Origin of the sequence: Actinomadura formosensis NBRC 14204 (assembly GCF_001552155.1) — a bacterium.
GTDB classification, from domain to species: domain Bacteria; phylum Actinomycetota; class Actinomycetes; order Streptosporangiales; family Streptosporangiaceae; genus Spirillospora; species Spirillospora formosensis.
Genome location: NZ_BCQQ01000002.1, coordinates 1 through 57,671 on the forward strand (window position 1 = coordinate 1; position 57,671 = coordinate 57,671).

45 protein-coding genes (1 of these 45 running past the window's edge) are annotated in these 57,671 nt (G+C 74.2%); 37 read left to right on the forward strand and 8 right to left on the reverse strand.

From position 1 onward, the window contains the following. The 20 genes from AF1_RS35030 to AF1_RS00705 form a co-directional block, all read left to right on the forward strand. Window positions 1-798, forward strand: a 798-nt coding sequence (locus tag AF1_RS35030; RefSeq protein WP_169804025.1) for a tetratricopeptide repeat protein, incomplete at its 5' end; no start/stop codon positions are given. A 103-nt stretch (window positions 799-901) separates the two neighbouring features. Continuing rightward, the gene (locus AF1_RS00615) at window positions 902-1,600 is read left to right on the forward strand and encodes a Crp/Fnr family transcriptional regulator (RefSeq protein ID WP_084262293.1); all 699 of its coding nucleotides are present in this window, start codon (window positions 902-904) and stop codon (window positions 1,598-1,600) included. Between the two features lie 140 nt (window positions 1,601-1,740). Further along, window positions 1,741-3,084 (forward strand): tetratricopeptide repeat protein, encoded by a 1,344-nt coding sequence (locus AF1_RS36775; RefSeq protein ID WP_067792199.1) that lies wholly within the window; start codon window positions 1,741-1,743, stop codon window positions 3,082-3,084. A 309-nt stretch (window positions 3,085-3,393) separates the two neighbouring features. Continuing rightward, window positions 3,394-5,697, forward strand: coding sequence for a vWA domain-containing protein (locus AF1_RS00625; protein WP_165488467.1), 2,304 nt, complete (start codon window positions 3,394-3,396; stop codon window positions 5,695-5,697). 24 nt (window positions 5,698-5,721) lie between these two features. Beyond that, the gene (locus tag AF1_RS00630) at window positions 5,722-8,868 is read left to right on the forward strand and encodes a tubulin-like doman-containing protein (protein ID WP_067792205.1); all 3,147 of its coding nucleotides are present in this window, start codon (window positions 5,722-5,724) and stop codon (window positions 8,866-8,868) included. Continuing rightward, complete coding sequence (locus tag AF1_RS00635) at window positions 8,865-11,018, forward strand: hypothetical protein (RefSeq protein WP_067792207.1); 2,154 nt, start codon at window positions 8,865-8,867, stop codon at window positions 11,016-11,018. The genes AF1_RS00630 and AF1_RS00635 overlap by 4 nt, the downstream gene beginning before the upstream one ends. After that, entirely contained in the window at window positions 11,015-12,076 is a 1,062-nt protein-coding gene (locus AF1_RS00640) for a protein kinase family protein (protein ID WP_067792211.1), read from the forward strand. The genes AF1_RS00635 and AF1_RS00640 overlap by 4 nt, the downstream gene beginning before the upstream one ends. Before the next feature lie 3 nt (window positions 12,077-12,079). After that, entirely contained in the window at window positions 12,080-14,047 is a 1,968-nt protein-coding gene (locus AF1_RS00645; protein ID WP_067792214.1) for a hypothetical protein, read from the forward strand. 1 nt (window position 14,048) lies between these two features. Beyond that, window positions 14,049-15,770, forward strand: coding sequence for a hypothetical protein (locus AF1_RS00650; RefSeq protein WP_067792217.1), 1,722 nt, complete (start codon window positions 14,049-14,051; stop codon window positions 15,768-15,770). Between the two features lie 5 nt (window positions 15,771-15,775). Beyond that, window positions 15,776-16,630: a hypothetical protein gene (locus AF1_RS00655; RefSeq protein WP_067792220.1), complete on the forward strand. Its 855-nt coding sequence runs from the start codon at window positions 15,776-15,778 to the stop codon at window positions 16,628-16,630. Further along, the gene (locus AF1_RS00660; protein WP_067792223.1) at window positions 16,627-17,493 is read left to right on the forward strand and encodes a hypothetical protein; all 867 of its coding nucleotides are present in this window, start codon (window positions 16,627-16,629) and stop codon (window positions 17,491-17,493) included. The genes AF1_RS00655 and AF1_RS00660 overlap by 4 nt, the downstream gene beginning before the upstream one ends. Next, on the forward strand, window positions 17,490-18,377 hold the full coding sequence (locus AF1_RS00665) for a hypothetical protein (protein WP_067792226.1): 888 nt from the start codon (window positions 17,490-17,492) through the stop codon (window positions 18,375-18,377). Before AF1_RS00660 ends, AF1_RS00665 begins: the two co-directional genes overlap by 4 nt. Continuing rightward, window positions 18,374-20,620, forward strand: a complete 2,247-nt coding sequence (locus AF1_RS00670; protein ID WP_067792229.1) for a hypothetical protein — start codon at window positions 18,374-18,376, stop codon at window positions 20,618-20,620. The genes AF1_RS00665 and AF1_RS00670 overlap by 4 nt, the downstream gene beginning before the upstream one ends. Continuing rightward, a complete protein-coding gene (locus AF1_RS00675) occupies window positions 20,617-21,396 on the forward strand; it encodes a hypothetical protein (RefSeq protein WP_067792233.1) in 780 nt (259 codons plus the stop codon). Before AF1_RS00670 ends, AF1_RS00675 begins: the two co-directional genes overlap by 4 nt. Continuing rightward, window positions 21,393-23,555, forward strand: coding sequence for a hypothetical protein (locus tag AF1_RS00680; protein WP_067792236.1), 2,163 nt, complete (start codon window positions 21,393-21,395; stop codon window positions 23,553-23,555). The genes AF1_RS00675 and AF1_RS00680 overlap by 4 nt, the downstream gene beginning before the upstream one ends. A 5-nt stretch (window positions 23,556-23,560) precedes the next feature. Continuing rightward, window positions 23,561-24,727 (forward strand): hypothetical protein, encoded by a 1,167-nt coding sequence (locus AF1_RS00685; protein WP_131732582.1) that lies wholly within the window; start codon window positions 23,561-23,563, stop codon window positions 24,725-24,727. Continuing rightward, the gene (locus AF1_RS00690) at window positions 24,715-25,593 is read left to right on the forward strand and encodes a protein phosphatase 2C domain-containing protein (RefSeq protein WP_067792241.1); all 879 of its coding nucleotides are present in this window, start codon (window positions 24,715-24,717) and stop codon (window positions 25,591-25,593) included. Before AF1_RS00685 ends, AF1_RS00690 begins: the two co-directional genes overlap by 13 nt. Continuing rightward, window positions 25,590-26,723 carry a hypothetical protein gene (locus tag AF1_RS00695; RefSeq protein ID WP_067792244.1) on the forward strand — a complete coding sequence of 378 codons (1,134 nt, stop codon included), beginning with the start codon at window positions 25,590-25,592 and terminating at the stop codon, window positions 26,721-26,723. Before AF1_RS00690 ends, AF1_RS00695 begins: the two co-directional genes overlap by 4 nt. A gap of 31 nt (window positions 26,724-26,754) precedes the next feature. Then, window positions 26,755-27,447, forward strand: coding sequence for a vWA domain-containing protein (locus AF1_RS00700; RefSeq protein ID WP_067792247.1), 693 nt, complete (start codon window positions 26,755-26,757; stop codon window positions 27,445-27,447). Between the two features lie 173 nt (window positions 27,448-27,620). Next, window positions 27,621-28,148 (forward strand): VOC family protein, encoded by a 528-nt coding sequence (locus AF1_RS00705; RefSeq protein WP_067792250.1) that lies wholly within the window; start codon window positions 27,621-27,623, stop codon window positions 28,146-28,148. Between the two features lie 62 nt (window positions 28,149-28,210). On the opposite strand, the gene AF1_RS00710 is transcribed toward AF1_RS00705, so the two are convergent. Then, on the reverse strand, window positions 28,211-29,170 hold the full coding sequence (locus AF1_RS00710) for a helix-turn-helix transcriptional regulator (RefSeq protein WP_067792253.1): 960 nt from the start codon (window positions 29,168-29,170) through the stop codon (window positions 28,211-28,213). Between the two features lie 61 nt (window positions 29,171-29,231). Here AF1_RS00710 and AF1_RS00715 point away from each other — a divergent pair, with 61 nt between their 5' ends. The 11 genes from AF1_RS00715 (at window position 29,232) to AF1_RS00765 (ending at window position 41,334) form a co-directional block, all read left to right on the forward strand. Then, complete coding sequence (locus AF1_RS00715; protein WP_067792256.1) at window positions 29,232-29,804, forward strand: DinB family protein; 573 nt, start codon at window positions 29,232-29,234, stop codon at window positions 29,802-29,804. Window position 29,805: 1 nt separating this feature from the next. After that, a complete protein-coding gene (locus AF1_RS00720) occupies window positions 29,806-30,243 on the forward strand; it encodes a VOC family protein (protein WP_067792259.1) in 438 nt (145 codons plus the stop codon). 397 nt (window positions 30,244-30,640) lie between these two features. After that, window positions 30,641-31,000 (forward strand): ArsR/SmtB family transcription factor, encoded by a 360-nt coding sequence (locus tag AF1_RS00725; RefSeq protein ID WP_067792434.1) that lies wholly within the window; start codon window positions 30,641-30,643, stop codon window positions 30,998-31,000. A 91-nt stretch (window positions 31,001-31,091) separates the two neighbouring features. Beyond that, window positions 31,092-31,577 carry an NADH-quinone oxidoreductase subunit B family protein gene (locus tag AF1_RS00730; protein WP_131732581.1) on the forward strand — a complete coding sequence of 162 codons (486 nt, stop codon included), beginning with the start codon at window positions 31,092-31,094 and terminating at the stop codon, window positions 31,575-31,577. Then, window positions 31,574-33,589: a proton-conducting transporter transmembrane domain-containing protein gene (locus tag AF1_RS00735; protein WP_067792262.1), complete on the forward strand. Its 2,016-nt coding sequence runs from the start codon at window positions 31,574-31,576 to the stop codon at window positions 33,587-33,589. Before AF1_RS00730 ends, AF1_RS00735 begins: the two co-directional genes overlap by 4 nt. Continuing rightward, window positions 33,586-34,530 (forward strand): respiratory chain complex I subunit 1 family protein, encoded by a 945-nt coding sequence (locus tag AF1_RS00740; protein WP_067792265.1) that lies wholly within the window; start codon window positions 33,586-33,588, stop codon window positions 34,528-34,530. Before AF1_RS00735 ends, AF1_RS00740 begins: the two co-directional genes overlap by 4 nt. After that, window positions 34,527-35,186 carry a hypothetical protein gene (locus AF1_RS00745; protein WP_067792268.1) on the forward strand — a complete coding sequence of 220 codons (660 nt, stop codon included), beginning with the start codon at window positions 34,527-34,529 and terminating at the stop codon, window positions 35,184-35,186. The genes AF1_RS00740 and AF1_RS00745 overlap by 4 nt, the downstream gene beginning before the upstream one ends. Continuing rightward, window positions 35,186-36,664, forward strand: coding sequence for a proton-conducting transporter transmembrane domain-containing protein (locus AF1_RS00750; protein ID WP_067792271.1), 1,479 nt, complete (start codon window positions 35,186-35,188; stop codon window positions 36,662-36,664). Before AF1_RS00745 ends, AF1_RS00750 begins: the two co-directional genes overlap by 1 nt. Next, on the forward strand, window positions 36,664-38,148 hold the full coding sequence (locus AF1_RS00755) for a hydrogenase large subunit (RefSeq protein WP_067792274.1): 1,485 nt from the start codon (window positions 36,664-36,666) through the stop codon (window positions 38,146-38,148). Before AF1_RS00750 ends, AF1_RS00755 begins: the two co-directional genes overlap by 1 nt. A 123-nt stretch (window positions 38,149-38,271) precedes the next feature. Further along, entirely contained in the window at window positions 38,272-39,603 is a 1,332-nt protein-coding gene (locus AF1_RS00760; RefSeq protein ID WP_067792277.1) for a CHAT domain-containing protein, read from the forward strand. Between the two features lie 21 nt (window positions 39,604-39,624). After that, the gene (locus AF1_RS00765; RefSeq protein ID WP_067792280.1) at window positions 39,625-41,334 is read left to right on the forward strand and encodes a CHAT domain-containing protein; all 1,710 of its coding nucleotides are present in this window, start codon (window positions 39,625-39,627) and stop codon (window positions 41,332-41,334) included. Here AF1_RS00765 and AF1_RS00770 read toward each other — a convergent pair. Beyond that, window positions 41,321-41,698 (reverse strand): hypothetical protein, encoded by a 378-nt coding sequence (locus AF1_RS00770; protein WP_067792284.1) that lies wholly within the window; start codon window positions 41,696-41,698, stop codon window positions 41,321-41,323. The two genes, AF1_RS00765 and AF1_RS00770, sit on opposite strands and share 14 nt — an antisense overlap. Window positions 41,699-41,797: 99 nt before the next feature. Between AF1_RS00770 and AF1_RS00775 the strand changes: the two genes are divergently transcribed. Next, window positions 41,798-43,024 (forward strand): hypothetical protein, encoded by a 1,227-nt coding sequence (locus AF1_RS00775; RefSeq protein ID WP_131732580.1) that lies wholly within the window; start codon window positions 41,798-41,800, stop codon window positions 43,022-43,024. Continuing rightward, entirely contained in the window at window positions 43,021-45,750 is a 2,730-nt protein-coding gene (locus tag AF1_RS00780) for a tetratricopeptide repeat protein (protein WP_169804026.1), read from the forward strand. Before AF1_RS00775 ends, AF1_RS00780 begins: the two co-directional genes overlap by 4 nt. Window positions 45,751-45,805: 55 nt before the next feature. Here AF1_RS00780 and AF1_RS00785 read toward each other — a convergent pair whose 3' ends face one another. The 6 genes from AF1_RS00785 to AF1_RS00810 form a co-directional block, all read right to left on the reverse strand. After that, window positions 45,806-50,545 carry a hypothetical protein gene (locus tag AF1_RS00785; RefSeq protein ID WP_067792293.1) on the reverse strand — a complete coding sequence of 1,580 codons (4,740 nt, stop codon included), beginning with the start codon at window positions 50,543-50,545 and terminating at the stop codon, window positions 45,806-45,808. Between the two features lie 267 nt (window positions 50,546-50,812). Continuing rightward, window positions 50,813-51,580 (reverse strand): methyltransferase domain-containing protein, encoded by a 768-nt coding sequence (locus AF1_RS00790; RefSeq protein ID WP_067792297.1) that lies wholly within the window; start codon window positions 51,578-51,580, stop codon window positions 50,813-50,815. Between the two features lie 2 nt (window positions 51,581-51,582). Beyond that, window positions 51,583-51,927, reverse strand: coding sequence for an ArsR/SmtB family transcription factor (locus tag AF1_RS00795; RefSeq protein WP_067792301.1), 345 nt, complete (start codon window positions 51,925-51,927; stop codon window positions 51,583-51,585). Between the two features lie 109 nt (window positions 51,928-52,036). Next, entirely contained in the window at window positions 52,037-52,414 is a 378-nt protein-coding gene (locus AF1_RS00800; protein ID WP_207394019.1) for a hypothetical protein, read from the reverse strand. Between the two features lie 29 nt (window positions 52,415-52,443). After that, window positions 52,444-53,655 carry an RNA-guided endonuclease InsQ/TnpB family protein gene (locus AF1_RS00805; RefSeq protein ID WP_067792305.1) on the reverse strand — a complete coding sequence of 404 codons (1,212 nt, stop codon included), beginning with the start codon at window positions 53,653-53,655 and terminating at the stop codon, window positions 52,444-52,446. Window positions 53,656-53,847: 192 nt separating this feature from the next. After that, on the reverse strand, window positions 53,848-54,054 hold the full coding sequence (locus AF1_RS00810; RefSeq protein WP_067792308.1) for an alpha/beta fold hydrolase: 207 nt from the start codon (window positions 54,052-54,054) through the stop codon (window positions 53,848-53,850). A gap of 190 nt (window positions 54,055-54,244) precedes the next feature. Here AF1_RS00810 and AF1_RS00815 point away from each other — a divergent pair, with 190 nt between their 5' ends. The 4 genes in view from AF1_RS00815 to AF1_RS00830 are tightly spaced (at most 34 nt apart) and all read left to right on the forward strand, a layout consistent with a single transcriptional unit that may run on beyond the window. Then, a complete protein-coding gene (locus tag AF1_RS00815) occupies window positions 54,245-55,549 on the forward strand; it encodes an ArgE/DapE family deacylase (protein WP_067792311.1) in 1,305 nt (434 codons plus the stop codon). After that, window positions 55,546-56,421: a FadR/GntR family transcriptional regulator gene (locus AF1_RS00820; protein ID WP_067792314.1), complete on the forward strand. Its 876-nt coding sequence runs from the start codon at window positions 55,546-55,548 to the stop codon at window positions 56,419-56,421. The genes AF1_RS00815 and AF1_RS00820 overlap by 4 nt, the downstream gene beginning before the upstream one ends. 34 nt (window positions 56,422-56,455) lie before the next feature. Beyond that, entirely contained in the window at window positions 56,456-57,274 is an 819-nt protein-coding gene (locus AF1_RS00825; protein WP_067792317.1) for an alpha/beta fold hydrolase, read from the forward strand. A gap of 17 nt (window positions 57,275-57,291) precedes the next feature. Next, window positions 57,292-57,671 carry the 5' end (the start) of an APC family permease gene (locus AF1_RS00830; RefSeq protein WP_067792320.1) on the forward strand. 1,081 nt of this gene lie beyond the right edge of the window, so only the first 380 of its 1,461 coding nucleotides appear in the window; it begins with the start codon at window positions 57,292-57,294; the stop codon falls past the right edge of the window.

A 57,671-nucleotide genomic window follows, 5' to 3' on the forward strand; every position in this document is an offset into this window, starting at 1 on the left:
GTCACCGGCGGCTCGGCGGGCCCGCGGTCGGGCGCCGAGGCGGTCGCGGAGGCGGTCCGGCTGCTGGCGCGGGCGGGCGAGAGCGAGGTGCCCGTCACGATCCTGCTGAGCGATCTGCTGCACTGGCACGTCGCCCGGACCGCCTCGTCCCTGCCACCGTTCCAGCGGGTCCGCGGGACGGCCTTCGGCCCCGACCACTGGACCTGGCCGGCGGACGGGACGACGGCGGAGACACCGGGCGGGAGGCGGGTTCCGGCGCTGTGGCGGCGGGCACGCGGGTTGATGCACCGCGGCGATCACGCCTCGGCGATGGACGTCCTGGTGGACCTCCTCGCCGTCCGGCCCGGCCCGGAGCCGCTGCTCGCCCTCGGGCGGTGCCATCTGGAACTCGGCGGGCGGCGGGCGGCGCTTGAGACGTGCCGGTACCTGCTGCGGCGCTATCCGCTGACGCCGGACGCGTATCCGCTGATGGACCTCGAAGAGCAGGACGACGTGGCGAGGGGGTTTCTCACCGCCGGGCTCCGCATCGTCCGGGCGCGCCCGGCCCTGGCGGCCGAGCCGGAGCGGCTGGAGCACGACCTGCTGCTCGCGCTGGCGGCCCGCGCCTACCGGCGGGGCGAGCGCCGCGAGGGGGACCGGCTGGTGAACGAGGCGGCGCAGGCGTACCCGGCGGGCGGCGCGCCGCTGCGGGTGCTCGCCGTCGAGGCGCTGCGCCGCGGCGACCGGGAGGGGGCGCGCGGGCTGCTGGCCGCCGCGCTCGCCCGGACGCCCGGGACGTCCCGGACATGTGTCCCGTGACCCTGTTGCACGCCGCGGACGCTGCCATACTTGGTCCCCGTCCGGCGGTGTCCGGTCCCCTCGGGCCGGTGCGGCGACGCGCGCGTGTGCTGAGGAGACGTCCATGACGAGCTCCGGCTGGCATCACCTCTCCTTCCTGGGGAGGCTGTCACCATCGGCTCGCGACGCGGTGCTGCGGCTCGGGCTGCCGAAGACCGTGCAGCGCGACGAGCCGCTCATGCGGCAGGGCGAGCCGGGCACGGCGGTGTACGTGCTGGTCGACGGCAGGGTCGCCGTGACGAGGGTGGTGGAGAACGGAGCCCTGTCCCTGCTCGGCATCCGGCACCGAGGCGATCTCGTGGGCGAGATGGCGGTGATCGACGACGGTGTGCGCACCGCCACCGTGACCGCGCTCGACCGCTCGGTCGTCTCGGTGATCCCGGCGTCGTCGTTCCTGACGTGCCTCAAGGAGCACCCCGAGGCGATGCTCGCGCTCAGCGCGATGACCGGCGACCGGCTCACGCTGGCCAACATCTACCGTGCCGACGCGGCCGCGTACGCGGTCGAGGTCAGGCTGGCGCGGGCCCTGCTGTACCAGGCCCGGCGCTCGCTCGACCGGGAACACGGCCGGCTCGTCGTCAAGCTCCGGCAGAAGCAGTTGGCGATGCTCATCGGCGCCCAGGAGGGCACCGTGCAGAAGGCCCTGCGGGGGTCGGCGCTGCGCGACCTCGTCCTGTGCGGCCGCGGCCGGGTGCTCCTGCTGGACGTGCCGGGCCTGGCGCGGCTGGCCGAGATGGAACCGCCTCCCGAGCTGTGCCCCTGACCGCCGCCGCTCCCCGCGGGCCGCGGCGGAGCGCCCGCGAGCACGGCGGCTTGTGAGCCGAATTCCCGTTGTCCGTACTGATGCGGGTTGTGATGCCCCCTGTGCCGGGAGACTCCAGGCCACGACGGGAAGGGGTGGCGATGGGGTCGGCATCACGGGGGCCGGGATCACGGCGGTCGCTGTGCGCGGCACTGGACATCAAGGGGTGGAGCGGGCGTCTCGTCCCCGAGCAGATCCGCGCGCAGCAGGCCCTGGTCAGCGTGGCGATGACGGCGTGCCGGGAGGCGGGGCTGCCCGAGCGGATCGTGCAGAGCAGCGGCGACGGCGTGCTGATCCTGCCGCCGAGCGACATCGACGAGACCACGGTCATCCCGGCGCTGGTCGCGGAGCTGGAGGTCGCGCTCTGGCAGGAGAACCGGTTGCTCGCGCAGGCCGCGCGGATCCGGCTGCGGCTGGCGTTGACGAGCGGGCTCGTCATCCCCGGCCCGGCGGGCTTCAACGGGGCCGCGGTGATCGACTGCTTCCGGCTGCTGGACAGCCGGCCGGTCAAGGCCGCGCTGGAGGACTTCCCCCAGGCGCAGCTCGCGGTGATCGTGTCGGACCACCTGTTCCAGGACGTCATCCGCAACGGGTTCCGGTCGCTGCGGGCGGAGGACTTCTGGCGGGTGCGCAGCTCGCTGCCCGCCAAGGGGTTCTCCATGGACGCCTGGCTCTATGTCTCCGACCGCGCCGGCGGCCCCGCGTCCGGTCCCGCCCCCGGTGACGCGGCCGGTGCCGCGCCGGACCCCGCGCGGGAGCACGCGCCGGACCCCGAGCCGGGCACGAGGCCGCAGGGCGAGCCGTGCGGCAAGGTCGCGGAGGCGCGGGCGATGCTCCGGCAGGGGCGGCCGGAGGACGCGATGCGCCTGCTGGACGAGGTCGCGCCGGACGATCCCCAGGGCTGGACGGCGCTGCTGGACACGCGGGCCGAGGCGCTGATGCGGCTGGGCCAGTTCACGCGGGCGCGGCTGGACCTGGAGGAGCTGCTCGGCATGACGGAGGATCCGGTGTCGCCGCCCGGCCCGGCGGCGCTGCTGCGGCTCGGCCGGTGCCACGTCGCGCTTGGAGCGCTGCAGGAGGCGCGGCAGACGTGGATGTTCCTGCTGGAGCACCGGCCGTCGTCGGTGGAGGCCCACCTGGAGCTGGGCCGGCTGGAGCGGCGGGCCCAGCGGTACGGCACGGCGCAGAACTACCTGGTGGAGGGGCTGCGGCTGGTCCGGGCGGAGCCTCCCGCGGACCGGCCCGCGGCGGACCGGCTGCTGGACGAGTTCCTCCGGGAACTCGCGGCGCTCCCCGTCGCGGACGACCCGCCCGAAGGCGAGCCGTCCGAAGGCGAGCCGCCGGGGGACGGACCGCCCGGGGACGAGCTGCCCGGAGACGGTGCGGGCGGGGCCGCGGCCGAGGACGCCGGCGATGACGCCCGGCACCCGAGCAGACAAATCTAAAAGACAATTCTAAAAACCAGCTCTACTTAAAACAGGTCAATCGCCTCCCTAAGCAGGTCAATTCGGACATCCAGCAATTGCCGCTCTAAAAGCGAATGTCGATCGGCAATTGGTAACAGTCGGATAACTGACGTCGATTCCGATGCCGCACTTCGGCGATCATCGGGAAAGGTGGGGCTACGGGGTGGTCAACTCGTCATTGCACAGGGGTTCTGGAGAATGATGCAAAGAACGGGCCGCGCTTTCGCGTGCCCAGCGCGGCGGATCGCCGTGGTGATAACCATCTTGGCCGTCCAGATGTGGCCGCTCGTGACCTCCGATACGGACGCGCACGCGTCCGCCGCGACCAATGCCGCGATCACGGCCGGCAGGGCCGTTCCGGCCGCCGCAGGGCCCCGCGCCGCGGTCCCCGAGCCGACGCTGATGGACGTGTCCATCCTGGTGGACGAGTCGGGAAGCCTCAGCGAGGCCGACGTCCGCGAGGAGATCAAGGCCGCCGGCACGATCGCGCTGGGCGGCCTGAACTCCCGCAGCCGCGTGTCGATCTACGGATTCGGCAGCCAGAACAGGCCCGGGCAGAACGCGATCACCGAGGCGTGCCCGCCCGTCGTTCTGGACAGTTCTGTGAAAAAGGACGCACTGGCGTCGTGCGTCCGGAAACTGCATCGCCGCACCGAGAACGAGGGCGCCGACACCGACCACGCGGCTGCGCTGGCCAAGGCGCTCGGAGCGCTGGACAGCGGGGGACCGGAAGGCGCGCTCAAGGTCGTCTTCCTGCTCACCGACGGGCGCCTCGACGTCCACCAGAGCCCCAATTACGGGCGTGTGGAGTCCGACCGGAACCGGGAGGCGCAAAAGCAGGTGGACACGCAACTCGCGCTCGCCTCCTCCTCCCATGTCCAGGTATGGCCACTCGGTTTCGGGGACGACATCGACCAGACGGCGCTGGACGGTTTCGCGACCGGCGGCTACCAGGGCGGATGCGACGGCCGGTCCGCGTCCAAGCCGAAGGCGCGGGTCGTGCACGACTCCGGGGACGTGCTGCGCTCGCTCGCCGAGGCGTTCGCCGCGGCCGGCTGCCTCGGCGTCAGCCGCAGCGACGAGACGACCCTCGGGGCCGGCCAGACCCGCGAGCTGAAGATCGACATCCCGGTCATCGCGACCGACGGCAGCATCACCGTGGCCAAGGGCGATCCCCGGGTCCGCGTCGACTTCCGCGACCCGGACGGCAACACCGTGCCCGGCAACGGGCGCAGCGGCGACTCGGAGTTCCGGCGGGCCGGCGAGAACGGGACCGTCGAGACCCTCAACATCGTCAACCCGCGCAACGGAACCTGGAAGATCCGGCTCACCGCGCCGGACCGGCTGGAGAGGCAACTGGTCAGCGCCACGGCGATCTGGCAGGGCGCGGTGAGCTCCTCGCTGGTGGTGGAGCCGCCGAGCGCGCAGACCGGCCAGCGGCTGACCGTGCGGCTCTCGCTGGTCACCCGGCGCGGCGCGATCACCGACGCGAAGGCGCTCGCGGGCCTGAACTTCACCGTCCAGGCCGCCGGGCCGTCGCCGGCCGGGTCGCAGAACATCGTCATGCGCGACGACGGCAAGGACCCCGACGACCGGGCGGACGACGGCCGGTACGCCGGGACGTTCACCGCCCCGCCGCGCCCCGGCGACCTCACCTTCACCGGGGTCGTCAGCGGCTACGGCGTCCGCGCCGAGAAGCTCCCGGTGACCGTCGCGGTCGGCGCGGAGCCCCCCGCCCTGCGGGGCCGCGTCGAGTTCTCCTCGGGCGCGGTCGTGCATCCGGGCCAGGAGGTCCGCGGCAAGGTCACGATGGAGAACGGCGGTGCCCCGGTGCGCGGCCGGCTGGTGCTGGAGGGGTCCGGGCGCGCCCGCGCGTCCCTCGGCGGCGGCACCGAGCTGAGCATCGGGCAGGGCACCACGACGTCCCCGTTCACGGTGCGGTTCCCGGCGGACGCCGGGCTCGGCGGCACCTCGCTGACCGTCAAGGTCGCCGACACCGCCGACCTGTCGAAGACGTACGCGAACGGGCAGCTCACCGTCACGGTGAAGCCGAAGCCCGGCTGGCCCGAGCGGTACCGGTGGGAGATCCTCGGCACGGCGCTCCTGCTGCTCACCCTCGGGCTGCTGCTCTTGCAGCGCCGCCGCGCCCGCCGTGCCCGCGCGGACGTGCGGGGGCTCCGCGCGTCGCTGCGGCGGGACGGCGAGGAACTCGCCGTCCTGAAGGCCCCGGCGAAGCCGTCGAACGAGTTCCGGCTCGTCGTGCACGACTCCGCGGACGGCTACCCGGGCCTGGACTATCCGCGGACCGGTCACCGGCCGGTGCGGGTCAGGCGCGGGGCGCCCGGAAAGGTCGTCGTCCAGCCCCCGGAGGGGCCGCGCTACGAGGTCGCGATCGGCGGGGAGGGCGAGCCGTTCGGGGAGACCGGCCTGCTGCTCGCGTTCACCGACGTGCGCCCGCGCCGGTCCGCCTGGTCGCGCCGTGCCGCGCGCCCTTCCGCCGCCTCCGGCCGGAACGGGACGCGGCCCGGCGAGGAGCGGCCGGAGCCCTCCGCCACCCCCGCACCGCCGAACCACGACGACCCCTGGCTCTAGCGGCCGGTCAGAAAGAAGACCCCCATGAAGCTCTACCAGCCAGTCCTGTTCGTGGGGCTCGGCGGCACCGGCTGCCTGATCGGGGCGGAGCTGGAGCGCCGGCTCCGCGAGGAGTTCTGCGGCCCCGACGGCACCGCGATCCAGCGGGTCCGCGAGGACGCCCTGCCCTACCAGCTGCCCGACTGCGTCCAGTTCGTTTACGCCGACGTCAACCAGGCCGACCTCGACCGGCTGCAGACCAGCGTGGTGCCGGGCCCGCAGCACGTGCCCGCCGTCCAGCGCACCGCGCACTACGTCAGGGGCCTGGTGCCCCGGGTGGACACCTATCCGGAGGTGGCGCGCAACCTGCGGCTGACCGCCGAGCGGGAGGTCGCGGCCTGGCTGCCGCCCGAGCCGGGTGAGCCGCGGGTGACGCCGCTGCAGCGCGGCGCGGGCCAGCTGCCGACCATCGGCCGCGCCGCGCTGTTCGAGACGTTCCGCGGCGGCGCCGGGGCCGCCACCGCCGAGCTGAACGCCGCGATCGGCCGGCTGTCGGGCCCGCAGGCCGCCACCGACCTCTACAAGATCGGCGGCCGGTCGAGCAACAAGAACGCGGTGGACGTGTTCGTCGCGTTCTCCGTGGCGGGCGGCACCGGCGCCGGCATCTTCTACGACTACCTGCACCTGATCGGGGAGCTGTTCGAGCGGACGGACCTGCGGCCCAAGATCTATCCGCTGGTGCTGATGCCGTCGGCGTTCGTCGACGGGCTCGGCGGCGGCCGGCCAGCCCAGCTGAACGCGGGCCGGGCGCTGCTGGACCTGTTCCGGCTCGTCGACCAGCAGAACGGCGGCGGCGCGCGGCGGGAGCTGCGCGGGCACACCGCCCGCACCACCGTCGACCCCGACGAGGTGGCCGTGCACTACCCGGTGGACGGGCGGATCACGCTGCGGCCCGGCACCGCGCAGACCGGTTTCCTGTTCTGCCGGCCGGTGGGCGCCGAGCCGGGCGACCTGCGCCGCTCGGTGGTGTCGCTGATGCTGTCGCTGCTCGGCACCGAGCTGGACCAGCGGGCCGCGAAGGACGGCGAGCAGCACCAGTCGTTCGCCGACAGCTTCATCAACGCCAGCGTCGAGCGGCAGATCCCCGCCGAGAACGGCATCGGCAACCGCGGGGTGTCCACCGCGCTGGTGGCGTCGCTGACGGTGCCGGTGGACGAGCTGGCCGATCTCGTCGCCGGGCGGCTGCTGCGCGCCGGGGTGGAGGACCTGCGCGGCCCGCTGCCCGGGGTGGAGTCGAACCGGACGCTGATGCAGGAGTTCTTCGCGGTCGCGAACATCTCCGAGATCTTCACCCGGCCCGCGCAGGAGCACGCCGAGCCGGAGCCGGTCAACGGCGCGAAGGAGGTCACCGCGGCGCTCAACGACCGGGCGGAGGCGATGCGGGTGGCGCTGTCGCGGCTGCGCACCCGGCTCGATCGGGAGATCCCGGAAAAGGTCGGCGGGTTCGACCCCCGCGACGCCGTCCCCCGCATGCTCGGCAAGGTCGACCCGTTCCGGCTGGTGCGGGTCCTGTTCGGCAACCCCGACTCGGCGGACGAGGTGGAGCGGGGCGGCGCGATGGGGCTGATGCAGCGCCGCCGGGTCGAGCCGCCCGCGCCGGAGGGACTCGGCGCGAACCCGCCGCCGCTGCCGACCCTGCGGGACCGCTCCCTCGGCATGGTGAAGGTGAAGTGGACCGACCCGGATCCGGTGGAGGCGCGGGAGCGCCAGGACGGGTGGTACCGCTGGCGGACCAACGTGCAGTGGACGGAGCCGTGGTCGCAGCTCGCGCCGCGCTGGCGCAAGCCGCTCGACCAGGTGGAGGCGGCGCTGCGCGGGATGACGCGGGCGCTGGTCGAGCACGCCGCGCAGGACCGCGACCGGTTCCGGGACCGGGCCGCCGACCTGTCCAAGGCCCGGGTCGGCGTGTCGTACCTGCTGCCGCCCGGCGGAGACCTGGAGCGGTTCTACACGCGGGTGGTCCGCCGGATCACCGACGACCTGGTCGGCAAGGGCCAGCTCCAGCCGAGCGCGACCGGCGCGGACCTGCTCACCGTGCTGATCGGCGCCGACGGCTGGCGGGACGCCTACCGGACGGCGTGGGACGGCACGCCCGAGGCGGCCGTCTCGGAGCTGCGCGAACGGGTGAAGGCCGAGGTCAAGACCTACTTCCGGATGGCGGGACAGGACCGCGCGCCGCTGCTTCCGACGCTGCACGACCTGCTGGCGCAGGCCGCCGGGCAGACCTCCGCCGAACTCAGTGAGGCCGAGCTGGAGGAGTTCCGCGGCAAGCTCGCCGGGCTGGTGCCCGCGAACTTCAGCCCGCAGGGCAGCGGCCGCCTGAAGGTGCTGGTGTCGTACCCGGCCGGGGCGGACGACCCCGCCATCGAGTCCTACCTGCGCGAGGCCGTCAACCTCCCGGCCGGGCCCGACCTCGTCTACGACTTCACGCACACCACCGCCGAGTCGATCGCGGTGGTGCTGTTCCGCTCCTCGATGGGCATCACCGACGTCCGCGAGGTCCGGGACGTCCTGCGGACCTGGGCGGACGCGGTGGAGCGCCCGCAGCGGCAGGACTACCTGAAGTGGCGGCAGCGGCTCGGCTACGACTTCGGCTACCTCGCCACCCACGAGGAGCACCGCGTGCAGATCCTGCACCGGCTGCTGTGCGCGATGTGGAACGACAAGGTCACCGTGGACGGCGACCCGGCCTCGCCGATCAGCGTGTCGGTCGGGTTGTCGGGCGGCGTGTCGATGACCCTGGAGCTGACGCCGCTGGAGCACGCGTCGTCGTGGGGCAGCCTGCTCCAGGCGTACGAGCTGTGGACGTTCGCCGACAACGCGGGCATCCGCCGCGACTTCTGCGCGCAGCTCATGCAGGAGGCGCCGTACGGGGTGGGCAGCCTGCCGAAGCAGCCCGGCGACCTGTACCTGCTGCTGCGCGACATGGCCGAGGGCCAGATACGCCGGATCGACGTGATGCTGAGCGAACTGCACTCCTCCAGCCGGGCCCGCGCCATGCAGCTCCGCGACTTCTGGGCGCGCACCTACCCGGCCGCCCTGGACGCCGAGTTCACCGAGGTGTCCGCCGTCCGGGCCAACCTGCGCGCCCTGGAGAAGCCCGCCATGCAGAAGCCGGAGGAGGACCGGTGAGCCCGCGCGTCGTCCGGCTCGACCTGAGGGACTGCGACGCCGAGCAGGCCGCGGCCCGGGTGGCGGAGCTGCTGCACACGCCCCAGGACCTCGGCATGCTGCTGGTCGAGGACACCGCCGCGGCGGTCGTCCGGCACCGGGCCGCGTTCGAGGCGCTGGACGCCTCCCGGCAGGTGGCGCAGCTGCTGTGCCTGGTGGTGGGCCGGCAGGCGCGCGGCGACGGCGACGAGCCGGCCGTGCTCCGGCTGCCCGGCAACATCCAGCGGCGCACCCTGTGGGTGATCGAGGAGACCGGGGTCGACTGGCCGCTGCGGGCCGCCGCCCGCGCCCGCCGCCGCGACGGCCGGGACGGCGCCGGGCTCGGCCGGCTGTCGGAGCTGCTGCGGCTGCCCGGCGTCTTCGAACGCACCTGCCGGCTGCTCGGCGAGGTGCCGTTCGGCGTGGCCGTCCCCGGCCTGCGGCTCACCGGGACCGGCGGGTCCGGGCAGGAGGACTTCCTGCTGGCGCTGCGGTCGGCGATCCGCCGGATGCTGGACCCGGTCTCGCCCGCGCCCGTGCCGCGCGAGGAGGAACGTTCCGGAGGACGGGTGCCGCTGCGGCTCACCGGCGACGGCGTGCTGCGGCGCGCGCTCGACGCCGCCGAATACGCGGTGGAGGACGCCCAAGAGGCGGCCGTGGAGCTGCCGGGCGCGCGCGCTCTGCTCCGGGAGGTGCCGGCGGACGTGCCGGTGCGGGCCGCCGGGGACCGGCTCGCGGAGGTGCGGGCCCGGCTCACCGAGCTGTTCCAGGCGGTGCCCGGCGACGACCGGATCACCGAGCAGCGCCGGGCCGCGATCGCCGCGCACGGCGTGGAACCGCCGCCGATGGAGCCGTTCGAGGTGGGCCCGTTCCGCGAGGAACTGCACGCGTGGCTGCGCGAAAGCCTCGCCGGGGGCGCCTCGCTGATCCGCATCGATCACCACCTGCGGGACCGGGCGGAGGCGCCGGAGGGCGGCGCCGCGCACCTGCGGCACCTGCACCGGATCTGCCCCGACGGGCTGCCGGACCGGTTGCGGAACCCGGCGCCGATGCCGCCGCCGCAGCGGTGGCTGCCGGTGGCGGGCGCGGCCTGCGCCGCGCTCGCCGGGCTGACCCCGCTCGGGGTCGCGGGCGGGCTGGTGATGGCGCTGCTGTGGACGGCGCTGGTCGCGCTGACGGTGCTCCGCGGTCCCGGCGGCCGGATCGACGCCTGCTCCCGGGAGCTCGGGCTGAACGCGTTCGGCGCGCTCGCCGGCGCGATCGGCGGCGGTCTCGGCGGTGCCGCCGGGCTGCCGGCCGCGGGCTGGTCCGCCGCGCTGGCCGCCGCCGTCGTCGGCGCGCTGGCCGCCGTCGTCCAGTCCTGGCGGTCGCGCGCCATCCGGTGGGCGGACGGCATCGGCCTGGACGAGGCGGAGAAGGCACTCCAGGACATGCAGCAGCTCCTCGGCCACGCGGTGACCGGCTGGGCGCGGCTGAACCGGCGGCTCGACGTCGTGGACGAGCTGAACGTGCTGCGGCAGGGGCTGGGCGGGGTCCGGGAGAAGCTGGAGGAGCGGGCCGCCGACCTGGACAAGGAGGACCTCGGGCAGCCGTCCAGGTCGTTCGCGTCCTACGCCGAGACCGTGCGGTTCTGGCTCGGCGACCTGGTCGGGGAGGCGGTGCGGCCCGCGTCGCGCGGCACGTCCGGCGGCGCGGCCGACCGGCACGCGCGCAAGGAGGCCGGCCGGTTCCTCGACGACTGGGAGAGCGCGGTGGAGCAGGGCCTCCCGGTGGAGACGATGCCGTTCGTCACCGACCCCCGGCCGGTGGCCTCCGTCGACGGGGAGGACCTGGCCTTCCTCGTCGAGCAGCTGTCCTACGACCCGGCCGGGGAGATGTGGCAGCTGTGCGCGCCCGAGGACCTCGGGCTGCTGGACACCTCGCCGGGGCCGCGCACCGTCCGGTTCGGGCCGAGGTCGGCGGCGGGCGGCCGGGACCTGCCGCCCGGCACGGTGCTCGTGTCGTCGTCGGCGCACTGCGGGGTGCTGCGGCTCGTCCCGCTGAGCCCGCAGGTCGTGGAGTGGACCTGGATCGAGGACGGCGCCGGGGACGAGTCCGGGCACGGTGCCGGCATGGCGGGAGGTGCGGCGTGAGCATCCGGCTGAACTACCGCGACGTCCACGGGACGCTCGTCGAGACGAAGGCCGTCGAGACGGGCGAGGCCGAGCCGCCGCTGCGGCCGCCGCTGGAGGCCGTCCGGCTCCGGCTGGAGATGCCCGACCGCGTCGTCCCGGTCCGCCGCGTCCACCCGGTCGACCGCGGGCCGGGCGGGCTGGCCGCGGGGTACCGGCAGCTGGACGGCGAGATCCTCGCCGGGCTGCGGCTGGCCCGGCTCTGCGACGGCCGCCCCTACCCGCGCTGCGTGTCCCGCCTCGTCGGCTACGACGCGGACGCCGCGGAGCCGTTCGCGCTGCTGGAGCCGCTGCGCGGCGCGGAGGCCGGATCCTTCGCAGGGACGCTGCCGACCGAGCAGCGGCGGCGCTTCCAGGTGGGGCTGCTGCGTGCGGTGCGGCTGCTGAACACGGCCGGGATCGCGCACCGCGCCATCGGCCCCGGCACCGTCCGGTGGGACGGCGACGACGTGCAGATCACCGACTTCTCGCAGGCCGCGCCGATCGGGGCGCCGCGCACCGTCGCCGGGGCCCTGCCGTGGCAGGCGCCCGAGCAGCGGCCCGAGACGCCGCCCGGCTGGGACCGCGGCGTGATCGGCCCGAACGACGACATCTGGGCGGCCGGGCTGCTGATCTTCTACGTGCTCACCGGCGAGGAACTCGACGACCGGGCCAAGCTCGCCGGCCGGCCGGAGCTGGAGACGCTGCTCGCCGGGGTCATCGACCCGCCGGAGCGCCGGCCCGGTGCGCAGGCACTGCTGCGCAGGCTGGGGGAGGCGGACCCGCCGCCGCGTCCGCTCGCGCCCGACCCGGCGTTCGCCCGGGGCCGCGCCGAGTTCTTCGCGCAGCGGCACCGCAAGCACCCGCACACCGCCCGGGACTCCGCGCCCGCGGCCCGTACGCCGTCCGCCCCCGCCCCCGCCGCCGCCGTCCGCCCGGCCGAGCCCCCGGCGGACCGGCTGCCCGGCGGCCCCTGGCTGCTGTGGGCCGGGGTCGCGGCGCTGGCCGTCGTCGCCGTCTACCTGATCGTGGGGCGGTGACCCGTGGCCACGTCACTGCTGCATCAGACGCTGTACCGGTGGGGACGGACCGGCCGGTTCGGCGACGTGAACGAGGTGGGCCTCTGGCCGGTGGCGAGTTCGCTGGACCCCGCGTCCACCGACGAGCTGCGCCACTGGCACGAGCGGGTCAAGCCGTGGCTGAGCGCCGGCACGGGCGGCAGGCCGCGGTCCAGCCACTTCTACGCCGCGTTCGGCGACGACGCGGTGCTGATCAGGCGGGTCCGGCCGGGCGCGGCCCGCACCGCCGCCGCGCACCTGCTGCTGGGGCCCGCCGGGGTGCTCACCCCCCGGCTGGCACTGGAACTGCGCGAGTGGACGTGGGCGCCCGCCGACCTGCCCGCCCGCGCCCCGATGGTCAACCCCAACACGCTGCGGGCGCACCGGTCCGCCCTCGGTGAGCAGGCGCGCTCGGACGCGCTGCAGGAGCCGCTCGCCGCCCTGCTGTCCCACGTGCTCACCGGGCCGGGGCCGATCGAGGCCCCCGCCACCGGCGACGCCTTCGCGCTGCTGTGGGCGATCGACGACATCTGCACCGTGCTCGGCTCGGGGCTGCGGGACTGGCCCGAATGGTCGGCAGGGTTCGAGACGTTCGCGGAGCGGCGCGAGGTGCCCGGCCCGCCGGGCATGTTCCTGCGGTTCCTGCCGGACGCGCCGGCACCGGCGCCCGAGCCCCGCACCCACGCGGCGGCGCTGTTCCTCGCCCGCATGTACGGGCGGGGCGGCACCGACGCGCTGCGGAGGCTCCGCTCCACCGAGGGCCTGAACGGGCTGGACACCATGGCCGCGCGTGTCGCCCGGCTGCTCAGCACGGTCGCCGGGCCGGTCGCCCCCCCTTCCGCGCCGGGAAGGCCCCGCCCGTCCGCGCGAGCCGGAGAGTCCATGCCACCCGTACCGCCCTCGTCCTCCTCACCGGGCACCGGGCGTCCCGGCTCCGGCTCCGGCACCGGCGAGCGGGTCTCCTGCCCGATCTGCCTGGGAAGGCTCGACTGGGGCGGCCTTCCCCTCTACACCTTCGACCAGAGCCTCGCCCAGTACGTCAGGCTGAACCTCCCGAAGGACGCCAACGCCGAGCAGCGGGCGCGCCTGATGCGGACGGCCGCGGTCCGCTGCCCCAATCCGGGCGACATGACGGGCACCCACTACCTGCCCGCCGGCTACGGGCGGTACGGGTCCCCGGCGGTCTTCGGGTTCATCGGCGGCACCACGTCGGGGAAGACGCACCTGGCCGCCGCGATGGTCGCGGCGATCGAGCGCGGCGCGCTCGGCGCCTACGGGATCACCGCGCAGCCCGTCGACCTGGACCGGCACCAGGCGTTCCTGCGCGACATGGTCCACCCGCTGTTCAGCGAGTCGACCCGGCTCGCGCCGACCCGTGAGGGCGAGGTCGCCTTCGCGGACGCCTTCGTGATGTCCTGCGGCGACCGGCCCCGCGCGGTGGCGCTGTTCGACGTGGCGGGCGGCGAGCTGAGCAACGTGGGCGACGCCAAGCGCTTCCTCGACATCGCGGACGGGCTGATCTTCGTGGCGGACCCGAAGCGGTTCACGCCGGGCAGCCTCGGCGACCCGGCGTTCAACACGGTGCTCAGCCTGCTGCGGGCGTCGGGCCGGCTGCCGAAGGTGAGCGCCGCGATCGCGCTGAACAAGGCCGACCTGTTCCGGTTCGACGACCCGATCGCGCACTGGCTGAGCCGCGACTCGGCCGTCCTCGACTCCGCCGAGGTGCTGGAGGAGAGCGCCGACGTGTTCGCCTACCTGCACCAGCGGGACGCGGAGGCGTGGACGCGCCCCTACCAGGAATGCGAGCGGGCCACCCTGCACGTCGTGTCGGCGACCGGGACCGACGCGATCGAACGCGGCGTCCGGCCGCTGCGCGTGCTGCGTCCGCTCGTCGCGCTGATGGCGATGACCGGCCTGCTGACCACCGCCGAAGCCCAGAACATAGGAATCTGAGATGACCGAGGAATTCATCGACCAGATCGAGTTCCGCTGGGACCGCGACTACGACCTCACCGGGATCGCCACCTCGTTCCGCTCCGACGTGGACTTCCGGCGGTGGAACGGCCTGCTGACGCCGTACGCGGGGATCTCGGGGCGGGGCGGGGCCGCCGCCGCGGAGGCGCCGTCCAGCGCCGTGTACCTCACGTTCGGGGACCGGGCGGCGCTCATCCTGCGCTGCGTCGATCCGCACGCGCTGCGCATCGACTCCGACCGCGGCCCGGCGCGCGGCGCCGGCGCCGCCCGGCTGGATCTGGTGGCGCGCGCACTGGTCGGACCGAGCAGCCTGCTGACCGCCGAGGTCGCGATGGGGATCGCGGCGACCGACCCCCGCCAGGTGTTCCCCGAACCCCTCGGGCAGGTCGGGCGCGGCGCGCCGATGGATCCGCTGAGCTTTTCGTTCCTGCGGGACCGGTCGGTGTCCGGGGAGGAGGAGATGCGCGGGCGGGCGCACACCGTGCGCGGTCTCGCGCCGCTGGTCGCGGCGGTGCTCGCCGACCCGGCCCGGCCCGTGACACTGGTGCTGCCCGAGGACGAGATCCGCAGTCCCCTCCGGGAGAGCCGGGCGCTCGCGCTGCTGTGGGCGGCGCGCCGCGTCCTGAAGGTGATGCTCACCGACGCGTCCGGCTCCACCACCGACGGGTGGCGGGCCACGTTCTCCACCTGTGAGGCGCCGATGAGCGGCGGGGACGGGCGGCAGGAACTCGCGATCGCGTTCCGCGAACGGGGCCTGGACCGGCCGCCGCTCAACGACGCGCCCCGCGAGGTCCGTCCCGACGATCCCATCGCCGGGCGGGGAGACCACCTGGCCACCGCCGCGGGCCTGCTCGCGGACGCCTACCGGACGTACGGCGACAGCTGCCAGAAGCTCATCTGGCAGGTGGTCGGCGGCTGCCGGACCCTCCAGGAGAAGATCGAGGCCGTCGCGTGCAGCAGCGAGATCACCACGGCCATCGACTCCGAGCCGGCCCCGGCGCACCGGACACCCCCGCAGCGGCCCCTGACCCAGCAGCCCCCGGCACGGCCGGCGTGGCCGCGGCAGGACCCGGTGCGGCAGACGGCCGCGGCCCCGGTCTCCTCCGTCCAGGAGCCGCCCGCGCCGCCTCGCCGTGACCCGTACCTCGCGCGCCTCTACCAGATGCTGAAGGAGACCCAGGACGGTCCCGGCGCGCTGCGGATCATGGACTGGATCGCCGCGCGCACCGAGCGGGGCGGGGTGCTCGACGCCAAGGGCTTCTCCTCCGTCCTGCGGACCATGGGCGAGGCCGGCTGGTTCGCCGACCGGCTGGACGGCATGGCCGACGGGCCGCACCGGATGGCCGACCTGATGCGCCCGCTGTTCGCCGCGGGCATCGGCGACCAGGAGCTTGAGGACCAGTTGAGGCGGCGGCACCTGAACGGGGGGCTGCCGCCGGTGATCGCGGACGCGCTGGGCCTGCTCGCGGCGCGGCTGGAGCCGGACCGCGCCGACTGGCTGGCGGAGCGCTGCATGGAGTACGCCGTGGGGCAGAGCCCACCCGACTCTTTCAGCAGTGACGCGCCCGAGCCACTCCGGCGCGAGTCGCCCGTGCAGGCCGTGCTGCGGCTGCCCGGCCGGATGCTGCCCGCCGACGTGGCCGGCGTGCTGACCTGGCTGTCGCCGGTGCTGCTCGTGGTCCTGCTGCTGTTCATGGTCTGACGCCGATGCCCGAAAGGTTCCAGAAACTCCGCGGCCTTCGCGCCCCGCTCGCGGTGGTCGGCCTGGCCGGCCTGCTCGGGTCCGCCGTCGTGCTCGGGGAGACCGGCGACGGCGGCGACCCGGCCGACGCGGTCCGCGCGGACGCGCGCCTCGTCCACTGCCTGTCCGACAAGCAGCGCCCGGCGCTGGTGAAGGCGGCGATCCGGCTCGGCGAGGCGGCGCCCGGCAGCACCGACACGGCGTTCCGCCCGGTGCGCGGCGGCCGGGCGGGGACGGTGACCACGCTCGACAGGTGGAGTGAGCAATCCCCCGCGGCGTTCACCCGTGCGTGCAAGCCGCTGGCCGCGCTGACCGCCGGCAAGACGCTCCAGGAACCGGCGCCGAAGCCGCCGCTGTGGCGCCGGATCCTGGCCAACCCGGTGGTCGCCCTCCTCCTCGGCTCCGCCCTCACCTTCGCCACCACCTGGTCGGCCGCCCGGACCGCGCGCCGCCAGACCCTCACCGACCAGCTCGTCACGGCCGCCGCCGAATACCTCAAGGCGGCGCAGGCGGTCCGGCTGGCCCGCGCGCGTGAGAAGCCGTCGGACGAGGCGGGACTGGAGGGCCGCCGGGTCGACCTCGGCACGGCGATCCTGCGGGCCGGGCTGCCGGGCGCCGAACGGCACCGCCTCGGCGTGCTGCTCGGCCAGGCGCACGGGACGCTGATCCGGGACGAGTTCCGGCGGGAGGCGGCCGAGGAGCGGCTCCGCCTGCTGGAGACCGCGCTGGGCAGGGCGGTCCGCGGCGAACCCGTCCCCGGCGACGCGCGGGCCGGAGCCGGCACCGAACCGGCGGAGCAGACCGCGGGGGGCCGGCCATGAACCCGTTCGCCGGCGGCTTCGACGGGATGGAGCCCTGCTGGAACAGCAGCACCTGCCCCTACTCGGCGCACGACTTCCTCCTGTTCGACAACGCGCCGGAACCGCCCCCGCTGGAGCAGGTCCGGGGAAGCGTCCTGCTCCTCGCGGGCTCGTCCGGCCACGGAAAGTCCGTCTACGGCCATCGGCTGCTCCACGAATACGGCGCCCAGGGAATGAAACCGTTCGACCTGCTGGGCGAGGGGCCCTTCCAGCAGTGCCTGGCGCGGCGGCGGCAGGTACTGCTCAAGCTGCGCAGCAAGAACGGCCCCCTGGACGAGGAGGACATGGCCAACGCGCAGGTCGACGACGCCGGCTGGGCGGCCAAGCTGCGCAGTGTCATGTGCGGTGCGGGCGGGGAACTGATCGTGCGGCTGCCCTGCATCATGCAGGACACCTCCGACGCCGAGGCCCGGATCAGCTGGGAGATCCTCCAGTACGCAATGGCCGCGCAGCGGAGCAGGAGCGTCTTCATCTACGAGTACAACGCGAGGGCCTGGCCCGGCGACTGGGAGAAGCTGCGCAAGGAGATCGAGCTGAGCCGTGACGTCAAGGTGCGCATCTGCGTCGTGGCTCCGGTCACGCCGAACGAATTGTGGACGTATGTGAAGGGCGTCATGGACAGCTCCCCGCACAAGCAGATCACGTTGGACACCGATGTCACCGAATGGCTGAAGTACATTTTCGGCCAATGCTCGCTGCACCCGCAGAGCGTGCACGGGCTCATGTGCCGGATCTTCGACAACGCCATAGCCGAGCAGAGCCCGAAGGTCACCCTGAACCATCTGATGCCGGAGGTCATCCGGATCGGGGGTGAGGCGGCATGAGCGCCGGCGCCGCCCCCCTGGCCGACAACCCGTTCCCGGTGCGGCCGCCCGACCTCGGCACGCACGACCCGGCCTGCCCGGGACCCGAACGGCAGGACGGGTACATCCGGTTCACGGGCCGTCCGAACCCGCCGGACGTCGCGGGCGGCGGCGTCGTGCTCATCGGGGGCCGCCCGCATCTCGGCAAGTCCGTCCTGGCCCACCGCTGCCTGCACCACTACGCGGCGGCGGGGCACGTGCTGGTCGATCTTTCCGGCCGGGCCGCCGGCGACATCGGCGGCCCGGTGGAATGCCTCGCCCGGATGCGCGACATCTGTGCGCTGCCGGACGAGGTGCGGGCGGCGCTGCGGGAGGTGCGGGCGGCCGAGCCGGTCGAGGGCCACCACGAGTTCGGCCGCGCGCTCGGCGGGCGGCGCCTCGTCGTCCGGCTGCCCCGCCCGGACCCGAGCCTGCGTCCGCCCACGATCGCCGCCCGGGTCCTGGAGTACGCGCGGGCCGCGGCCACCGCGAACGCCGGCGTGTACCTGTTCGAGTTCCCCTTCTGGCTGGAGCGGGACTGGGGGCAGGTGCGGGAGGGCATCGCGCGCAGCGCGGACGAGGGGCTCGTCACGTGCATCACCCTGGAACCGTTCAGCGACCGGGAGCTGATGGAGTTCCTGTGGGCGCGCGTCGGCGGGACGGACGCGCTCGACGAACTGTTCGACCTGGACCCGGCGGTGCTGCTCCGGTCGCTGGCACGGCACCGCGCCAGCCTCAGTCCGAACAACCTGACCTGGTTCCACGTCCTCTGCCGGCAGGCGTTCGAGGCCGCGATCGAGTCGGATGCGACCAAGGTCGCGATCCACCACTACCTCGCCGCGGCGGTCAGGATCGGTGCACCATGAACGAGACGCGCGCCACGGCCCGACCCGTGGCAGGCACCCGGCCGCGCAACCCGTTCCCGAAGGTGCCGGAGGTCAGGCTCGGCGGCACCGGCGTCACCGTGCAGGTGGAGACCGGCGCCGTCCGCGCCGTCCGGCGGCTCGCCCTGGATTTCCTCACCTCCCGGGCCGACGACGGCGGGGACCCGGGCAATTCCGGGCGGGTGGCCGCGATCCTCGGTGAGTACGGCACCGGCAAGAGCCATCTGGCGTGGACGCTGATGGACGAGCTGGTCCGCATCGCCGGCACCCGGCCCGTCGTGCTCGTGGCGTCCGGGCAGCCGAGGGACACCGTCCTGTCGATCCACCGGCGGCTCCTCGCCCCGCCGGGGTCGGGCGCCGACGGCCGGATCCGGCCGCTCGACACCGCGGCCGGGGTGCTGCTGTTCGGCACTGTCGAGCGGATGGTCGAGGACGTGTACGCGGGGCTGCGGCACGCCGCCGGGGCGGAGCCGGACGTGCCGCCGCCCGCCGCGTCCGACGAACTGCCGGTCGATGAGATGTGGCGGCTGCACGAGCGGCTGACGGAGATCGCCGAGGGCGACGAGGAACTGGCCACCGTCGTCAGCCTGGTCTGGCACCGGACGGCCGGGACGGCGGCCTGGCAGTGGCTCCGCGGCGCCGCGTCGCGCTCGGCGGAGGACGCGCGGCTGCTCGCCGACCGCGGCGTCCACTCCCCGCCCGTCGACAGCGACGGGCGGGCGCTGCGGGTGCTGCGGGCGCTGGCCCGGCTGTGCGGCTGGAACGGGGGCCGGATGGTCCTCGTCCTGGACGAGCTGCACCAGATCGGCTCGCGCGGCGGCGACGGGCCCGCGGAGGTCGCGGCGACGCTGATGGAGCTGGTCGGCTGGGCGGGCGAGACGGGGGCGCTGCTCGCGGTGTGCGGGCTGCTCGACTTCTGGGAGGCGCTGCCGCAGAGCGTCCACGAGCGGGTGAAGACCAGGATCGTCCCGTCCGGGCTCACCGATCCGCAGATCAAGGAGTACATCCGCGCCGCGCTGCACCCGGACGGCGCCGGGGGCGCCGACCTGTACCCCTTCGGCCCCGAAGCCGTGGAGGAGCTGTGGCGGATCACCGAGGGGCATCCGCGCCGGACCCTCACCCTGTGCCACCACGCCTACGAGCTGACCTCCGGGACGCGGCTCATCGGCCCCCGCCAGGTCCGGGAGGCGAGCCGTTCCCTCTGCGCGCCCGACAACCCCGACCACGTCCGCGGCAAGTTGGCCGGGCTGTGCGTCGAACTCGGCTACCACGTGCGGCGTTTCCCCCAGTCCAGCCGGTCCCGGTGGGAGCCGGACCTGCGGGTGGGGTCCCGGCGGGGCGACGGCGAGTGCGCCGTCGTGGTGAGCGGGCCGGTGCTGGAGGACGAGGAGCTGACCGAGCTGCGCACCCGCGCGTCCGCGCTGATGGGGAACAGCCGGGCGCACCCGCGCAATGTCGTCCTGGTGATGGCGGGGCCACTGGCCGCCACGTTCACCGGGGACGCCGAGGAGTCGTTCACCCGCGTCCTGCACTGGGACGGCGACACCTTCCGCGACGACCTCGCCGCCACGCTGCGCTCCTGCATCGCGGCCGGTGAGGAGGAGGCGCTGTACGAGCTGGTCGCCGAGATGCGCCGGGAACTGCGGGAACTCCGCGAGCTGGGGACGTTGCCGAGCGCGGCCGCCGCCGCGCCGGAGCCGGCGGTGTGGACGGACCCGGACCGGCGGCGGCGCTTCCAGCGGGCGGACCTGCTCTGCCGGCGGGCGCTGGAGGGCATCGCGGCCGCCGACGCCACCACCCGGCGGTTCTGGCGCGACCGTTTCCAGGTCGAGGGCAAGGGCGTCGCGCTGCCGCGGGCGGCCGCGTCGGGCGAGCGGTACGTGGCGCTGGGCGACATCGGCTCCCTCTCGGTCCTCAAGGCCCTCGGCGCCCTGGCGCTCCTTGAGGGCGCGGTGGGGGAGTTCGCCGCCCGGGTCCGCGACCTGCTCGCCGACGAGGGCAGGACGATGCGCGACCTGCGCGGTGAGCTGAAGGTTCTGCACCGGGGCTTCGACCACACCCTCCGCGACGTGATCAACATGTTCCCCGACGAGTACCAGGACGAGCGGGACCTCGTCATGCGGGTGCTGGGCGTCAACCGCTCCCTGCTCAACCAGTATCTCGGCGGCCTCGGCGCGACCGTCTACAGCGCCGTCGTCGCCCCCGACCCCGAGGACGGCACATGAGCTACCGGACGGTCATGGCCGTGGACCTGCAGGGATACGGGTCCAGGCCGCAGAACGTGCAGGCGGTGCTGCAGGCGAACCTGGTCGAGTGCCTGCGGGACGCGGCCGGGAACGCCGGGCTGGACGCCGCGGGATGGGAGGACCGGGGCGGGGGCGGCGGGAGGCTCATGGTGCTTCCGCACGACGTCCGGGCCGAGGTCCTCGTGGGCCGGTTCGTCCGCGAGCTGAACGCCGAGCTGCGCGGCCGGAACCGGGTGGCGAGCGCGGAGGCCCGGACCCGGATGCGGCTCGCGATCCATCACGGGCCCGCCGCCCCGGCCGCGGGCGGGTACAGCGGGTCCGCGCCGGTCGTCGTGCGGGGGCTGTGCGGCGCCGATCCGCTGCGGGCGGCGCTGGACGCGGCGGGCACCGATCTCGGCGTGATCGTGTCCGCGTTCGTCTTCCGCGGGTCGGTCGAGGCGGGCATGACGTCGCTGGACCCGGCGGACCTGCGCCGGGTGCGGGTGCCCGGCCTGGCCGAGGAGGGGGACGGCTGGGTCTGGTTCCCCGGCGGCCCCGACCCGCACGCCCTCGACTTCCCCGACGGCCTGGCCGGGCGGCCACCGGCCGGCCCGCCCACCGCCCCGCCGTCCGAGACCCCGCCGTCCGAGACCCCGCCGTCCGAGGGCGCGCCGTCCGAGGGCGCGCCGTCCGGCTCGGTCCACGCGACGACGATCAACGCCCGCACCTTCGTCGTCCGCGACCAGGTCAACTACAACTTCGGAGGCCGGTCGTGAGCGAGCCGGACGGAGCCGACGAGAAGGCGCCCGCCAGGGACCGCGACGGCGGCGCGGACGACGCCCCCGAGCGTCCGGAGGCTCGCGGTGACCGGGAGGAGAAGGCCGGGGAGGACAGGCCGCCGTCCCGCACCGACGTCCTCACCGAGCAGGGCCGGCGCGGCACGATCCAGGACCGGATCGGCACCGAGCGGGACGCGCTGTCGGGATACGTGCGGGCCGAGCGCTTCGTCGGCCGCGACCAGCACATCTACAACTTCGCCCCGGCGGGCGGGCGGCGCAGCCGGGTCGTCCGGCTCCGGCCGCACGACATCGCGGAGGCCGAGCGGGCCTTCGTCGAGCCCGCGGACTTCGCCGACCTGTGCCGCCGCGCCCGGGACCGCCGGGTCGTGATCCTCCAGGCCGACCGGCACTCCGGCCGGTTCGCGGCGGCGCGGCGCCTGCTGTGGCTCCTCACCGGGGACGCGCCCGAGCGGGCGCTGTTCGGCGTGGACCCCGAGATCGGGCTGGACGAGCTGACGGGCGATGACCTCACCGAGGGCGCGGGATACGTGTACCGGGACCCGGCGCGGCCCGACGCGATCACCGAGTTCGGCCTCGACAAGGTCAGCGGGCTGCTGGAGGAGGCCGGCGCCCGGCTGGTGATCACGGTGGACACGGCGCGGGCGCTCACCGGCCCCCGGACGGCGGAGTGCGTGCTGCGGCTCGGCCGGGTCCGCGACCGCAGGGAGATCGCGCGGAGGCTGCTGGCACTGGAGCTCGGCGAGGAGCGGGCCGGCGTGCTCCTCGCCGAGCCCGGCGTGCCGGAGCTCATCGACGCGCAGCTCGCCCAGGACGGCCCGCCCCGCCACGCGCGGACGGTGGTACGGGAACTGCTCGGCGCGCACCGGCAGTCGCTTCCGCTCGCCCGCACCGCCGAGCAGGCGCTGCGGCTGCGCGACGACGAGCAGCGCACCGAGTGGTTCGAAAGCCTGGACAGCCTCTCCCTGCAGTGCATGGCGGTGTCCACCGCGGTGCTGAACGGGGAGCCGTACGAGACGGTGGCGCTCGCCGCCATGAAGCTGAAGAACGACCTGGAGACCGACAACCCGCGCGCCGACTCGCTGCGCGGGCTCGACGAGCCGCTGAAGCCGACCAAGCGCGCCTGGCTGAGCAGGCTGGGCGCGCACACCGTCCCCTCCACGGTCCGGCTCAGGTACGGGGCGACCGCGCCCACGGAGGTGATCCGCTACCTGGACCCCTACGCGCAGGGCAAGGTGCTCGGGTACTTCTGGGCCGAGTTCGACGAGCAGCGTCCCCACCTGCTGGACTGGCTGCGCTGGTGCGCCGAGCATCCGCTGGAGAGCGTCCGGACCCGGACCGCCGTCGCCACCGGGTTCCTCGCCGCCCGCGGCTTCGACCTGGTCCGCGCCCTCGTGATCGAGCCGATGGCGCGGTCCCGGGACCCCCGGTACCGGACGGTCGCCGCCGCCGCCCTGCACGCCACCGTGACGCAGCGGCCGGCCCTGCGGGAACCCATCGAGGACCTGCTGCGCGGCTGGAGCGGGCCGGCCGAACCGGTCCAGTTGCGCGCCACCGCGGCCCGCGCCTGGCGGGTGGCCCACGAGGCCGGTGGGGCGTCCGCCGCGCTGGACCGGCTGGAGGAGCACGCCTCCGACGACGCCATCGGCGTCACCGCCGCCGTCTGCGAGTCCGTCACCGAGCTGTGGGAGACCGAGTGGGACGGCGCGCGGATCCCGGAGCGGCTGCTGGCCTGGGCCGCCGGGAGAGAGGAGGTCCGCGCGACCACCGCGCGGCTCGCGTTCCTGCTGGCCGCCGCGCAGCTCGTCCGGCGGCTGCCGGGCGACGGCTTCGACTGGCCGGGCCTGCTGCACATCGCCGCGATGGACACCGCCCGGATGCGGGACATCGCCGCGCTCTGGCGGGACGTGCTCCAGGACACGGTCGTCCAGGACCCCGCCTGGGACGTGCTGGCCGAGTGGGCCCGCACCGCCGACGAGACACCGCTCGTGCGGCGTTCGCTGGCGCGCCTCGCCGGGACCGTCGCGACCGACTCCCTGATCGCCGGACGCCTGCGCTACGCGGCCCGCGGCTGGGCCGAGGACGAGCACACCCGGAGAAGCTCCGCCGACGTACTGACCGCCCTCAACGGAAGGTGACCTCCGTGGCCGAGAACGCCGAAGACGCCGAGAACGGCGAAGACGCACAGCATGACGCCCCGTCCCCCCGGGGCAGGCGTCCCGAGCGCGTGCCCGTGCAGGCGGCCCCGCCCGCCGGCGGGCCGGATCCGTCGCTGCCCGAGTCCTTCCCGGCACGTTTCGCCTCGGCGGAGTCCGGGTCGTCCGAGCCGGTCATCATCACCGTGCTGCCCGCCGGGGAGGTGCCGCGGCAGGCGGCGAAACCCGGGCGGGCCTTCGTCTTCTCCGACCGGGAGGGCGGGCTGGTGCGGCTGTCCGCGCCGCCGCAGCGCGGGATGCTCGGCTTCGGCGGCCCCCGCTACGAGTGGTGCTTCGAGGTGGACACGACCCTGCGCCGCAACACCTTCGTGGACTCGGTCCCGAGCCGGACGGAGCTGTCCCGGTTCGAGCTGACGGTGCAGGCGGAGTGGTCGGTGACCGACCCGGCCGCGGTCGTCAGGCGGGGCCTCGGCGACGCCGCCGAGATCGTCCGGGCCCGGCTGCTGGACATCGCCCGGACCGTCGGCCACCGGTTCCAGATCGAGCAGGTCGCCGAGATGGAGACCGCGCTCGCCGAGCGGTTCCGCGCCGAGCCCCGCACCTACGACGAGGGCATCACCGTCCACCGCTGCTACGTCAAGGCCATCCCCGACGAGCGGACCCGGCACTTCCAGGAGCGGTTCCAGATCGCCAGGGTCAACCGCCAGCTCACCGACGAGGAGGTCGGCGCGCTGCGGGTCTCCATCCGGACCAGCTCCGACCTGTTCCTGCGCTACCTGGCGCAGGATCCGAGCCGGGTCGGCACCCTGATCCTCGACATGCGCCGGCACGAGGAGATCAAAGAGGAACGGATCATCGAGCTCTACCGGCAGGCCATCGAGCAGCGGATCATCCAGCCGGCCGAGGTCAACGAGATGCTCCAGCAGCTGCGCGGGTCCATGACGGACCTGCTCCAACCGGAGAGCAGGTCGGGCATCCTCGACCAGCCGGCGATCCCGCCGGCCGCGTACGCCACCCCGGCACTGCCCGGCGAGCCGGTCCGCGACGTGGACGACGGCGACGACGGCGACGACGAGGACGTCATGCCGGAGGACCTGCGCGGGCGCGCCGACACCCCCAAGGTCGACTGGAGGCCGATGCCGTGGGATTCCTGAACCGCCTGCGGCCGGCGCCGCCCGGCCCCGCGCAGATCGACTTCCCGCGTCCGCTCGGCACGGGCGCGCGGCAGTCCCGGATGCCGTGGCGGCTGCCGGACGAGCCCGCCATCTCCGGGATCGCCGCCGACGCGGTCAGCGTCGGGCCGCTGACCGTCCGGGCCGCCTCGCTCGTCGGGCCGGGGCATCGCTGCGCCGAGCCCGCCCAGCACCGGCAGGACGCCTACCGGCTCGGCCGCGACCCCCACCGGCGGTACCTGCTGGTCGCCGTCGCCGACGGGATGTCCGACAGCAGCCGCTCCCACCTCGGCGCGAACGTCGCGGTCACCGCGCTGATCGGCCGGCTCCGCGCCGACCTCGGGCGCGGCGCGGAACCGGACGCGCCCGCCCTCTTCCTGGACGCGGCGCGGCAGATGTCGGGCATGGCGGTCCAGCAGAAGGTGACCGAGGACGACGTGCGGGCGGCGGCGCTCGCGGTGGCGGTCCCCGTGGAGCCCGCCCCCGACGGCAGCCGGGAGGTGTGGCTGGCGTGGATCGCCGACGTGGGCGCGTGGCTCCGCGTGGACGCGGGCTGGACCCGGCTGGCCGGCGCGGACAAGACGGGGCTCGACCGCGACGTCCTGACCGAGTTCCTGCCGTTCCACCCGGACCGGGCGCGGACGGCGCGGGTCACCGTGCAGCGGGGCGCGGTGCTGGCGTTCGCCACCGACGGGATCGGCGACATGCTCGCCGACGGGGCCGCGCCGTGGTTCGCCGAACGCTGGGCCGGGCCGCCGCACATCGCCTCGTTCGTCACCGACGTCGGCTACGACGCCCGCGGCCGGCTCGACGACCGCACCGCCGTCGTGATCTGGTGCGACCGGTGAGGGCCTGGTCGGACCGGCCGTTCGGGCCGGTCACCGAGCTGGCGGAGGTCGCCGCGGCCGGGGCGCGGATCGCCGGGGAGAACGGCCAGTCCACGGCGGTGTACGAGAGCGCGGCCCACCCGGGCTGGCTCGTCAAGCGCTACAAGCCCGGTTCCCCGGAGGAACCGCCCGAGGTGCTGGACCGGCTGATCGGGCTGCCCGCCGCGATGACCCCGCACGACCGCGCCCTGGTGGACGAGGCGACCTGCTGGCCGGTCAGCCGCGTCGTGTCGGACGGGACGACGGCAGGGGTCGTGCTGGCGAAGGCGCCCGCCGAGTTCTCCGTGCGGGTGCACACGCCGTTCGGGCCGCCCGAATCGGTTCCGCTCAGCCTGGACCAGCTCGTCCAGACCGGCCGGGAGTTCTACGAGGCCCGCGACATGGCCGTCCCGGACTCGCGGGAGCGGCTGCGCGTGGCGCGGAACGTCCTGCGCGTCGCGGCGCTCCTGGAGCGCCATGGCGTCGTCTATGGGGACTGGTCGTACGCGAACCTGTTCTGGGCGCGCGGCACGGGCCGGATCTTCCTCATCGACATGGACAGCTGCGGCCTGTCGTCCCGTCCGTGGGTCGAGTGCAACTCGTGGGACGACCCGGCGGTGCGTCCGGGCGAGCGCCTCACCGTCCACACCGACCGCTACAAGGTCGCGGTGACGGTGCTGCGCGCCCTCACCGGCGTCCGGGGCCGCGATCCGCATCCGGCCCTGGACGCGCTGGACGCCCGGCTGCGCGCCGGCGCGTTCGGGGAAGCCCTGCAATGCTCGCTCGACGACCCGCCGGAGCTGCGGCCGAGCTGCGGGGAGCTCTTGGAACTGCTGGAGAGCGACCTGGACGCCCGCCCGGCGGGGACCGAGAGGCCGCCCCCGGCCGCCCCACCCTCCGTGCCGGCCTCGCCTTCCGTGCCGGCTCCGCCCTCCACGGCCGCCCCGTCGTCCCCGGCCGCCGCGCCGCACATCGAGGACGACCCGTTCGAGCGGGACCCCGGCGCACCGGGCCGGGCCGGCCTCGAACGGTACGTCATCCCGCTGATCATCGCGTGCCTGGGCGCGCTGGCCCTGCTGCTGGTGAGCGGCATCGTCTCAGCGTTGCTCTGACGCGCTCCCGCCCCGACGAATCGAGGACATCATGACCGACCCCGCCGAAGCGGCGCCCGGCCTCGGCAAGGGCATGCCCACCTACATCGCGCTCGACGTCTCCAAGTCGATGCAGAAGCACGAGGGCCTGCTGAACGAGACCCTCGCCAAAATCATCAAGGAGCTGTACCTCAACCCCCGTGTCTCGGAGTTCGTGCACCTGTCGATCATCGCGTTCTCGTCCGCGCCCACGGTCGTGGTGAAGATGACGGAGCTGACGCGGATGCGGCAGATGCCGGTGCTGCGCTGCCACGGCGGCACCAGATTCGGGCCGCTGTTCGAGCTGCTCCGCGACCGGATCGACCTCGACGTCCCGCTCCTGCAGGACAAGGGCTACAGCGTCCTGCGGCCGGTCGTCTTCCTGCTGACCGACGGCGCGCCGACCGACCGGCCGACCGACGCGTGGCGGGAACCGCACCGCGCCCTGGTGGACAGGGAGTGGCGCCGGCATCCCCGGATCATCTCCTTCGGCTTCGGGGAGGCCGTCGAGGAGATCCTGCGCGCCATGTCCACCGTCCAGACCTACATGGCGGACCCGGCGCTGGGCGACGCCACGAGCGCCCTCCCCGAGGCGATGAACGGCATGCTGAGCAGCATGGTGGCCTCGGTGCAGGCGCGCCGGCTGATGCTGCCGAACGAGGTGGCGGGATACCGCGTCCTGTCGGAGGAGTACGTGGAGCAGTGAAGCGAGCGGGCCGGCGCCCCGCCGTGCGGCGCGAAGCGGCGACCATTCCGACGGGCTGATCACTCGCCCCCGAACTGCCCCGGAAAAGAGGGTTCCCTGAAAGGGCTATTTGCCGTGAAATGGTGGAGGTGGTCGCCGTTCCGGCGCCACAAAGGCGCCGAATTGGAGGGTCAATGCCTGCGATCACGCACCGTTCGACCAAAGAGCCCGCGATCAAGTCCCGTTTCCTTTCGCATGGCACGCTCAAGATCACCGATGTGACGGCGACCCGCCGCTTCTACGAGGAGGTGCTCGGGCTCGAAGTCGTCCAGCCGATGATGGCGGCGCTCTACATCCGGCTCGGCGGCGACCACACCTACGTGTGCCTGGAGTCGAAACCGGACCGTCCCGACATGCCGCTGCTCTACCACAACGGCCTCGACGTGGGCAGCGACGCCGAGGTGGACGAGGCGTACGACCGGATCGCGGAGGTGGCCGACGAGTACGGCGTCAAGGAGCTGAACAAGCCCGTCCGCCAGCACGGCGTCTACTCCTTCTACCTCAAGGACCTCGACGGCAACTGGTGGGAGATCGGCCACCTGCCGCCGGGCGGCTACCGTTTCCGGTTCACCGACCCGCGCAACGACCTCACCGGACGCACCGGCATCACCCCCCGGGAGGCCAAGGAGGTGTTCCTGAACCCGATCACCGAAACGGAGTGACCCCAGAGGCGAGGGCACCACGACGACACCGCTTGCGGGACGGCCGTGGAAGGACGCGCCGATCAGCCGGTGCCCGCCATCGCGGCGAGGCGGCGGGCGAGCAGGGCGGCGGCCTCCCGTAGCTCCGGTGGCTCCAGCACCTCCGCCTCGAAGCCCAGCCGGACCACGTGCATGGCGAGCCAGTTCAGGTCGTCCCCGCCGACGACGAGCACGCACCACCCGTCGCGATCGTCCTCGACGCGCCCCACCTGGGGCGGCACCAGCTCCCGCACCCGGTCGGGGTGGGCGCGCACCCGCACCCGGGCGAGATACCGGTACGGCGCCTGGGTCACGGACCGCTGCACGTAGGCGACCGGGTCCGGATGCTCCCTCGCCCGGAACCGCCAGGTCGTCGCCACCACCTCGCGCATCCGGTCCAGCCGGAAGGTGCGCCAGTCGTCGCGGTCGACGTCCCAGGCCATCAGGTACCAGCGGCGGGCCGTGGCGACCATCCGCACGGGCTCGACCGTGCGCTCGCGCTCCTCGCCGCCGCGGCCGGCGTACCGGAACCGCACCCGCACGGCGTCGCGGCAGGCCCGGGCGAGCGTCACCAGCAGCTCCGGGTCGATCTCGACACCGGGGCCGACCAGGGTCTCGGTGGCGCTGTGCACTGCCCGCACCTGCGCACGCAGCCGGGGCGGCATCACCTGGTCGAGCTTGGCGAGCGCCCGCAGCGCCGCCTCGCCCGCCCCGGCGACCGTGCCCCCCGACGCCAGCCGCAGCGACACCGCCGTCGCGATCGCCTCCTGGTCGTCCAGTAGCAGCGGCGGCAGCCGGGTGCCCGCGCCGAGCCGGTAGCCGCCGCCGACGCCCGCCGCAGCGTGCACGGGGTAGCCGACCGCGCGCAGCCGCTCCACGTCGCGGCGCACCGAGCGGTCGGTGACCCCCAGCTCGGCGGCCAGTTCGGCGGCGGTCCAGGACGGCCGGCGCTGCAGCAGTGCCAGCAACCGCAGCACCCGCTCGATCGTCCCCTCGACGGTCACGCGTTCATCGTTCCACGAATCAAGGAACGATGCTGTCCGCTATAGGCGGCAGGGTGGGAACATGACCGACCAGACCTGGAACTCCCTGCTCCGCGAGCAGCTCGCCTGGCACTGGACCAGCCAGTTGCGCGATCGCCTCGACGGGCTCACCGATGACGAGTACTTCTGGGAGCCGGTGCCCGGCTGCTGGAACGTGCGCCCGCGCGGCACCGGCACCGCCCCGGTGCAGGCCGGGTCCGGCGCCGTGACCATCGACTTCGCGATGCCGGTGCCCGACCCGCCGCCGTTCACGACGATCGCCTGGCGGCTCGGGCACGTGATCGTCGGCGTGCTCGCGGCGCGCAACGCCGCGCACTTCGGCCGCGCGCCCGCCGACTACCAGTCGTTCGAGTACGCCCCGACCGCGGCCGCGGCGCTGGACCAGCTCGACGCGGAGTACGCCGCGTGGCTGGCCGGGGTCGAGTCCCTCGGCGAAACCGGCCTCGCCCGCCCGTGCGGGGAGGCGGAGGGACCGTACGCCGAACGTCCGCTGGCGGCGCTGGTCCTGCACATCAACCGCGAGCTGATCCACCATCTGGCCGAGGTGTGCCTGCTGCGCGACCTGTACCTGCACACCGACCGGGAGGCGAGCTGAGATGGCCCGCGACATCCAGATCACCTTCGACTGCGCCGACCCCGCCGGGCTGGCGGCGTTCTGGGCCGAGGCCCTCGGCTACCGGCTGCAGGACCCGCCCGCGGGCTTCGAGTCGTGGGATCAGGCGCTGGAGGCGATGGGCGTACCCCCCGGGAACCGCAACGACGCCTCGGCGCTGGTCGACCCCGAGGGCTCCGGGCCGCGGCTGTTCTTCCAGCGGGTACCGGAACCCAAACAGGCCAAGAACCGCGTGCACCTCGATGTGCGAGCCGCCCCCGGCCTCACGGGCGACGCGCGGATGGCGGCCCTGGAGGCGGCGGCCGAGCGGCTCGTCTCCCACGGCGCCACCCGGCTCCGCCGCCACGACCCCGCCCCGCCGCTCGGCGCCGGCCACATCGTGATGGCCGACCCCGAAGGCAACGAGTTCTGCCTCGACTGATCCGCGAGGACCCGCCGGGGCAGGGTGTGTGGTCATCGTGTGATCGATCGGGGTGGCCGGGCCTGCCGGGCGGCCCGCGTCCGGGAAGCGGGACGCGGGCCGCGCGGGACGGGTCGGAAACCGGCGGTGATCTTGGTGAACTCCCAGTTCCGCTGGTCGATGCCTGACCTGGGGTCCGTTCGCCGCTCTCTTCGACCACCCCTGCTGATGGGCCGAACCACCCCGGAGAAGTTCCGGAAACATCACTCCCTGGAGGTTGCCTGCGCGCCGATCTTCGCCATCGGGCCGCCCGTACAGGTGGGGGCGGGGGAGTTGCTAGTCTTAGCAATTGCTAATGTTGCTACTTCGGCGGGTACGCTAGGGGAATGGTGCCACGGATGACCGGTGGGTGGGCGCGGTGAGCACGCCGCTGTACCAGTTGAAGGCGGAGTTCTTCAAGACGCTGGGCCATCCGGCGCGGATACGGGTGCTGGAGCTGCTGAGCGAGCGCGACCACGCGGTGGCCGAGATGCTGCCGGAGGTCGGGATCGAGCCGGCGCACCTGTCGCAGCAGCTCGCGGTGTTGCGGCGGGCGGGGCTCGTCGTCTCCCGCAAGGAGGGGGCGACGGTCATCTACTCGCTGACCAGCCCGCGGCTCGCGGAACTGCTGGCGGTGGCGCGGGAGATCCTGACCGGGGTGCTGTCCGGGCAGGCGGAGCTGCTGGACGAGATGCGCGCCTCCGGTCCCGCCGGCGGGCGGGGCCGCGAGGGCGCCTGACCGCCCGCCGTCGGGGATGCGGCTCTAGCATCCTTATTAGTTGCTAAAATTTGCAATTGCGCATGTCAGTATTCGAGTTTCGGGGACCCGCGTGAGAGACCTGTTCCGCAAGATCCGCAAGACCGGGCGCGTCGCGCAGGACGCGCCCCGAGCGCCCGAACCGGTTCTTCCCGAGCGCGCCCGCGACCTCGGTGGATCGGTCCAGATCCGGCACGTGGACGCGGGGTCGTGCAACGGCTGCGAGGTGGAGATCGCTTCGGCGTTCGGGCCCGTGTACGACGCGGAACGGTACGGCGCGCGGCAGGTGGCCTCGCCCCGGCACGCGGACGCGCTGCTGGTGACGGGCCCGGTCACGCGCAACATGGAGATGGCGCTGCGCCGCACCTACGAGGCCGTCCCCGAGCCGAAGGTCGTCATCGCGCTGGGCGACTGCGCGCGTAACTGCGGCGTGTTCGCCGAGGCGTACGGGGTCGTGGGCGCGGTCGGGGACGTCGTCCCGGTGGACCTCGAAATCCCCGGCTGCCCACCCGAGCCGGAGGCGATCGTCGCGGCGCTGCGCGGGCTGACCGGCCGATGACGTCCGTCGCCTTCCCGGCCGCCCTCGGGCTGACCCTGCTGGCCGCCGTCGCGGGGCTCGTCCTGCCGCGCGGGCCCAGGCGGGTGACGGCCGGGGTCCTCACCGCGGGCGGTGGAGCGGCCGCGGTCGTCGCCGGCGCCGCGGCGATGCGGGGCGGGGACTGGAGCGCGCGGCTGCCCGGCCTGCTGCCGCTCGCGGGCGCCCGGCTGGCGCTGGATCCGCTCGGCGGGCTGTTCCTCGCCGTCACCGGAGCCGTGGCCGTCTGCGCCGCCCTCTACGGGATCGGCTACACCCGCCACGGCGGCCTGGACGGACGCGTGCCGCAGACGATGGTGCCCGTCTTCCTCGCGGCGATGACGCTGGTCCCGGCGGCGGCGAGCGTGAGCACGTTCCTGCTGGCGTGGGAGCTGATGGCGCTGGCGTCGCTGCTGCTGGTCGTGGCCGAGCACCGGAGCCGGGACGAGGTCCGGGCGGCGGGGCTCTGGTACGCGGTCATGACGCACCTGGGGCTGGTGGTGATCCTCGGCGGCCTGGCCGGGTTCGCGGCCGCCGCGCACAGCGAGTCGTTCGAGGGGCTCCGCGCCGCGGCGGACGGGCTCCCGGCGGCGGGCCGCGGCGCCGTGTTCCTCGCGGTCTTCGCCGGTTTCGCGTCCAAGGCCGGGATCGCGCCGCTGCACGTGTGGCTGCCGCGCGCCCACCCCGAGGCGCCGAGCCACGTGTCGGCGCTGATGAGCGCGGCCATGGTGAACCTCGGCGTGTACGGGATCGTCCGGGTGGGTTTCGACCTGCTGGGCGGCGGGGCGGCCTGGTGGTGGCTGCTCGTCCTGGCGGCGGGCGGGGCGTCGGCGCTGTACGGCATCCTCCAGGCGGCCGTGGCCGGCGACCTCAAGCGGCTGCTGGCCTATTCGACCTGCGAGAACATGGGCCTGGTCCTGGTGGGCGTGGGCGCGTCCGGGCTGTTCGCGGTGTCCGGCGCGCGCGCCCTGTCGGCGCTGGCGCTGACCGCCGCGCTGCTGCACATCGTCAACCACGCGGGGTTCAAGACGCTGCTGTTCCTCGCGGCCGGCTCCGTCCTGCACGGCACCGGCACCCGGGACCTGGACGCCCTCGGCGGCCTGCGGACGACGATGCCGGCCACCACGGCGCTCTTCGGCGTCGGCGCCCTGATGGCCTCCGCGCTCCCGCTGGGCAACGGCTTCGTCAGCGAGTGGCTGCTCCTGCAGAGCCTCATCCACGCGCTCCCCTCCGGCGGGACGCTGACGGCGGTCACGATGCCGCCGGCGGTGGCCGTCGTGGCGCTGTCGGCGGGCCTCGCGATCGCCACGTTCGTGAAGGCGTTCGGCGTCGGGTTCCTGGCGCGGCCCCGCAGCTCCGCCGCGGAACGTGCCCGCGAGGCCCCGGCACCGATGCTCGCCGGGATGGCCGTGGCCGCGCTGTGCTGCGTCCTGCTGGCGATCTCCCCGGGGGCCGTCCTGCCGGCGCTCGCCCGGTCCGTCGCCGTCGCGGCTCCCGGGCCGGACGCGGTGACGGGGCCGGTCACACTGCACCTCACCGGGCTGGCCGGCACCATGTCGCCGCTGCTCATCGCCGCGTTCCTGCTGGTCGCCGTGGTCGGGCTGCTCGCCCTGCTGCGCGTCGCCGCGACCCGCCGGACGGCCCGCCGCCGGGCGCGGCTGTGGGACTGCGGCGCCGGCCCGATGTCGGCGCGCATGGAGTACACGGCGACGTCGTTCGCCGAACCGCTGCAGCGCGTCTTCGACGACGTCCTCGCACCCGAAACCGACCTCGACGTCACGCCCCTGAAGGAGTCGGCCTATCTCGTGAACAGCGTGACCTACCGGACGCGAGTCGGCGACCGGATCGAACATCGGCTGTACCGCCCCGTCCTGACCGCCGCCGCGCGGGCGGGCGAGGCGGCGCGCGGGCTGGCCAACGGCAGCGTGCACCGCTATGTCGGGTACGGCTTCTACACCTTCACCGGCCTGCTGATCGCCCTGGCGGTGATCCGGTGACCGGGATCATCGGGGCCGTCCTGCAGGTCGTCCTGGTGGCGGCCGGGGCGCCGCTGCTCGTCGGGCTGATGCGCCAGGTGCGGGCCAGAGCCGAGGGACGAGCCGGCGCCGGAATCCTGCAACCCTGGCGCGACCTGCGCAAACTGCTGCGCAAGGAGCCGATCACCCCGCACGGCACGGGCCCGCTGTTCCGCATGGCGCCGCTGCTGCTCGCGGGCACGACGCTCGTGGTCGCGGCCATGATCCCCCTCGTCACGACGCGGTCCCCGCTGGACGGCGCCGCCGACCTGTTCGCCGTGACCGCCCTGCTGGCCCTCGGCACGGTCGCGCTCGCGCTGGCCGGACTCGACACCGGCACCGCGTTCGGCGGCATGGGCGCGAGCCGCGAGATGGTCGTGCTCGCGCTGGTGGAGCCCACCATCCTGCTGTCGACGTTCGCGATGTCGGTCCGGGTCGGCTCCACGAACCTCGGCGCGATCGTCACCTCCGTCCTCGACGACCCGCAGCAGGTCGTGTTCCCCGCGAGCCTGCTGGCGCTCGTCGCCCTCGTGGTCGTCGTGATCGCCGAGGCCGGGCGCATACCGGTGGACAACCCGTCCACGCACCTCGAACTCACGATGATCCACGAGGCGATGGTGCTGGAGTACGCGGGGCCCGACCTGGCACTGGTCGAGTGGGCGTCGGCGATGCGGCTGACCGTGCTGCTCGGCCTGCTCGCCGGCCTGTTCGCCCCCTGGGGCATCGCGGTGGACTCCCCGGCGATGCTGCCGGTCGGCGCCGCGGCCATCGCCGCCAAGGTCGCGGTCGCGGGCGCCGCGCTGGCCGCCGCCGAGGTCTTCATGGCCAAGCTCCGCATGTTCCGGGTGCCCGAACTGCTCGCCGGCTCGTTCGTGCTCGCGCTGTTCGCCGTCGCCTCCTCCTTCTTCCTGGTCGCGCCATGAACCACAGCACCTACGTCCAGCTCCTCGACGCGGCCTGCGGCGCCTTCCTGCTCGCGGGCGTGCTGGTGCTGTGGCGCCGCGACCTCGCCGCGATCGTGCGGCTGTTCGCCCTGCAGGGCGGCGCGCTCGCGCTGCTCATCGCGGTCCTCGGCGTCCACGAGGGGGACGCCGAGGTCGTCGCGCTCGCCCTCGGCATCGGGGCGCTGCGCGCGCTGGTCCTGCCGTGGCTGCTGCGCCGCGCCCTGGCCGGGGGCGCGGCGAACCGGGAGACGCAGCCGCTGGTCAACGTGGCGACCTCGCTCACGATCGCGGCGCTGCTCGGCCTCCTCGCCTACGCGGTGAGCCGCCCCATCGTCCGGCTCGACCCGACGCCCGCGACGCACGCCGTCCCGATCGCGCTGACCGTGGTGCTGATCGGGCTGTTCGTCCTGGTGACGAGGCGGCGGGCACTGTCGCAGATCGTCGGGTTCCTGCTCATGGACAACGGCATCACCGCGGTGGCGTTCCTGACCACCTCCGGGGTGCCGCTCATCGTGGAACTCGGCGTCTCGCTCGACGTGCTGCTGGCGGTGCTGGTGCTCCAGGTGCTGACCGCGCGGATGCGGGCCGCCTTCGGCGACACCGACCTGGACGATCTGCGGGAGTTGCGCGACTGATGACCCTGCTGCTGATCGCCCCGCTGGGGGCGCCGCTGCTGGCCGCCGGAGCCCACGCCGTCCCCGGCCGGCGGCGCGGGACGTCCTGGCCGGGCGCGCTGTCCGCCGCCGCGGTGCTCGCCTCCGGGATCGTGCTCGCCGTCCAGACCGCGGGCGGGCCGCGCACCGGGCTGCACGGCCTGCTGCGCGCCGACTCGCTCAGCGCGTTCATGCTCATCGTGATCGGCGCGGTCGCGCTGCTCGCGATGCTGGCGAGCCCCGCCTACCTGGCCGCCGAGGAGGCCGCCGGGCACGCGACCGCCCGTGACACGCGCCGGTACGGCGTCCTCACCCAGGCGTTCGTGGCCGCGATGGCGCTGGCGGTGCTGGCCGCGAGCCTCGGGACGCTGTGGGTCGCGATCGAGGCGACCACGATCGTGACCGCGTTCCTCGTCGGGCACCGCCGCACCCGCAACGCGACCGAGGCCGCCTGGAAGTACGTCGTGATCTGCTCGGCCGGGATCGCGCTGGCGTTCCTCGGCGTCGCGCTGCTGCACTTCGCCGCGCAGCACGCGCACGTACCGTCGTCCGGCTCCCTGGACTGGACGGAACTGGCCGCCCACGCCGGGAGCCTCGACCCGCAGGTCACCCGGATCGCCGTCGCGCTGCTCGTGCTCGGCTTCGGCGCCAAGGCCGGGCTCGCGCCGCTGCACGCCTGGCTGCCGGACGCGCACAGCCAGGCCCCGGCGCCGGTGTCCGCGCTCATGTCCGGTGTCCTGCTGTCGGTCGCGTTCTACGCCGTGCTGCGCGTCAAGGTGATCGCGGACGCGGCGCTCGGGGCCGGGTTCGCCCGCGCGCTGCTGCTGACCGCCGCGCTCGCGTCGCTCGCGCTCGCCGCGGCGCTGCTGCTCGGCCAGCGCGACTACAAGCGGATGCTCGCCTACTCCAGCATCGAGCACATGGGCCTGCTCGCGCTCGGCGCCGCGATCGGGACACCGCTCGCCATGACCGCCGTCCTCCTGCACGTCCTCGGGCACGGGCTGGCCAAGTCGGTCGCGTTCCTCACCTCCGGGCACATCCAGCAGGCCGCCGGCACCAGCCGGATCGCGGCCGTGCGCGGGTTCGCGGCCCGCTCGCCGCTGATCGGAGGCGGGTTCGGCGCCGCCGTGCTCGCGCTGCTCGGCTTCCCGCCGTTCAGCCTGTTCGCCAGCGAACTCGCCATCTTCCGCGCCGGGTTCACCGCCGGGCTCGGCTGGGCCGTCGGCGCCGCGCTCGTCCTGCTGCTGGTCATCACCGCCGCCGTCGCGGCCGGGACGGCCCGGATGCTGCTCGGCGCCCCGGGGACCGGGCCGGGCGCCGCGACGCTGCCGTCCCGGCCGCCGCTCGGGGCCGCGGCCGGCCTGCTGCTCGGGCTGTCGGCCTGCGCGGTGCTCGGGATCGGCCTGGGCCCCCTGCACGACCTCCTGCTCGACGCCGCCGCCGTCCTCGGAGCGCACTGATGACCACGACCGTCAGCGACATCGACGCCGCCCACCTGCCCAAGCACGCCGCGGAGCTGCTGGAGGACGGGCACCGCCTCGCCCTGGCCGCCGCCCATGAGGACCCGGGCGGGCTCCGCGTCGTCTACCTGTTCACCGCGGGCGACCGGGACCGCCGCACCGAACTGCACGTCCGCCTCGACCGCGCCGACCCGGCGGTGCCGAGCCTGGCCGCGCTCAGCTTCCCGGCGGGACGGTTCGAACGTGAGATGCGCGACCTGTACGGGATCGTCCCGGCCGATCATCCGCTGCCGCGCCGGCTCGTCCGCCACCACCACTGGCCGCGCGGCTGGTACCCGATGCGCGCCGACGCCGGGCCGCCGCCCCCGTTCGGCGACCCCGAGGGCCCCTACCCGTTCGTCCAGGTGGACGGGCCCGGCGTGTACGAGATCCCGGTCGGGCCGGTGCACGCGGGACTGATCGAACCGGGGCACTTCCGGTTCTCCGTCGTCGGGGAGAGCATCCTCAAGCTGAAGGCGCGGCTCTGGTTCGTGCACAAGGGGCTGGAGAAGCTGTTCCAGGGGCGCGTCCCGGGTGACGGGCTCGCGCTGGCCGAACGCGTCAGCGGTGACACCACCGTCGGCCACACCCTCGCCTACTGCCTCGCCGTCGAGGACGCCGCGGGCTGCGTCGTCTCACCCGGCGCCCAGCGGATGCGGGCCGTGCTGCTCGAACTCGAACGCCTCTACACCCACGTCACCGACCTCGGCGCGCTGTGCAACGACGTCGGCCACTCCGTCCTCAACGCGCAGTTCGGCCGCGTCCGCGAGCAGCTCCTGCGGCTGAACGCCGACCTGACCGGCCACCGGCTGCTGCGCGGCGGCGTCCTGCTCGGCGGCGCCGTCCTGCGCACCCTGCCCGACCCGGCCGCGCTCAAGGCCATCGGCGCCGACATCGCCGAACTCGCCGGCCTGGCGCTCGGCCACACCGTCGTCGCCGACCGCTTCACCGGCACCGCGCCCCTCCCGGCCGACGCGGCACGCGACCTCGGCGTCCTCGGCCCGGTCGCCCGCGCCAGCGGCCTTTCCGCCGACGCCCGCCGCGACCACCCCTTCACCGACCTGCGCCCGGCGCTCACCGTCGCCACCGCCGGCACCGGCGACGTGCTGGCCCGCTTCCAGATCCGCGCCCGCGAGATCGCCACCTCCATCGAGATCATCCGCGATCTGACCTACGGCATGAACCCGGGCCTGGTCTCCTCCTGGCCCCCGACCGCCCGCACCGGGGGCATGCCGTCCGGCATCGGCATCGTGGAAGGCTGGCGCGGCACCATCGTCCACCGCGTCGAACTCGCCCCCGACGGGACGCTGTCCCGCGTGAAGATCGTCGACCCGTCCTTCTTCAACTGGCCGGCCCTCCCGGTCGCGCTCACCGGCGCGATCGTCCCCGACTTCCCCCTGGTCAACAAGAGCTTCAACCTCTCCTATGCCGGCAACGACCTCTGACCCCCGCCCGGCCCCGAACCCCGCCCGGAACGGCTCGGGCACGCCACGGCCCCGCGCGGGCCGCACGGCGCGGCCGGCCCGGCCGCCGCGATTCCGGGCCGGGGGACGCGTAGCATCGTCGCCATGGCCGATCCGGCGGGGCCGCGCCCCGGCCCGTCCGCGGGCGTCGATCTCGAAGAGCTGCGCGCGGCATGGCGGGAGCTGAACGAGGTCGTCGAGGAGATCCGCCGGCTCCCCGGCCACCGGGACTTCATGGCGGCGCCCACGTTCGACGACGTGGCGGCCGCGGCCGAGCATCCGCTGTGCTACATCGCGGCGGCGGACGCCGAGGGGCTCGCGCTCATCGTCCGCGCCACGGCGGACGGGGACGCCGATGTCGAGCATGTTCCGCTGCCGGGGCTGACCGCCGCGGCCGTCCACGACCGGGTGGGCTCGCTGCTCGCCTCGTACGGCGAGTTCCGCGCCCGCGGCGCCGGCGGCCACGCGGCCTGGGCCGCCGATCTGGACGCCGTCACCCGCTGGGCCTGGGAGGCCGCCATGGGCGACGTCCTGCGGCACCTGCCGGGCGCACCCGCGGTGACGCTCGTGCCGGGCGGCCTGCTCGGGCTGCTGCCGCTGCACGCCGCCTGGACCGAGGACGCCCGCGCCCCGACCGGCCGCCGGTACGCGCTGGACGCGACGACGATCGGCTACGCGCCGAACGCCCGCTCGCTCACCGCCGCACGGGCGATCGCGGCGGAACGGACGGGGCGCGCGCTGCTCGCCGTCACCGAACCGAGGCCGCTGCCCGCCCGCTATCCGCGCATGCCGTTCACCGCCCTGGAGGCGGCCGTCGCGAGGCACGCCCTCCCGGACGCGCCGCGCACGCTGGACGGTGAGGCGGCGACCCTGGCCGCCGTCCAGCGCGGGATCGCCGGCGCCGACGTGGTGCACCTCGCCTGCCACGGATTCGCCGACCTGGACCGTCCGCTCGACAGCGGCCTCGTCCTCGCCGGCGGCGAGATCCTGCGGGTGCGTGACCTGATGGCGATGAACCTGCGGCTGAGGCTGGCGTTCCTGTCCGCGTGCGAGACCTCGCTGCCCGGCACCGAACTGCCGGACGAGGTCGTCTCCCTGCCGACCGGGCTGCTCCAGGCGGGCGCCGCCGGGGTGGTCGCGTCCCTGTGGGCGGTCCCCGACATGGTGACCGCCATGGTGGCCGCGGAGTTCTACCGGCGCTGGCGGCGCGACGGCCACCCGCCCGCGCGCGCCCTCCGCGACGCGCAGATCTGGGTCCGCGACACGACGAACGGTGAGAAGGCCGCCGTCTGGGAGCGGGCCCTGGACGGCGACTCCGGCTGGCCGCCGGGCGAGGTGGCCGATGCCCTGCTCGACCACGTCCTGGAACGCGAGCCCGATGACCGGGACGAGGCGTCCATCCCCGCGTGGGCGGGGTTCGGGCATGTCGGCGTGTGACCTGAACGGGGGATCGGTTCGATGAGCGCGGGACGGGACGAGGGGGAGTGGCGCAGGTTCGCCGAGGAGATCAGCCCGCTGCTCGGCACGCTGCTGCCCGACCCCGGCGAGGCGGCCGAGCTGCGCCGGAGGATCGACCGCGCCCTCGCGCTACCGGCGGGGTCGGCCAAGGCGCGGTTGCGCAGGATGCTCACCGGAAGGCCGGAGCTACGGCGCTGGCTGCGCGCGCAGAACGAGCGGGAGCAGGGCTACCGTGCCACCCCGGTGCCGGCCGAGCGCTTCCTTGAGGCCGCGATGGCCGAGAAGATCACGGTCGGCCGGCGGGTGCCGATGTTCGTGCGGATCGTCCTCGGCCCCGCCGACGGCCTGGCCCCGCTGAAGTCCCTCGACGTGCCGCCGGAGGGGGCGAAGGTCGTCATCGCCGTGTGGGCGCCCGACCTGATCGCGGTGGGCGAGCTGATGCAGGAGCTCACGGTTCCGGCCGAGGCCGACTCCGAACCCGTGCAGTTCGGTTTCATCGCCCCCGTGGCGGGCCTGCGCCGGGTGCTGGTGCGGGCCTTCCGCGGCGGGACGTTCCTCGGCGAGACGGCCGTGCAGCTGTCGGCCGGCGAGGCGGCCGGGTCGCGGGAGGAGACCGTCCACACCGCCGAGATCACGTCCATGGCCGTCGAGCCCGGTGAGGTGACATTGCAGGTCAGCCGGGAGTCGGACCATTACGAGTTCCAGCTTCTCGGTGCCGCGCTGCACTCCCCGCAGCGGTCCGGGCGCGTCGCCGGGAACCCGGCGGCGTTCATCGAGCGGCTCACCCGGCAACTGGACCGGATGGCCTCGGGCGAAGCCGACCTGGACAGCCCGGCGCAGGTCCGCCGCCGGCTGCGGAACCTGGGCGCCGCACTGTGGAGCGACGTCGTGCCCGAAGCGGTCCACGACCAGTTCTGGAGGCAGGCGGACCGGATCACGTCCTTCACCGTCGCGAGCAACGTCGACGACGTTCCCTGGGAACTCCTCTACCCGGTGAACGGCGACAACGAGAACGGCTTCCTCGCCGAGTGGGTGCCCATCGTGCGGCGGGTCTACGGCCAGGAACGGGTGCGCAGGCTCGCCCTGCCGCGCGCCACGTACGTCGTGCCGCCGCCGGGGACGGAACCCGGCGACGAGCACGAGGTGTACCGGCAGGAGGTCGCGGCCGTCCGCGCACGGCTCTGCGGGCTGGACGACGGCGGCGTCATCGACGACCTCGACGACCTGCAGGACATGATCGACGACGGTCCGGCGGGCGTCCTGCATTTCGCGGGCCATCACGGCTTCGACGCGGGCACGGGCGGGTTCCTCCGGCTGCACGGCGGGGCGTTCTGCCCCGGCGACCTGCAGACGGCGGTGCAGCGCGGATCCTGGCGCGACAGTCCGCTGGTGTTCTTCAACGGCTGCCGGACGGCCGGGCAGGCGCCGCGGCTCGTGCGGACCACGGGCTGGGCCGAGCAGTTCATGCGGGCCGGCGCGGGGGCGTTCATCGGGTCGCTGTGGGCCGTGCGCTCCGCGTCCGCCCGCAGGTTCGCCGACCACTTCTACGACCACTTCCACGAGCGGCGGCAGCCACTGGGCAGGGCGTCGCAACTCGCGCGGATGGCGATCAAGGAGGAGGCGGGCGACCCCACATGGCTGGCCTACTCGGTGTACGGCAACCCCGCCGCGACCGTGGCCGGGGGGACGGGCGGAGCTAGTCCCGGCTAGGCCGCTCCGGGCCGGGCGCCCGGGTCATCGGCGTGCCCGCCAGATGGCACATCGGGGCTCGGCCGTGGTCGTCCGCCCGTGCGACGCGGTCGCAGTGCCGTTCGCCGGGGCAGCGGTAGACGGGTTCGCCGGCACCGTCCAGGCCGTCGCGGATCCCGTAGGACCCGTACAGGACGCCGTGCTCGGTGATCTTCGCGGCCAGCGCCCGCCACTCCCGCAGGGTGTCGGCCCGCCGCCGGGCGGCCTCGTCCAGGTTCCGCCATTCGGTGAGGTGGCCGCTCCGCTTCGCCAGTGCGCGCAGGCGGTCCTTCAGCGCGCAGACCTCGGCCCACGACGACGGGAGCCGCTGCGGTCCGTCCGGCATCGTCGTCCCCCTCGTGGCCGCTCGCGATGCCCGTTGACTCTAGCCGTCCGGTGGACCGTCCCGCGATCGGTATGCGAAGGTGACCCCGAGGAGGGGGACGTGGTGACACGGTCAGTGCACGGCCGGGACGCCGCATCCGCCGGACCGCCCCCGGACGGGGTGCTGGCCGAGACGAGGCTCGTCACGGGAGAGCGGCCGCGCCCCGTCGGCGGCGTCACCGTCGGGCGGCCCGCCGTCCGGCGCATCGCGCCGGGCGCCCTGCCCGAGCCGATCCGCGACGCGATGCCCGGCGGTGAGCACGACCATCTCGACGTCCGGGCCCGGTTCAGGCTGGCGGGCCTGCCCCGCCGCGCCCGCTACACCGCCGCGTTCCTGCGGCTGTGCTTCGACGACCGGCGGGTGGCGGTGGTCCATATGGACGCCGGAGACCACCCGTCCGGTGCGGCGACCCCGCCCGTCGCGTTCTCCGACGCGGGGGAACCGGCGCCCGGCTGGCTGTTCGGGGACGTCGACGGCGGTGTCGCGCTCCCGCCCGAGCTGGCGATCCACGCGATCGTCAGGGCACCGGGCGACCTGCCCGAGGTGTCGGGGTCGATCCGGGTGGACGCGTCGATCGAACGCGGCCGGTACCGCACCCGGATCGTGCACGCCCGCAGCGAGACCGTCCCGGTGTTCGCCCTGAAGCCGGACGGTTCGGTCACCGACCGGGTGGCCGTGCCGGGAACGGCCGGTCCCCGCAGCGCCGCCGCCCCGGCGGGGACCGTCCGGCTGTGCATGGCGGCCGACATCGAGCGGTTCAGCCGCTTCCGCAACCCCGAGGCGGCGCGCGCCCAGGAACGGTTCCTCGCGGTGCTGGAGAACGCGCGCCGGCGCGCCGGCATCGACGACGGGAAGGTCGTGTTCCAGCGGTCGGGCGACGGCCAGTTCGCGATCCTTCCGCCCGCCCTGGACGAGTCGGCCGCGATACCGCTGCTGGTCGAGGGGCTGCGGACGTCGCTCGCCGAGGTCAACCACGACCTGAACGCGCACGCCCGCATCCGGCTCCGCGTCGCGCTGCACCGCGGGTACGTGGCGCCCGGCGTCAACGGCTGGATCGGCGCCTCCACCATCGCCGTCCACCGCCTGCTCGACTCGGCGCCCGCACGCGAGGCCCTGACCGCGCACCCGGAGGCCGACTTCGCGCTGATCGTCTCCGGGACGATCTACCGCGACGTCCTCGCACACGGCTACGGCCGGCTCCCGGCGGACGCGTTCACCGAGGTCACCGCCGAGCTTCCCGACAAGGGCTTCGCCGAACAGGCATGGGTCCACGTGCCGGCCGGATGACGGGGGTGGTCATGGAGGCGGTGGCGGAACTGCGGGCGGCCGAGCGCGCCTACCAGGAGCACGGCGACGAGCACGCCCTCGAACGCGCCCGGGCCCTGGTCGAGGGCGAACTCGGCGGCGAGCCGTACGCCGCCGAGTTCCGGCGGTGGCTGCTGCTCCTGCGCTATGACCGCCACGGGGACGACCGGGACCTGGACGAGGTCGTCCGCGCCGGCGCCGGCCGGCTCGGGGTCGCCGCGGCGCTGCGGCGGACGGCACGCGACGGCGACGTCACGCATCTCGACAGGGCCATCGCGACGGAACCACCGGAGGTCTCCGGCCAGGGATTCCTCTGGCAGACCGGGGAATGGCAAGCCCTCGATCTCGGCCGGGCGCACCTTGAGCGCTACCGGCTCACCGGCTCCGAAGGCGACCTCTCCGACGCCGGACGCATCGCGCGCACGGCTTCGGGAACCGCCGGCGACCCGTTCGTCCGGGCGGCCTGCCTCGCGCTGCTCGCCGCCTGCGAACAGGAGATCTACCTGCTGGGCGGCGGGCGGCCGATGCTCGACCGGGCCATCCGCGGCTACGAGGACGCACTCGGCCTCCTCGCCCCCGGCGCCCTTCCCCGGCCGATGATCCTGACCGAGCTGGGCACGGCCCTCCAGGACCGCTTCACCGAGGACGAGGACCCGGCGGACATCGAGCGCGCCGTCGCGCTCGCCGACGAGGCGGCCCGGACCGTCCCGCACGGCCCGGACGCGGCGTGCCACCTGGTCAACCTGGGGACCGCGCTCCAGGGCCGGTACGAACACGACGGGGATCCGCGCGATCTCGACCGGGCGCTGCGGTGCTGGCGCGACGCGCTGGACGCGCTGCCCGCCGGGTCGCCGTACCGGCCGGCGTTCCTCGACCGGCTGGCGCTCGGCCACCTCACCCGCGCCGAGTCCGGCGACCGCGCGGAGGACGATCTCGACATCGCGATCGAGCTGGGCCGGGCGGCGGTGCGCGAGGGGGCGGGCGCGAACGACGCCGCGGTGTACGCCAACCACCTCTCCGACGCGCTGGAGGAGCGCTGGGAGGTGCACCGCGACCCCGCGGACCTGCACGAGGCGGTCCGGGTCCTCGGCGAGGTGGTGGACGAGCGGGGCGCCAGGGCCCCCGCACTGATCGCCAACCTCGCCCAGGTGCTGCTGTCCCGTTTCCAGGTGCTCGGGGACCCGGCCGACATCGACCGCGCGATCGAGTGGCTCGGCCGGCTCGCCCGGCGGACGCTGCCGCCCGGCCACCGCACGGGGATCGAGGCGTCGCTGGCCCGCGCCCTGTCCATGCGCTACCAGATGCTCGGCCGGCCCGCCGACCTCGCCGCCGCGATCGCCGCCGCGCGCCGGGGCCTCGCCGGGGTCCACCCGCGCTCGATGCCGTGGAGTTCGCGGGTCACCCGGCTGGCCCAGCTCCTGCACATGCGCTACCGGCGGGACGGGCGGCGCCGCGACCTCGACCGTGCGATCGGCCTGATGCGGGAGGTGGTCGAGGTCGCCGCCGGGCAGGACCAGGAGATCGCGTCCGACCAGCTCACCCACCTGGCGGTGTTCCTGATGGAACGGTACGAGCACGACGGGGACCCGGCCGCCCACGAGGAGGCCGTCGCGCTCGCGGGCAGGGCCGTGGACCTGGACCACCGGGACCATGCGCCGCACCTGATGTCGAACGCCGCGGCCGCGATCCACGACCGGTTCGTCCTGGACGGGAGTTTCGATGATCTGGACGCCGCGATCGAGCGGCACCGTGAGGCGGCGAATGCGGAACTCCCCACCGTGCTCGGCTACCCGAAACTCCTCAGCAACCTGGGCCTCGCCCTCCAGGACAGGTACCTCTACCGCGACGACCACGCCGCCCTGGACGAGGCGGTCGACGTCCACGAACGGGCGGTCGCGGCCTCCCCGGAGCAGGCACCCGACCGGCCCGGCCTGATGAGCACGCTCGCGGCGGCGCTCCTGCTCCGCTACGAGCGCGACACCCGCCCGGCCGACCTCGACCGGGTCATCGACCTCTACGAACGGGGCCTCGCGATGCTCGGCCCGTCCGCCCCCGAGCGGACCTCCCTGCTCGGCAGCCTCGCCGCCGCGCTCCGGCTGCGCGCCCGCGCGGGCGGCGACCGGGCGGAGTTCGGCCGGTCGGTGGAGCTGCTCCGGTCCGCGCTGCGCCGGACGCGCCCGGCGCAGCCGATCAGGCCCGGCCTGCTGCTCGACTACGCGGAGGCGCTCGCCGAACGCCACGACCGCTTCCCCGGCGGCGACCGGGCCGCGGTGCTGCGCGCCCTGCGGAACGCGGTGGAGGCGAGCGAGGGGGCCGCCGTCCTCCGGCTGGAGGCGGCCCGCGCACTGGGCACCTGGGCGCTGGAGCACCGGCTGTGGCAGCCGGCCGCCGACGCCTTCCGCCTCGCCGACCGGGCGCGGCGGGCCCTGTTCGTCGCGCAACGCGCACACGACCACGGGGACGCCTGGCTGAAACAGGGGGAGGACCTCAACGCCGCCGAGGCGTACGCGCGGGTCCGGCTGGGCGCCCTGCGCGACGCGGTCGCCGCCCTGGACGGGGGCCGCGCGCTCCGGCTGTCGGCCACCCTCGACGGCCGGATGCTGGCCGACCGGCTGCGCGCCGGCGGCCACCACGACCTCGCCGACCGCTACGAACGCGCCGCCGACCGCATGCGGCGGGAGAACGCCCTCGCCCGCCCCGCCGGGTGAAGACCGTCCGGCCTCGGCCGGTGCCGGCCCCCGCATCCGGCGTCCTCCGGCCGTGTTACGACGTTCTTCGGGCCTCCGCCAGGCACGACCGCCGCCACCGCTTCAGCGTGAACCGGACATCGGCCGAGAGCCCGGCCTCCGAAAGCCGCTTGGAGATCCCGGCCGCGACCGCGCCCGGATCGGAGCGCCATAGCGTGAGGGCGTGCTCGGCGATGGCGTGCAGCCGCGGGTCGCCGCCGCCGGCGGCGGCGTAGGCGTCCAGGACCGGCCGCCATTCGCCCAGGTAGGCCAGCCCCGCCAGCCGTCCGAGCCGCACGCTCGGATGCGGGTCCGGCACGTCGGAGCCGCGCAGCAGCGCCGCCGTCTCCCCGGCGGACGCCCGGTCCCCGCGACGCGCGGCGAGCCGCCCGAGGTATCCGGCGGCGGCCAGCGTGCCCCCGAGGTCGGTCTCGGTGATCCGGCCGAGCCTGCCGGCGGTGAAGGCGAACTCGGTGAGCCCGAAGCCGGGACGCCGCAGCAGGGTGTGGGCGAAGGGCAGCGCCTCGCCGGCACCCGCTGACGCGGCGGCCAGCACATAGGGGCCGGCGTCCGGGGAGTCGGGGGCGGGCCGCGCCGCCAGGAACCGCTTTCGGGCCTCCCGGCTCATCCGGTGCCCGGGGCCCGGCGACGCGTCCAGCACGAAGGAGGTCGCGCTCAACCCGAACACCGCCAGCGCCGGGCCTTCACCGTCTTCGAGCAGCAGCCGTTCCAGGTCGGCCGGTGTCCCCTTCGCCCGGCCGAACACGTCCGACCACGGCCAGCACCGGCGTTCGGACACGTCGTTGCGTGCGAGCGCGCGGCCGGCCCGCAGCGCGAGCCGCACGCCCCGCGCACGGTCGACGGCGAAGACGGCGTCCACGAGCGCCGACAGCGCCTCCATCCGGCCGGCGGTGTGCAGCGCGGCGGAGGACGCCAGCGCGGCCGCCCTGTCGAGCGTGGCCGTGGAGACGTGCGCGGGCTCGACGACCGCCGCGGCGGCGGCCAGCAGCCGGTAGGCGGGTGCGGCCGCGGGCACCGCCGCCACCAGCGCCTCGGCCGCCGCCGGTTCGGTCCGCAGCAGCCGGTGGGCGGCGGCGGCCGCCACCGGCTCCCCTCCCCGCGCGAACCGTTCCAGCAGCTCGGAGGTGCCGTACGGGCCGGTCAGGACGTCCCGGGCCTCGGGCGGCATGGCCGCGGTGGTCTCGTCCAGCCGGTCGGCGACCGCGTCGGCGATGTCGATCCGGAACCGGTGGCCCAGCAGCAGATCCCCGCGCCCCGCCTCGGCCAGTTCCGCGACGAGCCGGCGACGCTCCTCCATCAGCCCGTCCTGGACGGCGGCCGTCGCGGCGGCCGTGAGATCGTCCCAGCTCTCGGCCAGCCGGTCGGCGCAGGCCGCCGTCCACCGCGCGCTCAGCGCCTCGGTCGGATCGGCGCGCAGGAGCCGGAACGCCTCCATGCCCGCCCTGGTCACCGGCCACGGGCGTGCCGGGCCGATCAGCTCCGCGATGCGGGGGAGCAGGCCGGTGATCCCGGCCCGTCCCGCCGACTCCAGGGCCGCCGCCTGCACCCGGGCGTCGTCGTCACGGGCGAGGATCGCGCGGGCGGCTTCCCGCAGGTCGCCGCGGCCGGCCTCCATCCGAGCCAGGGCGGACAGGGCGGTGATGCGGGCCTCGGGCACCGCGCCGGAATCGCGGGCGACCTCCCCGAACAGGTCGCGGGCCAGCGCTCCGCCGTATCCGGCCAGGGCCGCCGCCGCGCCCTGCCGCACATGGTCCGGCATCCCGGGCCCGGTGAGCAGCTCCCGCGCCTGGGCGGCGAACCGGGCGGCGGCGTCCGCCGGGACGCGACGGGCCGCCGCGAGGAAGTCCGCGCCCAGGCCCAGATCGAAGTCCAGGGCGGCCTTCAGCAACGCCTCCGCGAGATCCGCATCGGCGTCCGGCATGGCCAGGAGCATCCGGCACGCCCCATGCCACGCGCTGTCGGACACCAGGGGGGCGAGCGGCCGGGACGCGGCCCGCGGGTGCGTGTTCAGCCGGCGCGCCGCGCAGTAGTCGCGCACCAGCCGCGAGGCGAAGACCAGGCCGTTGTCGTCCCAGCCGAGCAAACCGTCCTCCAGAAGCTCGGGCACGATCCCGGAATCGGCGGCGCCTAGCACGGCGGGCAGGTCCTCGTCGGGCAGCGGATGGCCCCCGCGCTCGATCGACTCGCCCGCGAACATGCCGAGCACGGTCTCCTTGTCGGGGTAGGGGTGGCCCGGCGGTGTGCGGCGCCTCCCTCCGGCCTTGTCCCGCAGGTAATCGCCGACGAGGTCGGTGAGTCCCGCCTCCGTGAGCCGGGACGGCAGCCGGGCCGCGTCGACGAGGTGGACCATGGAGAGCAGGCGCAGCAGCGTCCGCGCGGCCCCGGGCTCCTCGCCGTCGATCCGGCTGGTCAGGCTCTCGGCGAGGTCATGGGGATCGGACACGCCACGGCGGTGCAGGACCCCGGCGAGGTGGCTCCGGAACCGGGACGGGTCCGGAGGCAGCAGGGTGTGCACCTCGAATCCCGGCAGGCCGTCCGGCCTGCCGGAGAGGTCGCGGGGACGCGCCGTCCCGACGACGGTGGCACGCGGCGTGCCGGCCGCCAGCCCCCGCATCCAGCTCAGCATCTCCTCCCGGTGCTCCTGGCCGGGCAGCTCCTCCAAGCCGTACACGAGGACACAGAGGACGCCGAGCCGCAGCAGCGCCGGGAGATGGCCGGCCCACTCCCCGGGCAGCATCTTGTCCCGGCACCACGCGTCCCGGAGCCGGTCCTCGTCATCGACGGCGTCACGGGCCCGCACCATGAGCGGAACCCGGACCGGCCCTGGTTCGCGCTTCGCGATGGCCTGGGCGAGCTGAAGGCGGCGTTCGTCAAGGACGGTGGTCTTGCCGCTGCCGGGCCCGCCCAGCAGCACCACGTGCGGGACGCGCGCCAGCATGGGCAGCGCCCAGACCGGCGAAGACCCGGCCCGGGTCACCGTCTCCAGCGGAAAGTACGTCCTCTCCCGCGCCTGGGCGGCGATCGTCTCCGCCGGCCCGCGGAACGCCGTCCTGGCGACGCCCTGAGCGAACCCCGAGGTCAGCCGCTCCAGCCCGGCATCGCGGCGGCCGCGCCGATCGGACTCCGCGACGAGGCCGGCCACCACCTCCACCGCCGGCGGCCGCCCGTGATCCGCGCTCTCCAGCAGCCGGACGGCGGCCTCGCGGAGAAGGGACTCCGGCCAGAACCGGTACGGGGCGTCCCGGTGCCACTCCTCGGTGGCGGCGCCGGCGGCGGCCACCGAGGCGGCGACCGCCCCGCGCCCGTGGGCCTCGTCCGCCCATTTCAAGGTCCGGTTGGCGGAGATCACCATGTGCACGAGGTAGTCGTGCCACCATTGCGGGCCGTCGTCCCACCGGTAGCTCCGCATCGACTGGACGCGCACCGCCCAGAGCATCCGGAAGGGGAACGCGAGGCCGGGCGCCGTCCGGGAGAGGACGCCGAGCATCACCTTCTCCACGCCCGCCACGGTGCCGGCGGCCCGGCCCGCCAGCGCGAGCAGCCGCTGGAGCGTGAGCAGGTCGCCGAAGCCCAGGCGTTCGCCGAGCACGTCGCGCAGCAGCATCAGCTCCAGCCACGTGTGGTCGGCCGCGAGCGGCAGGTCCCTGGCGGTCTTGGCGTAGTCGATGAGGCACGGCTGGTCGCCGGACACCATGATGTTGCGCGGATTGAGGTCGCCGTGCGCCAGCGTCCGCGGCCGGTTCGGCGCCTCGGCCGTCAGCATCGCCGCCAGCCGGGCGAACGGGAGGAAGGTGCGCTCGCCGGCCACGGTGATCTGGTCGTCCTCCACGGCGGCGCCCGGGAGCCGCCTGCGGATCAGCTCCAGGCGGGACGAGGCGAACCGGCCGACGATCCGGCCGTGGATCTGGTGCTCCCGCGATGGGGCGAGCCCGCGCAGGTCCGGCACCCCGTCGCGCGATTCGATCCGCACGTTGAGGTGCCCCCGGCGGGCCCGCAGCGCCGCCCCGTCCCGCCGCACGGGCACCGAGCCCAGGTAGACGAACTCGCGGGGGGACGCCTCGTCCGGTGTGAGCAGTGCCCGCATGAGGTCATCGCTCGTCGGGCGCAGGTCCGCGAGCTCCTCGTCGGTGGGCGTGCCCGCGACGAGGCGCGGACCGTCCATGCCGTCGACCCGGAGGGTGAGCCAGTCGCCCAGCGTCCCCGCCAGCGGGCGCAGGGAAGAACGCTCCTCGTAGCGGTCGGCCTGCCCGTACAGAACGCTCTGCGCCTTCTCCCCGAAGTCGGCGATGATCTTGAGGAGAAGGTCCGCCGCCGCCCCGCCTTCCCGGCAGGCGTCCACGGCCAGCTTCTCCAGCGACCTGAGCGGCCTGCCGGGGGTCGCGGCGAAATCCCCGACGTGCCCGTACACGACGGCCTCGCGCCGGCCGGGGTCGGCCGGGGCCTCGGCATCGCGCACCGCGGGCGAGGCGTTCACGATCGGGGCGCACAGGGCGTTCTCGAAACGGAGGTGATCGCGAAACGCCCGCCATTCCGTCCGCATCTCCTCCAGCGGGCCGAGTTTGACGACGTACCGCTGGACCAGCGTGCCCCACTTCGCGGTGATCTCGAAGACATCGGCGCCGTGCCTGCCGCCGGCGAGCGGCTCGCCGATGGTGATGTGATCCGGTGCCTCGGCCCACTGCCGTTCGCCCGGTACCGACGCGATGTCTTCGAGCGCCTCCCGCGCCTCTTCCCAGTCCCCTTCGACCACCGTCATGACGAACCCCTTCCGGCGATGGTGTTCCAGGGACTTGGCGGGTATCCGGCCCGGCTCCGGACACGACGGGACGGGCAGGCGTCCCGGCCGCCCCGGCGGGCCGGCATGTTCCGGAATGCTATGCAGGCGCGTCCCCCCCGATTCGGCCCCGGAACCGCCGCGACCGGAAACGGTCAGCATCCCGGTTTCCCGGGATGCCGCGTCCGCCGCCCGCGAGTGACCATGATCGCCACGCGCTCCCCTCGGTGAGGAGCGCGTTGGCCCCTGTCATGACCTCGGGTGGGGTTTGACGGCTTGGACGATGGCCGAGTGCAGACCTCCGCCGGCGTCCGCGGTGGGGGTGACGGCGGGGTCGGTGAATCCGGCGGTGAGCAGCAGGTGGCGGTATTCGGCCGCGGTGAGGGTGCCGTTGGTGCAGCCGACGCGCTTCTCGGCTTCGGCGCGCTGGGCGGGGTCCGAGCCGTCGTCGGCGATGACGTCGCTGATGCCCAGCCGTCCGCCGGGGCGCAGGACGCGGCAGGCTTCGGCCAGGACGCGGGCCTTGTCGAGGGACAGGTTGATGACGCAGTTGGAGATCACCACGTCCACGGCCTCGTCCGGCAGGGGGATGTCCTCGATGTGGCCGGCCAGGAACTCCACGTTCGTCACCCCGGCCTGGGCGGCGTGGGCGCGGGCGAGGGCGAGCATGTCCTGGCTGGCGTCCAGGCCGTAGGCCATCCCGGTGGGCCCGACACGGCGGGCCGACAGCAGGACGTCCAGCCCGCCGCCGGAACCCAGGTCGAGCACGGTCTCGCCGTCGCGCAGGTCGGCGACGGCGAGCGGGTTGCCGCAGCCGAGGCTGGCCCGCAGTGCGCCCGCGGGCGCCTGGTCGCCGCCGGTGTAGGCGGCGGCGCCGAAGCAGCCGTCGGATTCGTCGCCGTCACAGTCGACGGGGGTGCCGCCCCGCTGGGCGAGGCGGGCCAGGCCGGAGTAGCGGTCGATGACCGCTTCGCGCCGCGGGTGGAGGTTGTCGGGCAGGTCAGCGATGCCGGTCATGGTCAGGACTCCTCCGGGCAGGTGGGGGCGGCCGGCGCGGGGCGGCCCATGACGACGTCGGCGGCGGTCGGGAAGCAGGACACGCAGGTGGTGTTGATCCGGTAGAGGTTGGCGGTGCCGCGTGGTTCGGTCAGCACGAAGCCGACCTCGGCCAGCACCTTCAGGTGCGCCGAGACGGTGGACTGGCCGACCTCGACCTCTTCCACGATCTCTCCGACCGTCATGGGCCGGCCCTGCCGGGCCAGCAGGGAGACGATCTGGATGCGGGTGGTGTCGGCCAGTGCCTTGAACCAGGACGCGTACTCGGCGGCGGTGGCCCGGTCGAGCGGACCCTTCTCCCCATTCATCGTCCATCGACGATAAACGATGAATGGGGTCGGACGGAAGAACGCGAGGCCACTGAACGCGCGGGCGCGGTCCCCGATCGAGCAGCGCGCGGCCCCGCGACCGTGACCGTCAGCCGGCGGCGTCGAGGACTTCGCGCAGCTTGCGCGCGAAGGCTTCGGGCTGCCCGGCATAGCCGTGCTCGCCCCCCAGGAAGCCGCCGTGGTGGCTCGGGAAGATCGTCGGCCGCCGGCCGAGCAGCGCGGCCGTCGCCACCGAGGTGCGTCCGGTGAAGACGTCCAGGGACTCTTCGCCCACCGCGATCACGACCCGCGTCCGTGCCGCGGTGAGCGCGGCGACGTCGGGCCGGTAGCCGCTGACCGCCCAGGACCGGTCGGACAGAAGCGGGTCGTCCCGGGTGCCGTCGTCGTCGGCCGGCATCCCGAACATGGCGGGATCCGGTGCGGGCCGGGCGAAGTAGCCGCCGGTGAATTCGCCGCGCCGCGCCACGAGGTCATCATGTTGACTTCCTCCCCCGCCTAAAGGCGGGGGATTCCAGCGGTCACCCGCTGGGTTTCCTGCTTCGTTGCCGACCGCCCCGTCCGGGAGGACTCCCGTTGAGGTCTGACACCGGCTCCACAGGCCGACACCGCCAGCCCGGCGGCCAGAACATTCTTCGCGGCGTTGACGTCCCGGTCATGCCGGGCCCCGCACCCGCCGCAGGTCCATACCCTCACGTTGAGGGGCAACTGCTCGGTGACGGTCCAGCAGTTCGAGCAGGTCTTGGTGGAGGGGAACCACCGGTCGATCACGACCAGCTCGCGGCCGTACCAGGCGGCCTTGTACTCCAGCATCGTCCGCAGGTCCCGCCACGCCGCATCCGAGATCGCGCGGGCCAGCGAGTGGTTTTTGACCATGCCCGCGACGTTCAGGTCCTCGATCACGACCACTTGGTTCTCGTGGACGAGCCGAGTCGACAGCTTGTGCAGAAAATCGCGGCGCCGGTCGGTGATGCGGGCGTGGATCCGCGCCACCCTGCGGCGGGCCCTGCCCCGGTTGGCCGACCCTTCGGCCTTGCGCGCCAGGTCCCGCTGCGCCCTGGCCAGGCGCTCGCGGTCACGGCGCTCGTGCCGGGGGTTGGTGATCTTCTCCCCGGTGGACAGGGTCACCAGGCAGGTGATCCCGACGTCCAGGCCGACCGCCGCCTCCGTGGCGGGAGCCGGAGTGACGATGTCCTGGACCAGGATCGAGACGAACCAGCGGCCCGCGCTGTCGCAGGACACCGTCACCGTCGTGGGCTCGGCACCTTCTGGAAGAGGACGCGACCAGCGGATGTCCAGGGGCCCGGTCGTCTTGGCCAGCGTGAGCCGCCCGTCGCGCCAGGTGAAGGCGCTGCGGGTGTACTCGGCCGATGCGCGAGACCTCTTCTTGGACTTAAAGCGCGGGTATTTCGCGCGCTCGGCGAAGAAGTTCGCAAACGCCGTCTGCAGGTGACGAAGCGCCTGCTGAAGCGGGACAGAGGACACCTCGGCCAAAAAGGCCAGCTCCTCGGTCTTCTTCCACTCGGTGAGCGCGGCCGACGACTGCACGTAGGAGATCCGGCGCCGCTGGCCGTACCAGGCCCGCGTTCGTTCCTCCAGCGCCTTGTTGTAGACCAGGCGCACGCAGCCGAACGTGCGCGACAGCTCCGCCGCCTGCTCGTCCGTGGGGTAAAAGCGGTACTTGAACGCCCGCTTGACCTGCCGCGCCATGCCTCACATCCTATCCGTTCCCCTGTGAGCAGCAGGCGCCGGCCGGTGGCCGGCAGACACCGGATCGCCCTGGCGGCGATCCCGCTTTCCCCGCCCTGCTCCGCAGAAGTCCGTTTCCTCCCCGGCCTGAAGACCGGGGCATCCACGGAGGCATCCAGATGAAGGCCGCCATGCCCGCGCCCGAGCCTTTAGTCAGGTGCTGCGGCCGAGGCCGCGCGGGTCATAGGTGACCACGGTGCGGTCGGGGAAGTGCGACGCCAACGTGCCGAAGCCGCCGGCGTCCATGGGCTGGCCGATCATGACCAGCGGCGGGCGTCCATCGGCGGTCGGCAGCGGACCGTGGACGTCGTAGGCGAGGTCGGCCCCGGGAGTCTCGAGTAGGTGCGTAGTCATGACCATGTCGACCTCCTGCGCGCCGAAAACTCATCGGGACGGACGGGTGAGCCCTCCCGAACGGTGGGCGATCCGGGACCCGGCCCGCCGCTACCTGGGAGATCACCGTGAATTCGTGCGGTCCGACTCCTTGACACCCCTCGGGTGTCAATGGATTAATGGGCCGAGCTTTAGACCATTTAGGAAGGGTGAGCCCATGACGGGTGTGCTCTCCGGCCAGGACACGGCGCGGATCGACGACGCCATCGCCGAGCAGGCGGAGGAGGCGTTCGTCTTCCTTGAGCGACTGGTCGCCGCGCCGAGCACCCTGGGGCGGGAGGCGGCGGCGCAGACCGTGATCGCGGAAGAACTCACCGGCCTCGGCTTCGAGGTGCGGCGGGTGGAGATCCCGGAGGCGATCGCGGACGACCCGCTGGCGGGCATCCCCCAACTGCCCTACCGGGACCGATACGACGTCTACGGCACGCTCGGGGGCGGCACCGACACCCCCGGGCTCCTGCTGAACGGGCACATCGACGTGGTGCCCGCCGAGGACGGGGAACTGTGGTCCTCCCCGCCGTTCGTCCCCACCCGGCGCGACGGGTGGCTCTACGGACGCGGCGCGGCCGACATGAAGTGCGGTTTCGCCATGGCGGTCCTGGCCCTGCGCGGACTGCGGGCGGCCGGTGTCGACCTCGCGCGCCCGCTGGGGTTCCTGAGCGTGGTCGAGGAGGAATGCACCGGCCACGGCACCCTCGCCGCCGGCCGGGCCGGCATCCTCGGCGACAACGTCCTGCTGATGGAGCCCACCAACCTGGACATCCTGCTGGGCGGCAGCGGCGTGCTGTGGGTCGACATCGAGGTGACTTCGGGCGGCGGCCACGCCGAGCGAGCCGACCGCTCCAGCAATCCCGTGCTCCTCCTCAACCGGGTCCTGGAGCGGTTGCGCGGTTTCGAGCGCACGCTCAACGAGCACCGCGACCCGGTGTTCGCCGGGATCGACCACCCCTACAACGTGAACATCGGCCGGATGTCCTCGGGCGACTGGACCTCCAGCGTGCCCGCCCGGGCGCGGGCCTCGGTCCGGATCGGCTTTCCCCGGTCCTGGTCACCGGCCCGCGCCGAGCGCGAGGTCCGGGAGGCGATCGCCCGGGAGGCGGCGGCCGACCCCGTGCTCGCGGCGCGTCCCCCGGCGGTGCGCGCCTCCGGTTTCCGCGCGGAGGGCTACGCCCTGGACCCGGACCACCCGCTGGTCGAGGCGGTGGCGGCGGCGCACCGGGACGCCCACGGCGCCACCCCGGGGACCTACGTGGTGGGCTCCACCACCGATGCGCGGTTCTACCTCAACCAGTTCGCCCGCCCCGCGCTGTGCTACGGCCCGAGGGTGCGCAACATGCACGGAGTCGACGAGGCCGTGGAACTCGCGAGCATCGTGACCGGAGCACGCACCCTCGCCCGGGTGATCCCCGCACTGCTGGCCGAATCCGGTTCTCCTGCCGCCGAGTACGAGGAGATTCTGTGACCGACCACCCTCCCGCCGGTGAGGACACCGCCCCCGCCATGCCCACCGGCACCCCCGACCTGTTCGCCGAGATATTCGCCGAAGACGAATCGCCGGATCTGCACCCGCTGTTCCAGCCGCTGCAGATGCCGTCCGCCGGGGAGCTGATCGCCGACCGGCTGGTCACCGCGATCGCGCTGGGCGGTTTCGTGCCGGGGCAGCGGCTGCCGAGCGAACGGGATCTGGCCGCCATGCTGGAGGTCAGCCGCTCCTCGGTGCGGGAGGCGATCCAGCGGCTCGGCGCCGAGGGCTATGTGACGGTCCGGCGGGGACGTACCGGGGGCGTCTTCGTCACCACGTCCTGGGGCCCGAACTCCGCCGAGAAGATCCGCAGGACGCTGCTGCCGACCTGGAAGGCGATGGAGCAGGTACTGGACTGCCGGGCCTGCACCGAGGAGATGATCGCCGGCATGGCGGCCCGCCGCCGCACCGACGACGACGTCACCGCCATCCAGGACGCGCTGGAGGCGTACCGTGCCGCCGACGACGACCGGGAGGCGTCCCGGGCCGCCGACGAGGCGTTCCACCTGGCCGTGGTACGCGCCACCCACAACGTGTACCTGGTCAAGCTGAGCCAGCGGCTACGGCATGTGGTCAACCTCGGTTTCCGGAGCGAACCGTACAGCCGGGAACTGCGCCGGACGGCGCTGCACCAGCACGCCTCGCTGGCCGAGGCGATCATCGGCGGGCGGGACGGGGAGGCCGGGGCCATCGCCGCCGGACACTTCACCCTGACCACCGAATCCACCCTGCGCGACCTGGTCGCGCGGATCCGTGAGGACGGGCAGGCCCCGGAAGGAGAGACCACCCCGCCCGCCCCCGACCACGACTGACACCCAGTCGATCCCCACAGAGAGAGGAAGCCTCGTGCCCATCGCGGCGGTCAACGACATCCAGATCAATTACCGGCTCGAAGGCGATGGCCCGGAGACGATCGTCCTCGTCAACGGCCTGGCCGACGACCTGAACACCTGGGACTACCAGGTGCCCGCCTTCCTTGAGGCCGGTTACCGCGTCCTGCGCTTCGACAACCGCGGTGTGGGGGAGACCAGCAAGCCGGAAGGCCCCTACACCAGCCGGATGCTCGCCGACGACGCCAAGGCGCTGGTGGACCATCTCGGCATCACCGACTTCCACCTCATGGGCACCTCCATGGGAGGCATGATCTCCCAGGAGTACGCCATCAACTACGGGAGCGACCTGCGTTCCCTGGTGCTGTCCTGCACCTACGCCGCCCCGGGCCCGTTCTGCTCCCGGCTGTTCACGGTCTGGGCCGAGCTGGCGCCCACCCAGGGCGTCCCCTTCATCATGCGCGAGGTGACGCTCTGGGCCTTCACCCAGGACTTCTTCGAGACCCGCGGCGCCGATCTCGCGGCCTTCGAGGACGAGATGGCCGCCATGCCCTGGCCGGTGGAGGCATACCTGTCCCAGCTCAACGTCATCCGCGAGCACGACACCACCGACCGGCTGTCCCAGATCACCGTCCCCACCCTGGTCCAGGCCGGCGAGGAGGACATCCTCATCCCGGTCAGGCTCTCCCGCAGGCTGCACCAGGCCATCCCGGACGCGGAGTGGGCCACCACCCGAGGCGGACACGCCTGCCTCTGGGAGCACCCCGACCACTTCAACACGACTCTTCTCGAATTCTGGGCCAGACACCGCCGCGCCACCTCACCGGCCGGCTGAAAGCAAGGAGCACCACGTTGCCGCAGCACAGCACCCCCGGTGACAACGGGAGCAATGGGACCGCGCTCGGAAAACTCGGCCTTCTGGGCGTGATGATGCCCGGCCTCGCCCAGGTCGGGCCCTTCTTCAACATCCTCTTCAGCACGGTCCTCGTGGCCGGCCTGGTCGGCGTCTCGACCCCCCTGGTCTACCTCATCGCCATGTTCGGGATCGGCGCCACCGCCAACAGCTTCGCACAGTTCTCCCACAAGTACCCGAGTTCCGGATCATTCGTGACCTTCATCACCAGGGCCCTGGGCGCCCCGGTCGGTGTGGTGACGGGCGTGGTGGCGATGCTCGGATACATCATCGCCTTCGGCGGCATCTACGCCTTCGTCGGCGACTACATACGCCAGAA

What these genes read in the sequence shown, in the direction of transcription:
- AF1_RS00785 (WP_067792293.1), bottom strand. Translation starts at nt 50,545, where the DNA reads ATGACGGTGGTCGAAGGGGACTGGGAAGAGGCGCGGGAGGCGCTCGAA.
- AF1_RS00805 (WP_067792305.1), bottom strand. Translation starts at nt 53,655, where the DNA reads ATGGCGCGGCAGGTCAAGCGGGCGTTCAAGTACCGCTTTTACCCCACG.
- AF1_RS00615 (WP_084262293.1), top strand. Translation starts at nt 902, where the DNA reads ATGACGAGCTCCGGCTGGCATCACCTCTCCTTCCTGGGGAGGCTGTCA.
- AF1_RS00675 (WP_067792233.1), top strand. Translation starts at nt 20,617, where the DNA reads ATGAGCTACCGGACGGTCATGGCCGTGGACCTGCAGGGATACGGGTCC.
- AF1_RS00755 (WP_067792274.1), top strand. Translation starts at nt 36,664, where the DNA reads ATGACCACGACCGTCAGCGACATCGACGCCGCCCACCTGCCCAAGCAC.
- AF1_RS00720 (WP_067792259.1), top strand. Translation starts at nt 29,806, where the DNA reads ATGGCCCGCGACATCCAGATCACCTTCGACTGCGCCGACCCCGCCGGG.
- AF1_RS00750 (WP_067792271.1), top strand. Translation starts at nt 35,186, where the DNA reads ATGACCCTGCTGCTGATCGCCCCGCTGGGGGCGCCGCTGCTGGCCGCC.
- AF1_RS00795 (WP_067792301.1), bottom strand. Translation starts at nt 51,927, where the DNA reads ATGAATGGGGAGAAGGGTCCGCTCGACCGGGCCACCGCCGCCGAGTAC.
- AF1_RS00815 (WP_067792311.1), top strand. Translation starts at nt 54,245, where the DNA reads ATGACGGGTGTGCTCTCCGGCCAGGACACGGCGCGGATCGACGACGCC.
- AF1_RS00760 (WP_067792277.1), top strand. Translation starts at nt 38,272, where the DNA reads ATGGCCGATCCGGCGGGGCCGCGCCCCGGCCCGTCCGCGGGCGTCGAT.
- AF1_RS00655 (WP_067792220.1), top strand. Translation starts at nt 15,776, where the DNA reads ATGCCCGAAAGGTTCCAGAAACTCCGCGGCCTTCGCGCCCCGCTCGCG.
- AF1_RS00660 (WP_067792223.1), top strand. Translation starts at nt 16,627, where the DNA reads ATGAACCCGTTCGCCGGCGGCTTCGACGGGATGGAGCCCTGCTGGAAC.
- AF1_RS00735 (WP_067792262.1), top strand. Translation starts at nt 31,574, where the DNA reads ATGACGTCCGTCGCCTTCCCGGCCGCCCTCGGGCTGACCCTGCTGGCC.
- AF1_RS00745 (WP_067792268.1), top strand. Translation starts at nt 34,527, where the DNA reads ATGAACCACAGCACCTACGTCCAGCTCCTCGACGCGGCCTGCGGCGCC.
- AF1_RS00665 (WP_067792226.1), top strand. Translation starts at nt 17,490, where the DNA reads ATGAGCGCCGGCGCCGCCCCCCTGGCCGACAACCCGTTCCCGGTGCGG.
- AF1_RS00810 (WP_067792308.1), bottom strand. Translation starts at nt 54,054, where the DNA reads ATGGTCATGACTACGCACCTACTCGAGACTCCCGGGGCCGACCTCGCC.
- AF1_RS00770 (WP_067792284.1), bottom strand. Translation starts at nt 41,698, where the DNA reads ATGCCGGACGGACCGCAGCGGCTCCCGTCGTCGTGGGCCGAGGTCTGC.
- AF1_RS00705 (WP_067792250.1), top strand. Translation starts at nt 27,621, where the DNA reads ATGCCTGCGATCACGCACCGTTCGACCAAAGAGCCCGCGATCAAGTCC.
- AF1_RS00700 (WP_067792247.1), top strand. Translation starts at nt 26,755, where the DNA reads ATGACCGACCCCGCCGAAGCGGCGCCCGGCCTCGGCAAGGGCATGCCC.
- AF1_RS00765 (WP_067792280.1), top strand. Translation starts at nt 39,625, where the DNA reads ATGAGCGCGGGACGGGACGAGGGGGAGTGGCGCAGGTTCGCCGAGGAG.
- AF1_RS00790 (WP_067792297.1), bottom strand. Translation starts at nt 51,580, where the DNA reads ATGACCGGCATCGCTGACCTGCCCGACAACCTCCACCCGCGGCGCGAA.
- AF1_RS00715 (WP_067792256.1), top strand. Translation starts at nt 29,232, where the DNA reads ATGACCGACCAGACCTGGAACTCCCTGCTCCGCGAGCAGCTCGCCTGG.
- AF1_RS00670 (WP_067792229.1), top strand. Translation starts at nt 18,374, where the DNA reads ATGAACGAGACGCGCGCCACGGCCCGACCCGTGGCAGGCACCCGGCCG.
- AF1_RS00630 (WP_067792205.1), top strand. Translation starts at nt 5,722, where the DNA reads ATGAAGCTCTACCAGCCAGTCCTGTTCGTGGGGCTCGGCGGCACCGGC.
- AF1_RS00650 (WP_067792217.1), top strand. Translation starts at nt 14,049, where the DNA reads ATGACCGAGGAATTCATCGACCAGATCGAGTTCCGCTGGGACCGCGAC.
- AF1_RS00780 (WP_169804026.1), top strand. Translation starts at nt 43,021, where the DNA reads ATGACGGGGGTGGTCATGGAGGCGGTGGCGGAACTGCGGGCGGCCGAG.
- AF1_RS36775 (WP_067792199.1), top strand. Translation starts at nt 1,741, where the DNA reads ATGGGGTCGGCATCACGGGGGCCGGGATCACGGCGGTCGCTGTGCGCG.